This is a genomic window from Alteromonas sp. ABH4_452 (assembly GCF_056311825.1).
On record NZ_CM149973.1, the window covers coordinates 3108842 to 3166512 of the forward strand.

The 57671-nt window shown below is 41.4% G+C and carries 47 protein-coding genes (1 of these 47 cut by a window edge); 22 read left to right on the forward strand and 25 right to left on the reverse strand.

The genetic code is table 11. The features are described 5' to 3' along the window. Window positions 1-1333 carry the 3' portion of a sensor histidine kinase gene (locus tag ACYX4N_RS13300; protein ID WP_476054351.1) on the forward strand. 110 nt of this gene lie to the left of the window's left edge, so 1333 of the gene's 1443 nt are visible here — the last part of the coding sequence; its start codon lies beyond the left edge, outside the window; its stop codon occupies window positions 1331-1333. Window positions 1334-1357: 24 nt separating this feature from the next. On the opposite strand, the gene ACYX4N_RS13305 is transcribed toward ACYX4N_RS13300, so the two are convergent. After that, window positions 1358-1921 (reverse strand): phosphoribosyltransferase, encoded by a 564-nt coding sequence (locus tag ACYX4N_RS13305; RefSeq protein ID WP_118489551.1) that lies wholly within the window; start codon window positions 1919-1921, stop codon window positions 1358-1360. A gap of 77 nt (window positions 1922-1998) precedes the next feature. After that, window positions 1999-3378, reverse strand: coding sequence for an FtsX-like permease family protein (locus tag ACYX4N_RS13310; RefSeq protein WP_476054352.1), 1380 nt, complete (start codon window positions 3376-3378; stop codon window positions 1999-2001). 192 nt (window positions 3379-3570) lie between these two features. Here ACYX4N_RS13310 and ACYX4N_RS13315 point away from each other — a divergent pair, with 192 nt between their 5' ends. The 4 genes from ACYX4N_RS13315 (at window position 3571) to ACYX4N_RS13330 (ending at window position 10181) form a co-directional block, all read left to right on the forward strand. Next, window positions 3571-4173 (forward strand): PilZ domain-containing protein, encoded by a 603-nt coding sequence (locus tag ACYX4N_RS13315; RefSeq protein WP_476054353.1) that lies wholly within the window; start codon window positions 3571-3573, stop codon window positions 4171-4173. A 58-nt stretch (window positions 4174-4231) separates the two neighbouring features. Next, window positions 4232-7729 carry a transcription-repair coupling factor gene (mfd, locus tag ACYX4N_RS13320; protein WP_476054354.1) on the forward strand — a complete coding sequence of 1166 codons (3498 nt, stop codon included), beginning with the start codon at window positions 4232-4234 and terminating at the stop codon, window positions 7727-7729. Window position 7730: 1 nt separating this feature from the next. Continuing rightward, window positions 7731-9491: a CsiV family protein gene (locus ACYX4N_RS13325; RefSeq protein WP_476054355.1), complete on the forward strand. Its 1761-nt coding sequence runs from the start codon at window positions 7731-7733 to the stop codon at window positions 9489-9491. A gap of 174 nt (window positions 9492-9665) precedes the next feature. Next, window positions 9666-10181, forward strand: coding sequence for a cob(I)yrinic acid a,c-diamide adenosyltransferase (locus ACYX4N_RS13330; protein WP_476054356.1), 516 nt, complete (start codon window positions 9666-9668; stop codon window positions 10179-10181). A 133-nt stretch (window positions 10182-10314) separates the two neighbouring features. On the opposite strand, the gene nagZ is transcribed toward ACYX4N_RS13330, so the two are convergent. Next, window positions 10315-11325 (reverse strand): beta-N-acetylhexosaminidase, encoded by a 1011-nt coding sequence (nagZ, locus tag ACYX4N_RS13335; RefSeq protein ID WP_476056449.1) that lies wholly within the window; start codon window positions 11323-11325, stop codon window positions 10315-10317. Window positions 11326-11423: 98 nt separating this feature from the next. On the opposite strand from nagZ, the gene ACYX4N_RS13340 reads away from it, so the two are divergent. Then, window positions 11424-13895, forward strand: a complete 2472-nt coding sequence (locus ACYX4N_RS13340; RefSeq protein ID WP_476054357.1) for a penicillin acylase family protein — start codon at window positions 11424-11426, stop codon at window positions 13893-13895. Beyond that, window positions 13892-14362 carry a Cys-tRNA(Pro) deacylase gene (gene ybaK, locus ACYX4N_RS13345; RefSeq protein WP_476054358.1) on the forward strand — a complete coding sequence of 157 codons (471 nt, stop codon included), beginning with the start codon at window positions 13892-13894 and terminating at the stop codon, window positions 14360-14362. The genes ACYX4N_RS13340 and ybaK overlap by 4 nt, the downstream gene beginning before the upstream one ends. Before the next feature lie 72 nt (window positions 14363-14434). On the opposite strand, the gene ACYX4N_RS13350 is transcribed toward ybaK, so the two are convergent. The 4 genes from ACYX4N_RS13350 to pheS form a co-directional block, all read right to left on the reverse strand. Continuing rightward, complete coding sequence (locus tag ACYX4N_RS13350) at window positions 14435-14980, reverse strand: hypothetical protein (protein WP_476054359.1); 546 nt, start codon at window positions 14978-14980, stop codon at window positions 14435-14437. A 113-nt stretch (window positions 14981-15093) separates the two neighbouring features. Then, complete coding sequence (gene ihfA, locus ACYX4N_RS13355; RefSeq protein ID WP_012518129.1) at window positions 15094-15393, reverse strand: integration host factor subunit alpha; 300 nt, start codon at window positions 15391-15393, stop codon at window positions 15094-15096. A 3-nt stretch (window positions 15394-15396) separates the two neighbouring features. Continuing rightward, window positions 15397-17784 carry a phenylalanine--tRNA ligase subunit beta gene (pheT, locus tag ACYX4N_RS13360; protein WP_476054360.1) on the reverse strand — a complete coding sequence of 796 codons (2388 nt, stop codon included), beginning with the start codon at window positions 17782-17784 and terminating at the stop codon, window positions 15397-15399. 14 nt (window positions 17785-17798) lie between these two features. Next, window positions 17799-18779: a phenylalanine--tRNA ligase subunit alpha gene (gene pheS, locus ACYX4N_RS13365; protein ID WP_015066912.1), complete on the reverse strand. Its 981-nt coding sequence runs from the start codon at window positions 18777-18779 to the stop codon at window positions 17799-17801. A 277-nt stretch (window positions 18780-19056) separates the two neighbouring features. On the opposite strand from pheS, the gene ACYX4N_RS13370 reads away from it, so the two are divergent. Together ACYX4N_RS13370 and ACYX4N_RS13375 are read left to right on the forward strand one after the other, a co-directional pair. Further along, entirely contained in the window at window positions 19057-19875 is an 819-nt protein-coding gene (locus tag ACYX4N_RS13370; protein WP_476054361.1) for a hypothetical protein, read from the forward strand. A 152-nt stretch (window positions 19876-20027) separates the two neighbouring features. Then, entirely contained in the window at window positions 20028-21923 is a 1896-nt protein-coding gene (locus ACYX4N_RS13375; protein ID WP_476054362.1) for an acyltransferase family protein, read from the forward strand. A 587-nt stretch (window positions 21924-22510) separates the two neighbouring features. On the opposite strand, the gene ACYX4N_RS13380 is transcribed toward ACYX4N_RS13375, so the two are convergent. Beyond that, on the reverse strand, window positions 22511-22666 hold the full coding sequence (locus ACYX4N_RS13380; RefSeq protein WP_476054363.1) for a hypothetical protein: 156 nt from the start codon (window positions 22664-22666) through the stop codon (window positions 22511-22513). 327 nt (window positions 22667-22993) lie between these two features. Here ACYX4N_RS13380 and ACYX4N_RS13385 point away from each other — a divergent pair, with 327 nt between their 5' ends. After that, window positions 22994-24490, forward strand: coding sequence for a hypothetical protein (locus ACYX4N_RS13385; protein WP_476054364.1), 1497 nt, complete (start codon window positions 22994-22996; stop codon window positions 24488-24490). Between the two features lie 13 nt (window positions 24491-24503). On the opposite strand, the gene ACYX4N_RS13390 is transcribed toward ACYX4N_RS13385, so the two are convergent. After that, window positions 24504-25412 (reverse strand): glycosyltransferase family 2 protein, encoded by a 909-nt coding sequence (locus ACYX4N_RS13390; RefSeq protein WP_476054365.1) that lies wholly within the window; start codon window positions 25410-25412, stop codon window positions 24504-24506. Window positions 25413-25420: 8 nt separating this feature from the next. Next, on the reverse strand, window positions 25421-25801 hold the full coding sequence (locus ACYX4N_RS13395; protein WP_476054366.1) for a GtrA family protein: 381 nt from the start codon (window positions 25799-25801) through the stop codon (window positions 25421-25423). Between the two features lie 471 nt (window positions 25802-26272). Here ACYX4N_RS13395 and ACYX4N_RS13400 point away from each other — a divergent pair, with 471 nt between their 5' ends. Beyond that, window positions 26273-27124, forward strand: coding sequence for a glycosyltransferase (locus ACYX4N_RS13400; RefSeq protein WP_476054367.1), 852 nt, complete (start codon window positions 26273-26275; stop codon window positions 27122-27124). Between the two features lie 75 nt (window positions 27125-27199). Here ACYX4N_RS13400 and ACYX4N_RS13405 read toward each other — a convergent pair whose 3' ends face one another. Beyond that, window positions 27200-28297, reverse strand: coding sequence for a glycosyltransferase (locus tag ACYX4N_RS13405; RefSeq protein WP_476054368.1), 1098 nt, complete (start codon window positions 28295-28297; stop codon window positions 27200-27202). 329 nt (window positions 28298-28626) lie between these two features. Between ACYX4N_RS13405 and ACYX4N_RS13410 the strand changes: the two genes are divergently transcribed. The 3 genes from ACYX4N_RS13410 to ACYX4N_RS13420 all read left to right on the forward strand — a co-directional run bounded on the left by ACYX4N_RS13410 (window position 28627) and on the right by ACYX4N_RS13420 (window position 33231). Next, window positions 28627-31098, forward strand: coding sequence for a right-handed parallel beta-helix repeat-containing protein (locus ACYX4N_RS13410; protein WP_476054369.1), 2472 nt, complete (start codon window positions 28627-28629; stop codon window positions 31096-31098). Between the two features lie 211 nt (window positions 31099-31309). Next, window positions 31310-32011 (forward strand): hypothetical protein, encoded by a 702-nt coding sequence (locus ACYX4N_RS13415; RefSeq protein WP_476054370.1) that lies wholly within the window; start codon window positions 31310-31312, stop codon window positions 32009-32011. 305 nt (window positions 32012-32316) lie between these two features. Further along, window positions 32317-33231 carry a glycosyltransferase gene (locus ACYX4N_RS13420; RefSeq protein WP_476054371.1) on the forward strand — a complete coding sequence of 305 codons (915 nt, stop codon included), beginning with the start codon at window positions 32317-32319 and terminating at the stop codon, window positions 33229-33231. Between the two features lie 207 nt (window positions 33232-33438). Here the strand turns inward: ACYX4N_RS13420 and ACYX4N_RS13425 are convergent, their stop codons facing one another. The 8 genes from ACYX4N_RS13425 to ACYX4N_RS13460 form a co-directional block, all read right to left on the reverse strand. Continuing rightward, complete coding sequence (locus ACYX4N_RS13425; RefSeq protein ID WP_476054372.1) at window positions 33439-34197, reverse strand: sulfotransferase family protein; 759 nt, start codon at window positions 34195-34197, stop codon at window positions 33439-33441. 133 nt (window positions 34198-34330) lie between these two features. After that, window positions 34331-35776, reverse strand: a complete 1446-nt coding sequence (locus tag ACYX4N_RS13430; protein WP_476054373.1) for an oligosaccharide flippase family protein — start codon at window positions 35774-35776, stop codon at window positions 34331-34333. A 46-nt stretch (window positions 35777-35822) separates the two neighbouring features. Beyond that, on the reverse strand, window positions 35823-36752 hold the full coding sequence (locus ACYX4N_RS13435; RefSeq protein WP_476054374.1) for a glycosyltransferase family 2 protein: 930 nt from the start codon (window positions 36750-36752) through the stop codon (window positions 35823-35825). Window positions 36753-36771: 19 nt separating this feature from the next. Further along, on the reverse strand, window positions 36772-37755 hold the full coding sequence (locus ACYX4N_RS13440) for a glycosyltransferase family protein (RefSeq protein ID WP_476054375.1): 984 nt from the start codon (window positions 37753-37755) through the stop codon (window positions 36772-36774). Window positions 37756-37807: 52 nt separating this feature from the next. Then, the gene (locus ACYX4N_RS13445) at window positions 37808-38668 is read right to left on the reverse strand and encodes a glycosyltransferase family 2 protein (protein WP_476054376.1); all 861 of its coding nucleotides are present in this window, start codon (window positions 38666-38668) and stop codon (window positions 37808-37810) included. 43 nt (window positions 38669-38711) lie between these two features. Further along, a complete protein-coding gene (locus ACYX4N_RS13450; protein ID WP_476054377.1) occupies window positions 38712-39809 on the reverse strand; it encodes a glycosyltransferase family 4 protein in 1098 nt (365 codons plus the stop codon). Window positions 39810-39813: 4 nt separating this feature from the next. After that, the gene (locus ACYX4N_RS13455; RefSeq protein ID WP_476054378.1) at window positions 39814-41136 is read right to left on the reverse strand and encodes an O-antigen ligase family protein; all 1323 of its coding nucleotides are present in this window, start codon (window positions 41134-41136) and stop codon (window positions 39814-39816) included. Between the two features lie 2 nt (window positions 41137-41138). After that, entirely contained in the window at window positions 41139-42278 is a 1140-nt protein-coding gene (locus ACYX4N_RS13460) for a glycosyltransferase (RefSeq protein WP_476054379.1), read from the reverse strand. Window positions 42279-42575: 297 nt separating this feature from the next. Here ACYX4N_RS13460 and ACYX4N_RS13465 point away from each other — a divergent pair, with 297 nt between their 5' ends. The 5 genes from ACYX4N_RS13465 (at window position 42576) to ACYX4N_RS13485 (ending at window position 47840) form a co-directional block, all read left to right on the forward strand. Then, a complete protein-coding gene (locus ACYX4N_RS13465) occupies window positions 42576-43304 on the forward strand; it encodes a transglutaminase-like cysteine peptidase (RefSeq protein ID WP_476054380.1) in 729 nt (242 codons plus the stop codon). After that, window positions 43304-45241: a bifunctional diguanylate cyclase/phosphodiesterase gene (locus ACYX4N_RS13470; RefSeq protein ID WP_476054381.1), complete on the forward strand. Its 1938-nt coding sequence runs from the start codon at window positions 43304-43306 to the stop codon at window positions 45239-45241. Before ACYX4N_RS13465 ends, ACYX4N_RS13470 begins: the two co-directional genes overlap by 1 nt. 132 nt (window positions 45242-45373) lie before the next feature. Continuing rightward, window positions 45374-45943: a hypothetical protein gene (locus ACYX4N_RS13475; RefSeq protein ID WP_269916332.1), complete on the forward strand. Its 570-nt coding sequence runs from the start codon at window positions 45374-45376 to the stop codon at window positions 45941-45943. Window positions 45944-45989: 46 nt separating this feature from the next. Continuing rightward, window positions 45990-47396, forward strand: coding sequence for an O-antigen ligase family protein (locus tag ACYX4N_RS13480; protein WP_476056450.1), 1407 nt, complete (start codon window positions 45990-45992; stop codon window positions 47394-47396). Window positions 47397-47429: 33 nt separating this feature from the next. After that, on the forward strand, window positions 47430-47840 hold the full coding sequence (locus ACYX4N_RS13485) for a 3-phosphoshikimate 1-carboxyvinyltransferase (protein ID WP_476054382.1): 411 nt from the start codon (window positions 47430-47432) through the stop codon (window positions 47838-47840). On the opposite strand, the gene ACYX4N_RS13490 is transcribed toward ACYX4N_RS13485, so the two are convergent. The 6 genes from ACYX4N_RS13490 to ACYX4N_RS13515 form a co-directional block, all read right to left on the reverse strand. After that, a complete protein-coding gene (locus ACYX4N_RS13490) occupies window positions 47841-48596 on the reverse strand; it encodes a VpsP family polysaccharide biosynthesis protein (protein WP_476054383.1) in 756 nt (251 codons plus the stop codon). Continuing rightward, a complete protein-coding gene (locus tag ACYX4N_RS13495; protein ID WP_476054384.1) occupies window positions 48589-49329 on the reverse strand; it encodes a tyrosine-protein phosphatase in 741 nt (246 codons plus the stop codon). Before ACYX4N_RS13495 ends, ACYX4N_RS13490 begins: the two co-directional genes overlap by 8 nt. Window positions 49330-49338: 9 nt before the next feature. Beyond that, window positions 49339-51555, reverse strand: a complete 2217-nt coding sequence (locus tag ACYX4N_RS13500) for a GumC family protein (RefSeq protein WP_476054385.1) — start codon at window positions 51553-51555, stop codon at window positions 49339-49341. A 26-nt stretch (window positions 51556-51581) separates the two neighbouring features. Next, window positions 51582-52067: a polysaccharide biosynthesis/export family protein gene (locus tag ACYX4N_RS13505; RefSeq protein ID WP_162889845.1), complete on the reverse strand. Its 486-nt coding sequence runs from the start codon at window positions 52065-52067 to the stop codon at window positions 51582-51584. 59 nt (window positions 52068-52126) lie between these two features. Further along, window positions 52127-53332 (reverse strand): outer membrane beta-barrel protein, encoded by a 1206-nt coding sequence (locus ACYX4N_RS13510; protein ID WP_476054386.1) that lies wholly within the window; start codon window positions 53330-53332, stop codon window positions 52127-52129. Window positions 53333-53444: 112 nt separating this feature from the next. Then, entirely contained in the window at window positions 53445-53579 is a 135-nt protein-coding gene (locus tag ACYX4N_RS13515; protein WP_476054387.1) for a hypothetical protein, read from the reverse strand. A 429-nt stretch (window positions 53580-54008) separates the two neighbouring features. Between ACYX4N_RS13515 and ACYX4N_RS13520 the strand changes: the two genes are divergently transcribed. The 3 genes from ACYX4N_RS13520 (at window position 54009) to ACYX4N_RS13530 (ending at window position 57613) form a co-directional block, all read left to right on the forward strand. Beyond that, entirely contained in the window at window positions 54009-55463 is a 1455-nt protein-coding gene (locus ACYX4N_RS13520; protein ID WP_476054388.1) for an undecaprenyl-phosphate glucose phosphotransferase, read from the forward strand. Window positions 55464-55492: 29 nt separating this feature from the next. Then, entirely contained in the window at window positions 55493-56902 is a 1410-nt protein-coding gene (locus ACYX4N_RS13525; RefSeq protein WP_476054389.1) for a mannose-1-phosphate guanylyltransferase/mannose-6-phosphate isomerase, read from the forward strand. A gap of 339 nt (window positions 56903-57241) precedes the next feature. Next, window positions 57242-57613, forward strand: a complete 372-nt coding sequence (locus ACYX4N_RS13530; RefSeq protein WP_476054390.1) for a glutathione S-transferase N-terminal domain-containing protein — start codon at window positions 57242-57244, stop codon at window positions 57611-57613. The last annotated feature ends 58 nt before the right edge of the window (window positions 57614-57671 follow it).

Sequence of the window (57671 nt, forward strand, 5' to 3'; positions counted from 1 at the left end):
GGTGCTGCTTACCGCTGAGGATGAAATAGATCTTTACAAGAAGATGTTTAGCGTTTTTAAGGGGCTTTACAACTACGAAGTTTGCTTTGTGCTAGAGAATGAAAGCGCGGGCAAAATGAAATGTATAAATAGTACACATGACACTTTACTTGATACTGTTTGGGAGATAGACGATACCCTTTCTAGAGCCGTCAAAAGTGAACCCGTTGCATTGTTTAACGTTCAGCAACAGCCTACTTGGCAACAGCACTTGCCATTATTTGTAACTTCAGTCACATCGGTGCTTTATTGTCCGTTTAACGTACATCAGCAGCAGGCCGTTATTGTTTTTTGTCATCAATCTCTGGGGTACTACACCCAAGAATACGTAAATATGGCCAACAGATATCGCACCTTTACGGAACAAATGGCAATGGGGATGCAGGCCAAGTTAATGACGCTGGAAACGGTGAGGCTGAAAGAAGAAAAAGCCAAAGTTGAAAAGAGCCTTATCGATTCTGAAAAAATGGCTTCTCTAGGGTTATTAGCAGCAGGTGTAGCCCACGAAATAAATAATCCGATAGCGTTTATCAATAGTAACATTCACTTTTTAAGAAACGTATTGCCTGCTCTATCTCAGATGCAGGACATAGTGTTGCAACTGGCATCAAGTACTAGCGACAAAGAAAGGTTCGAAATAGCGCAAAAAGCAATACGGTGGCAATCGCGCAATAAGATTGATTCACTAAGTGATGAAATTGCAGATATTTGTGGAGAATCCGAAGAAGGTTTAAACAGAGTCACTGACATAATTACCAGCCTTCGTTCATTTTCTCATGACGCCGACATGCTTGATGATGAAACTATTAATGTAAATGACTGTATTGCCCATGCTTTAAGGTTAGTAAATAGCGAATTAAAGCACCGCATCAAAATACAACGGCGCTTAACAGAGGTTCCTTTAATTAAAGGTAAAACCGGAAAGTTAAATCAGGTGTTGGTGAACCTTTTTGTCAATGCTGCGCAAGCGATGGATGATGGAGGCAAGCTAACCGTCTCTTCCTTTGAAGAAGATAACCATACTGTTATCACTATTAAAGACACGGGTTGTGGTATAGAAAAACACGCCCTGCAAAAACTTTTCGAGCCGTTTTACACCACTAAGCCTACAGGTAAAGGAACTGGTTTAGGACTTTATATTTCTTTTTCTATTGTTGAGGCCATGGGTGGCACTATTGCCGTAGATAGCGAGGTTAATGTAGGCACTACGTTTACGCTCTTATTTCCAACGAATTTAGCCAATAAAAAAACCGCACAATCGTGCGGTTTAGATACGTTCGATAGCGATTCGTAATCGCTATTAAAGCTATAACGCTGGCTACTTCTGGAACAAAATATCCATAACGTCAGCCAACTCGCCTTTTCCTTCGCGGATCTCTTCTTCTGACAAGCCTGCGATTTCGTGAGGAAACACTAGCCATTCATCACTTTCGTTTACGTAGTAATCTGGCACGATGTCAGTAGTGTTGTTTTGAGGCTTATACCAAGGGCACGCAATGCGAATGTCTTTTGGCATGTTCAAGCGCATAAGCTTGTTAATTTGCTTGATAAGCGCGTCTACACTTCGGCCTGAGTCAAAAACATCATCAACAATCAATAACTTGTCGTCAGCGTTGGCATTTTCAACCAAGTAGTGTAACCCGTGCACACGGATTTCTTTCGACTGTTTATTGATTCCATAGTAAGACGAAGTACGTACCGCGATGTGGTCGGTTGACGTATCTTTAAATTCAAAGAATTCTTGAACTGCGATACCAATTGGAGCACCACCACGCCAAATACCGATAATAAAGTCAGGGCGGAAGCCGTCTTCATACACCTTTGCCGCTAAGCGAAAGGAATCCTGTAGAAGCGATTGCGAGGTGATAAAATTCTTGTTCATGACGTCTCACTGAGCAAATTTTAAAAGACCGCGAGTATAGTGAATTTCACGGTCTTTTGCACGGTAAATTCAACTATTTATTCATTTTGAAGGGCCTGAGACGGTGCAATTTTCATCGCTTTGCGTGCAGGATAAACACTGGCTAAAACGCACAACGATAACGACAGCAAAGTAATGCTGATAATCTGCACTATGTCCATTTCAATGGGCAGCCCTCTTCCGTCAGCCGCTAGCGCTAACGGTGAACCTATTGCATCTAAAATATTATTTAGCTGAAGGGTTATAAAGACACCCAAGATAAGCCCGATACCTGCGCCTTTTATGCCATTAAATAAACCATTCAATACAAAAATCCACATTACCGTACTAGGCAACATACCTTGGGTTTGGAGTACCGCAATGTCGCCCTGCTTTTCGGTTACTACCATTACCAACGCAGACACTATGTTAAATGCAGCTACAGCGATAATAAGTAGCAACATGAGTGTCATCATGTTCTTTTCCATTTTTACTGCATCAAACAGCGGTCCCTGACGCTCCCGCCACGTTCTAATATTACTTACAGAGACACCCACCCTATCTGTTAACTCATCAACCACCGCTTGGTAGTTGAACGCATCATTCAGAAAGAGACGCAACGATTGTTTACTGCCTTTGGGGTCTCGCATTAAGCGGTTCACATCATCAAGGTTCATGTACATCACCTTGTCATCCATTTGCGAGCCCATATCGAAGACACCCACCACAGTCACAAGCCTCTGACTTGGCATTCTACCAAACGGAGTATAAACACTAGCACCTGCAACCATAACTCGCAGCCGGTCGCCTACACGCGCTTCAAGCTTTATAGCCAGCGAACGCCCAATGATGGCGGCGAAACTACCTTTAGCAAGGTCACTGAATCGGCCTTGCTCCATATGGTTTGCAACTAAGGTGTGCTCAAGCATCACATCTGGCTGAACACCATGAACCTGCACGCCGCGCAAGTCTGAGCGTGACTGCACTACGGCTTCAGCCTCCCTGTAGTCCATATTGGCAACAACGCCTTCAATGGGTGTCATGCTAATTTCATCTAACGTTAAAGGATTAGGGGAAGTAACTTTTTGGGTGGGTGTCTTGCTTAGGTTGCCTGACTTTTGTTCGTTTAGCGTGGGTGTCTCTGCAACTTTCTCTGCAGCTTCTTTTTGAGTGGGTGTCTTGCTAAGGCTGTTGCTTGCGATGGGTGTCTTTGTAATTTCAGTCTTTGTAATTTCAATGTGCGGGACTATGCCTAGTATGCGCTGTTTTAGCTGCCCTTCTAAGCCATTCATTACGGATACTACGATAATAAGCGCCATCAAACCTAGCGCGATGCCGGCCACTGAAAATCGGTTTATAAATGAGACAAAACTGGTTTGGCTTGCTTTGTTAGACTTGGCATAACGATAAGCAATGAATGCAGAAAGAGGATAAAACATAGCGCCTTGCTTTTCAGTAATACGGTAATCTGCCTCACATTTAGCTATGCTTAGTGAATAAATAATTCAGATAAGTAGCCCAAAGGCGAGATGACGGGTTAACCCCAAAATAGTAAAGTGGGTATACTACATGTGACCGGTATACTACTTATAAGTTACTAGCGGCACAAGAAATAGTGGCAGAGGAATGATGTGAGCGAACTTAGCCTAGAACAAAAAAAAGCCCAATTCGATGAGTATTTTTCTATTGCGCACAGCATAAATGCCAATGTGCGCCCTTTAGGTGAAGAGGAAAAAGTACCAGATGAGGAAAAGCTTGAAGACTCGATGCCCTATGCATTTCGCATTGCCAGCGAAATGGCCGCGTTAGAAGCGCAGGCAATCAGACCTTTAAGAAATTTAGGCGATCACGCCGAAACCTTGGCGGAATACCTAAATCATCAGTCGCGAAAAATTGACCTAATGATGTCGTTTGTATTGCATCAACAAGATGAGCCCGAATACCGCTTCAAAACCGTAAAGCTCGGTGGTGGTGGTGTAATTATCGAATCGTCTGATGCGCTGGACTTAGGTACTAAAGCAGAACTCAAGCTTTTTCTTGATGCCGAAGCTGCAGCAATTTTTTGTTTTGGCGAAGTTATTACTTGCGAGCAAGTAGAAGACAGTTACCATATCGCCTTTATTTTTAATACCATTCGAGAGCAAGACCAGGAGCTTTTAGTTCGCGCCAGTTTGCATATTCAAACACAGCAACTAAGAAAACGGGCAAAAGAAAAAAAAGCGGGATCTGAATAGCCCCTAACAACTGTATATAAGCCGTAAAACTCATCTTGCATTTAAAAAACAGGACGTCATGACAGCCACTTTATTATCGCTTCCATTACCTGCGCCTAAAAAAGAAGCCTCATCACAAGATCACAAACACTGGGGCCAGCTTCAAGGTAGCAGCGCCGCGCTATGTATCAGCCAAACGCTAAACCAATACAAAGGCCCTATTGTATTAATCACCGCCGATACGCCATCGGCAATGAAGCTTGAAAAAGAAATAGCGTTTTTCTTAAGCGATAAGCAAAAAGATACGCCCATTACCCTGTTCCCAGACTGGGAAACGCTGCCATACGATTCCTTTTCGCCTCACCAAGATATTGTATCGCAACGGTTAGAAACCCTGTTTCGCTTTACCCAGCAAGTGGAAGGCGTTTTTATTGTTCCTGTTAACACGCTAATGCAGCGCCTTGCGCCTACCGACTATTTAGCAAAGTACCTACTGATGCTAAATAAAGGCGACACTTTAGACAGAGACCAATTTAGGCGCAACTTAGAGCAAGCTGGCTACCTGCATGTGAGCCAGGTGATGAGCCATAGCGAGTTCTCGGTACGCGGCAGTATTATCGACCTATTCCCAATGGGTAGCGACCAGCCGTTTCGAATAGACTTATTCGACGATGAAATCGACTCTATTCGCTATTTCGATACTGAAACCCAGCGCTCTGGCGAAGCGGTAAATAAAATTCGCCTGTTGCCCGCTCGCGAATTTCCAACAGATAAAGAAGCGATAACCCTTTTTCGCCAGCAGTTTTTAGAAAAATTCGACGCCAACAACGCCTCTGAAAGTGTATTTTCGCAAGTAAGCAAAGGCACCATGCCAAGCGGTGTGGAATATTACTTGCCTTTATTTTTCAAACAAACCGCGACTTTGTTCGATTACCTTCACCCGAAAAGCCTGCTGTTACTTCACGGCGATGTGCAAGACGCCAGCGAGTTCTTCTGGGCCGACGTGCAAGAACGTTACGAGCAGTATCGCTATAACTTAGCTCGCCCGTTACTTGCGCCAGACGAACTATTTTTACCTATTAACGAGCTATTCGGTGCCATTAAGCAATGGCCTCGTGCGTCGCTTTCCAGCAAGGTACTTGAAGAAAAACAAGGTTCTACCAACCTTCAGTGCGAAAAACTGGATGACATTGCGATTAACTCGCAGAAAAAAGTACCTGCTGAACGACTTATTAAAACCGTAAATCAGGCTACTGACAACGGGGCTAAAGTACTGTTTTGTGCTGAAACCCAAGGTCGCCGAGAGGGCTTGCTAACCGTACTAGCCAAAGCTGGCATTAAGCCAAAGATAGTCGGTAGCTTTAGCGACTTCATCGCAAGCCACGAAACTATTGGCATTACCGTGGGTATGGTTGATAACAGCTTCCGCTGGCAAACCCAGGAAGGCGAGCTGTTATTTATTACGGAAACGGAGCTATTAGGCCAAAAAGTAAGTCAGCGCCGTTTACGCGATAAGCGCAGTGCCACGGACGAAAGCGCTATTATTCGCAACCTAGCCGAGCTTTCTATTGGCCAACCCGTAGTGCATTTAGACCACGGCGTGGGCCGTTACCTAGGCTTGCAAACGCTAGATGCAGGCGGTGTTGCAACCGAATACTTGTGTATTGAGTACGCCAAACAATCAAAATTGTACGTACCCGTTGCGTCACTCCATTTAATTTCGCGCTACACGGGCGGAGACGCAGATAGCGCACCAGTAAGTGCTTTAGGTTCTGACGCCTGGACAAAAGCGAAGCAAAAAGCCGCTGAAAAAGTCCGTGACGTTGCCGCGGAATTACTCGATGTATATGCACGCCGCGCTGCTAAACCTGGTTTTGCTTACAATATAAACTGGGACGACTACCAAGCCTTCTCAGACAGCTTCCCCTTTGAAGAAACGCCAGACCAAGCCCAAGCCATTGCAGCCGTTATGCACGACATGGGCAGCCCATCCGCTATGGATCGCTTAGTATGCGGCGACGTAGGCTTCGGTAAAACCGAAGTTGCCATGCGTGCAGCATTCCTTGCCGCAAATGCAGGAAAACAGGTAGCTATATTAGTGCCGACTACCCTGCTAGCCCAACAACACTACGAAAACTTTAAAGACCGCTTCGCCGCTTGGCCGTTTGAAATTGAAGTGATGAGCCGCTTTGTAAGCGGTAAAGCGCAAAAGTCTGTGGTGGAGCGTATTGGCGAAGGTAAAGTCGATATCGTGGTAGGCACGCATAAGTTGCTATCTAGCGATATTAAGTACAAAGACTTAGGCCTTGTGATCATCGACGAAGAACACCGCTTTGGCGTGCGTCAAAAAGAGAAGCTGAAATCGTTACGTGCCGATGTAGATATTCTAACCCTTACCGCTACGCCTATTCCTCGTACGCTTAACATGGCGTTATCTGGCATGCGCGACTTATCTATTATCGCTACAGCGCCGGCCCGTCGTTTATCAATTAAAACCTTTGTACAACAGCGCAATAAAGCCGTCATTCGTGAAGCCATTATGCGTGAAATTTTACGTGGCGGTCAGGTTTACTTCCTTCACAATGAAGTAGAAAGCATTGCACGAACGGTAGAAGAGATTGCCGAAATTGTTCCAGAGGCACGCATTGCAATGGGGCACGGTCAAATGCGCGAGCGCGAACTAGAAGGCGTAATGAGCGACTTCTACCACCAGCGCTACAACGTGCTCGTATGTACCACTATCATTGAAACAGGTATCGACGTACCAAGCGCAAACACCATTATTATGGACAGGGCCGATCATTTAGGCTTAGCACAGCTTCACCAACTTCGCGGCCGTGTGGGTCGTTCCCACCATCAAGCCTACGCTTACCTGCTAACACCGCATCCAAAGCGCATGACTAAAGACGCAGTGAAGCGCTTAGAAGCCATATCTCAACTTGAAGATTTAGGTGCAGGTTTCGCCCTTGCTACCCACGACTTGGAAATTCGTGGGGCTGGTGAGCTTTTAGGTGACGATCAATCAGGACAAATCGCCAGCATTGGATTTAGCCTTTATATGGATATGCTCGATAAAGCCGTTAATGCACTTAAAGATGGTAGAGAGCCATCATTAGACGATGCGACATCAGGGCACACTGAGGTCGAACTGCGTATTCCTGCCCTATTACCTGAAGATTATATTGCCGACGTCAACACCCGCCTATCGCTATACAAGCGTTTGGCAAGCTGTACTAACCAAGACGATATTGATGAGTTCCAGGTAGAGTGCATTGACCGTTTCGGTCTTTTACCAGAACCAGCTAAGAACTTGATAGAAGTCGCTGAAATTAAACTAAAAGCCCAAGAATTAGGCATTCTAAAAGTAGACTTGTCGGCGCAAGGCGGTACCATAGAGTTTAAAGAAAACACTAAGGTCAACCCAGGCTTCATAATCAGCTTGGTACAAACGAAACCCAACACTTTCAAATTTGAAGGTAGCCAAAAATTGCGTTTGGTGAAAAAGACCGAAACAGCTAAAGAGCGCATCGCGTTCATTAGCGATATTATTGCCGATTTTGCAAAGGAGTCGCGATAACATGAAGTTATCTCGCTGGTGCCCGTTAGTCGCATCAATTAGCGCCGTATTTTTAACAACAATTTCAACCACAGCTCATGCCAACGATAACTGGTGGTTCGATGTGGAAGTGATTGCGTTTAAGCGCAATGTGGCACTGACTGAGTTAGAAGAGCAGTTTTCGTTAGCCGATAACTTAAACGCCCCTCGCGCTCAGGCAGACATCATCAGCGATGTAATTGCACCCGATATTAGCTATTTAAAGCAAGGCTTAGCCGTTTGCGGTGCAGACTCTGCAATAAAATGGCCTAACGAAACCCTTTTTGACATTCCTTCAAAAGATGTAGATTTTTTATTGCTAGCTACCCCATCTAGCACACAAAATAGCGTTAAGAGCAAGAGCGCCCAACGCAATGATACACGGGGTGTATTGCACTCTGACGCAGCAAGCAGAGTCTACAGTGGTGCTTCAAGCTTGGCGACAGACACCTCGTCTCGTACTCAAGATGTAAATAATCAAAAGGAAACAGCGTTTAGCAAAAGCCAAAATAACGCAGTTTATTCATCAACTGGGTATACCAGTAACGCAGATTATTCAGATGCCGAGACCGCAGGTAACGCACCAGATGCAGCAACTATCGCCAGCTACTGGGCATGGTTTTTTGGGGTAAAAGAAACCTCCCCTGTTAGCGTTCCCAAGTTTAAATATTGCGAAGAAGCGAAACCTTGGCTTAGCGCTGAAATAACCACTGTACTGAACGTTATAGCCTCTGCAGATAGCGACGTGAACAATGAGGCAATGACAAGTGCGAATTCAGACAAAACCCGTGCACTTCAGTCTGCCCTGAAGCCGGCCATAGTATGGAAGGTCAACAAGCCAGACAACAGGCTCCCTGCCCCTGCAAGTTTACCCATTGTTGTTGATGGGCACGATTGGCCATTGGCCTCAAAAGCTCACCTGCTTACTAGTGAGCAACAAGCGCTATCATCTATCTCGCGTCAAATTCGCTCGAACCGACAGTTAGAACGCTTATTTCATGCTACCTGGCGTCAACCCGTTATGTTTGGCAAAAATAAGGCTTTTGATGTGCGCCTATATGGCGGTCAAAACTATGCACAGCAGTTCGATTTAAACGGCGATATGCGAGAGCAAGTACAACCCACGACTACTATTAGCCAATCGCAGAATGGCAAGACGGAATTTGGGTATGATGCAACTGCAGGTTTAAGCCCTAATAACACATCAAATACGCCAAACGACGACGCATTTAGCCCCGTAAGCACAAGCGAAGATGCAAATAGCACATACAATACTTCATCGTTAGGTGATGGTGAGTTAGCTAGCGTGTCTGATATTTTTGCTGACTTAGACCGCCGGCTATCGAATCCAGAAGCCATCAATTATGAAGCGTTCAAAGCACTAGATACCGCCATAATTGTGGAGCAAGGCGACGACAGCGCCCTAGACCCATCGCTTAGAACTCCCATTTGGGAAATAGATGGAACAATAAAAGTATTTCTTAAATACATCAATCGCGTGCCGTACCTTCATGTGGATGGTGAAATGTTTTATCGCCAACCAGTGCCGCTAAGCTACTTTAGCAGTGAAGAAAGTAACGCTGCATCAGCCGTTCAAGCAACACCCACCGAGTACAAATTGGTGTCGGTTCCGCTGGCCGAGCAGCGACGCGTAATAAGCACTCAATTACACTATTTCGACCACCCCTTGTTTGGGTTTGTAGTTCAGGTTCGCCGTTACAACCGCCCTAACGTTAGCGAGTAGCGTTTTTCGCGCCAGCTACAGCATTAGCGCGTCCACCTTTGTGGTTGCTAACTGCTGGTCGCTGGTTGCTAGTTGCTAGTTGCTAGTTGCTAGTTGCTAGTTGCTAGTTTGCAGCATTTAGTGGCATAACGCGTAAAAGCAGAACAAGAAATGAGTTAAGAAGATAAGGTTTTTATGAAGATTTACACTCGCACGGGCGATAAAGGCAGTACGCAGATTTATGCCGACAAAGCCGTACGTGTTGATAAAGACGATTTGGTAGTACAAAGCTACGGCGACATGGACGAACTCAATAGCCATATTGGTTTGCTAGCCGCTAACGTTGCTGAGCAGCATAAACCAATGCTGCACGATATTCAGCGTAACCTTTTCCAAGCTGGTTTTGCCATATCGGCAAGCTCTACATTAAAGCAAGACGACGTTAAAAGTTTAGAAAGCCTGATAGACACCATTACAAGTAAAATGCCGCCCAATACTTCGTTCGTACTGCCCGGCGGATGTAAAGCTGCAGCGCAAGCTCATGTATGCCGAGCCGTGTGCCGGCGTGCTGAACGCGCTGTTATCAGCCTTTCTAAACACTACGACGTACCCGAAGTGGTACACGCGTACTTGAACCGCTTAAGTGACTTCCTTTTCACCTTTGCGCGCTTTATGAATGTAGAAGCTGGAATAGACGAAACTGCGGTCTAAAACGCTGGTCTTAATTTGCCAACGACTAACCTAAGGGAATAGTCGTCGACAAAACCAGTGAAAGAGCAAGCAAAATCACATCGAGAAAACCAGCAAGAATAACTAATGAGCAAAACGGTAGAGTTAAAAAAAACTACCGTTCGCTTAATTGCTTCACCAGCTTAACGGCACTGTCGTACTTATCATTTAGCCCTGCAGGCATAACCCGCCCGTAAAGCGCCATAACCCTCTCTTGCTTCTGTGAATCGCCTTCGCTTAAGTTTGAAAAGCGTGCTTCTAATCCATCCAAAATACTTTCGGCCCCTTCTGGGTTATTGCAAGCAAGTACCATGTCGCATCCAGCATCCAGTGCAGCTTCAGCGCGATCCACATAGCTTCCGGCAACACTTGCGCCATGCATAGACAAATCGTCAGAAAATACAGCGCCACCAAAACCCAAATCACGTTTAAGCACTTCTTGCAGCCATTTTGGTGAAAACCCGGCTGGCTTGTCGCACACCTGGTTATAAATAACATGGGCAGGCATAACACCATCCAGCATAGCGCGCTCAACTAAGCGCTCAAACACCACCATATCAGTGCTTCTTATCTCATCGTAATCACGCACATCTACCGGTAATGCGATATGTGAGTCGGGGGCAACACTGCCGTGCCCAGGAAAATGCTTTCCAATAGCGGGCATATTGACGGTTTTTAGCCCTTGTATAAGATGGGTACTAAGACGTATCACCTCGCGAGCATTATCAGCAAATGCTCTATCGCCAATAACTTGCGATACACCGTTAATATCAAGCACAGGCGCAAAACTAAAATCAATATCTAAGGTTTTAAGTTCATGTGCCAATACTAGCCCACACGCCTTAGCATACGCTGCACTTTCATCTTGATGTTCTGACTGCTTCAGAATATTGCCCATAGCAGGTATTGCGGTGAAACCTTCACGGAAGCGCTGAACTCGGCCCCCTTCGTGATCAACCGCTATCAGTACAGGTCGCTTGGCATAGCGCCTTATATCCTGAACAAGCGCAGAAAGTTGGCGTTTGTCATGATAATTACGACTAAATAAAATTACGCCACCCACAACAGGATGGGCTAACTTTTCCTTTTCTTCAGGCGCAAGTTCTTCGGCCTGACAATCCAACATTAATGGTCCCACAGCACCGCCTTTGTATGTGTCATAAAACATCACTTCAAATTTGCTAATTCTGTGGTTAGGATAGAGAAAAATAGGGAGTTTTACACGTGATAAATTGGTTCAAGTGGTTGGTTTTAAGTGTTTTAACACTGCTTCTAATAGCGGCTTTGGGGCTTTATATATCGCTTCGGCTAAGCTTACCCGCACTTGATGGCAATAGTGCCACCTATCACGTAAACGCACCCACCAAGTTAAGCCGCGACAGCTTAGGTCATGCCGTCGTTAACGCCGACGACATTTTCGATGCTGCCTACGCTTTAGGTTTTGCTCACGCACAAGACCGGTTCTTTCAAATGGACTTACAGCGTCGCGCCGCTTCGGGAAGTTTGTCGCAATGGGTGGGCGATGTAGCCCTAGACATTGATAAGAAAGCCCACTTTCATCAATTCGAAAAACGCGCGAAAGCCGTATTCAAGAACCTGCCTTCAACACAACAAGAATTATTAGTACGCTACGCTCACGGTGTTAATGACGCACTAGATGAATACACCTTGCCGCCTTTTGAATACCTGGCCGCAGGCGTTGATATAAAGCAATGGCAACCCACCGACAGCATTCTAGTTATTTACAGCATGTATTTAGACTTACAAGGTACCCAAGTAGAACTAGATTTAGCGAGAGAAGCACTACTTTCAACTTTCGGAAATGATGTATATAGCTTTATTACTCAACCAAGTAACTATCAAGCTGCATTAGATGCAAGCGAAATCCCCTTACTTGAGGCTGAAATACCAGACTACCCTGCCTCTCTACGTACAGATACCACTGCACCAGCTCGAATTATTGACGAGAGCGCTGAACAGAGCTCAGACAACAAAACCGTTGAGCCCATAAGCGATAACCAAAGTGACGATTCAGCATCTTTAGAATTTTCACCCAATAAATATGGCACATCTGAACTTACACCAGATAAAAACAACAACACAGCCATTGCTCGTGCCCAATATAACGGCACTGAGCTTCCTGACATTGGCAGTAACAATTGGGCGGTTACCGGAAGTCACACAGCAACGGGTGCAGGCCTTTTAGCTAACGACATGCACTTAGGATTACGAGTTCCGATCATATGGTATCGCGCCCAGCTCAACTACCAAGAGTCGGGCAGCAATGTGCAGGTAACTGGCGTTTCTTTACCTGGCATACCTGGAATTGTAGTAGGTACCAACGGTCATATTGCGTGGGGTTTCACTAACGCAAACTTAGACAACGTGGATTGGATAGAATTAGAGGAAACAACGCCCACCGATACCGTAACAGAGCGTATCCCCCTGCCCGATGGCGAACATGAATTCACATTTGAAGTAAGCAAATATGGCCCTGTAAAAGAACTTAACGGCAAGCGTTACGCGCTGAACTGGGTTGCGCACCATCCCTTTGCTGCTAATTTGGGTATCATCAATTTCGGCGCTGCAAAGGATGTTCAAAAAGCTATTACTATAGGCAAACGCATTGCCATTCCAACACAGAACCTAGTAGTTGTAGATGAAACTGGTAATGCCGCGTGGCTACCTGGTGGCGCGGTAATGGATAGGCAAATGGCGTCGTTCACCGCCATAAAACAGCAAGACGCGACGGTGCCAGAGCGTGCTACAAAACTGCCTATGCTGTTAAACCCAGAAATGGGAAGAATATGGACAGCCAATGCCAGAGTAATATCAGCTGACGACTTCAAAGTATGGGGCGACGGTGGTTATGCCCTAGGTGCCCGCGGGCAACAAATAAGAGACAGACTCTTTGAAAAAGACACCTTCAGTGAAACCGACTTTTACGCCATACAGTTAGACAATCACGCCCGCTTTCTCATTCCGTGGCAACACCTGTTGTACGGCTTGTTGAAAATGCAAGACATTGAGTTCAAGCCAGACCTTGCTTATTTAAACGCGTGGAAAGAATGCGCATGTGAAGATTCAGTGGGCTATACCCTAGTTAAGCATTTTAGGCGCGAGGTAATACAAACACTGTTTGGTGGCATGCTTTCACACTTAGAGCAACAAGGCGTAAACAGCCGCACTCTGCTAAGGGGTATTGAGCCTGCCACTTGGCAGCTTATTCATAGCCAACCTGATTCCTGGCTGCCTGCCGACACCGAAAGTTTCGACGAGTTACTGGTAGATGCTTACAGACGCGCCAAACACAAATTACTAGATAAGTATTCTCCGGTAGAAGCTGACATGGAAACCTTAGCTTGGGGTAAGGTCAATGCCTTATCGGTAGAGCACCCCTTCGCTAGTCAAATTCCATTAGTAGGAAGCATGTTAAATATGCAGCAAGTGGAAGGCTTTGGTGATACTTACATGCCCGCAGTGCAAGCGCCTGATTTTGGTGCTTCTGAGCGATTTTTTGTAAGCCCTGGTCATTTAGAAGATGCCATTTTAACCTTACCTGGTGCGCAGAGCGGTCACCCGCTGTCAGATTTTTTTACAGCAGGTTTTAACGACTATGCCACCCACGCGGCAACGCCCCTGCTTCCCGGCGAACCTATACACAGTCGAACATTCTATAAAAAAGAGGCTGAATGACACCTGCAATCACCTTGCTTACTAAGAAGCGTATCGCTCATAGCGTTTTAAAATATGAACACGACGCAAATGCGGCGTCTTACGGTCTGGAAGCCGTTGAAAAACTAAACCTTAACGCCGATACCGTATTTAAAACCTTAGTGGTGAGTACAGACACCAACAAACTGGCTGTTGCTGTAGTACCGGTAAATACCAAGCTAAGCGAAAAGAAAATGGCGAAAGCATTAGGTGTAAAAAAGGTAGAAATGGCGCAGGCAAACGCGGTAATGCTAGCTACAGGCTATGTGTTAGGTGGGGTAAGCCCGTTGGGCCAGAAAAAGCGGTTGGCCTGCGTAATTCACAAAAGCGCTGAAGGCCTTGCTAGTATGCACGTAAGCGCGGGAAAGCGAGGGTTAGAAGTGGCCCTATCCCCTGCCGATTTAGCTTTGCTAACCGGTGCTCAATTTGCTGATATTTCGGTAAGTTAACTTAGCACAATCCAATATATTGTTAGATACGTTAGCAAAAACTTACAATGCAGCTTTTGGTTATGCGACTGCCTAATTACCCGCCTGCGCTAACCACTGCTTTCGTGCTTCTTCAAGCGCTGCTTCATCAGGCTGTTCGTTGCCCGAAATAGCTACGGCAATTTGCTGAATAATGTCATCGCGCTTTTTAATCAACGCATCAGTGCGAGGGAATAGATCTTTAGCTTCAGGATACTGCGCCTTCAACGATTCAACGTCTTCTAAGGCATAATAGCGCGCTTCAAAGGCTTCGTTATACAGCTGACGTTTGGCATTAAAAACAACGTAGTCTTTTGCGGTTTCCGAATTAAGATAATCCATATCCTCTGAAGATAAATTAGCGGCCTGCCCCACTTCACGGGCTTGAGCCATCCAAGAATCTACAGCGTCGGCATCGCCATTTTTAACCGCCTGCTTTACGCCTAGCTGCAAATCGCTGGCGTGAAGAATTTCCATCACTGTAATAAGCGGAACTTGTGCTGCGCTCTGGTCTCGATTATCTGCATCTAGCGACAAATAAGCAAACCATGAAAAGGTAGCGGCAATAATAATAGCAAGAACGACAAGTGCTTTTTTCACACTTTCCTCCAAAGACATGCATATAGAAATCAGTGCGAGTGCACTGTAAAAAAGAGGCAATACAAAAAGAGCGAGAGACCCCGCTCTTTTTCAGTATTGTAACGACCTAAAGATTATTGGTCGACAGGCTCTGAGTTTTCAACTCGGCTTTTCAGTTTTTGACCCGGGCGGAATGTAACCACGCGGCGCGCTTTAATTGGAATGTCTTCACCGGTTTTAGGATTACGGCCAGGACGTTCGTTTTTATCACGCAAGTCAAAGTTACCAAAACCCGACAGTTTTACTTGCTCACCAGATTCCAGAGCGCCTTTAATCTCTTCGAAAAAAAGCTCTACCAGATCCTTCGCATCACGCTTGTTAATGCCTAGTTTCTCGAATAGGTGTTCAGCCATCTCGGCTTTGGTCAATGCCATAGTTTACTCTCTTAACGCGGCCCCAAACTCAGATTCCAGACCTTTAACCACAGTATCTACAGCTTGCTGAATCTCAGCTTCTTCCAAGGTTTTATCCGGATCTTGTAAATGAAGTGACAAAGCAAGGCTCTTATAGCCAGGCTCAATTCCCTTGCCTTTGTACTCATCGAACAAGTTTAGAGCAACTAGTTGATTTACGCCAATATTTTCTATGTAAGAAAGAACATTTCCTACACGCACTTCATCTTTAACCGTAATAGCAATATCACGGCGATTCGATGGGAAGCGCGATACTGGTACAGCTGACGGTAATTTGCGATCGGTAATGGCATCTACCACTAGTTCGAACACAAATACGCGGCCGTTAACACCAAGCAATTTAGTAAACTGCGGGTGTATAGCACCAATATAGCCAACTTCTTCATCATTAAGCAAAATTTTTGCCGTCATACCAGGGTGCAACGCACTATGTTGCCCTGTAACGAACTGGAACTCACCGGTTTTACCCGTAAGTGCCAACAACGCCTCAACGTCAGCTTTCGCATCAAAGAAATCAACCGGGCTATCGCCCAAGTCCCAATGTTCTTCATTACGACGCCCTGCTACTACACCACCAATTACTTGCTGTTGCAATACACCATTAGGCGCATCTTGTTGAGGAATAAAGCGTAATCCGGTTTCAAACATGCGAACACGTTGTTGCTGACGCTTCTGATTATAAGCAGTAGCACCTAGCAAACCCGGCCATAAACTTACGCGCATTACCGACATATCAGATGAAATTGGGTGTGGTAACACCATGCCTTTCACGTCTGGGAATAATGCGTTTTGAATTTTAGGGTCAACAAACGAGTAAGTAATCGCTTCATTGTAGCCACGGCTAAGAAGCAACGACTTCATTGTATTTAGCGGAAGCTTAGCTTCTTGCGAAGGCAACATTGCTAACGTCGCTTTTGGCGCCACGTTTGGAATGTTGTTGTAGCCGTAAACTCGGGCAATTTCTTCAATCAAATCTTCTTCAATTGAAATATCAAAACGATAGCTTGGCGCAACTGCTTCCCAGCCGGCTTCAGTTTGAGTAACGTCTAAACCAAGGCGGTTAAGCATTTCCGTTACTTTCGCATCATCAATGCTAATACCTAGTACACGCGCTAAACGTTCGCGACGAAGCTTAACCGTTGCCTGCTTAGGTAGCTTGTCTTCAGCTACGGCTTCAACCACAGGGCCAGCTTCACCACCACAAATTTCAAGAACTAGTGCTGTAGCACGTTCCATGGCTTTACGCTGAAGTAGCGGGTCTACACCACGCTCGTAGCGGTGCGATGCATCGGTATGCAAACCATACTGACGAGCACGGCCCATAATGGCATCACGGCTAAAGAACGCACTTTCAAGCAAAATATCTTGGGTTTCAGTAGTTACACCAGAGTGTAGACCACCGAAAATACCCGCCATGGCTAGCGCTTTGTTGTCATCAGCAATAACTAACGTATTGCTTTGCAGCTTAGCTTCGGTTTCATCAAGTAGCGTAAGGGCTTCGCCTTCTTTCGCCATACGCACGTTAATATTGCCTTCAATGCTGGCAAGGTTAAACGCGTGCATTGGCTGGCCAAGCTCTAGCAATACAAAGTTAGTCACATCTACAATGGGGTCGATGCTGCGAATACCGCAACGACGAAGCTTTTCAACTAACCACAGCGGCGATGCTGCTTTAACATTTACGCCTTTAACCACACGACCTAAATAACGTGGGCATGCGTCATCAGCGCTTAACGTAATTGATAATTTATCTTCAATTGTTGCGTCTACCGCTGCTACTTCAGGCTCGCACACGTCAAGGTTATTAAGCACGCCAACTTCACGGGCAATACCGCGAATACCCAAACAGTCTGCACGGTTTGGCGTTAGGTCTACTTCAATAGCGTTGTCATCAAGACCAAGGTAATCGCGAATGTCTTCGCCAATAGGTGCATCGGCTGGAAGCTCGATAATACCGTCGTGGTCGTCGCTAATACCTAGCTCAGAGAAGCTACATAGCATGCCGAATGACGGCTCGCCGCGAAGCTTCGCTTTCTTAATCTTAAAATCGCCTGGCAATACAGCACCAACAACCGCTACCGCTACTTTAATGCCCTGACGACAGTTAGGTGCACCACAAACGATATCTAATAGTTCATCGCCACCTACGTTAATTTTAGTTACGCGCAGTTTATCTGCGTTCGGGTGCTGACCGCACTCCACTACTTCACCTACTAGCACGCCTTTAAAATCGCCTGCTACTGGCTCAACACCGTCTACTTCTAGGCCAGCCATGCTCAACTGTTCAGACAGCTCATGTGCCGACAGCGACGGGTTAACCCACTCTCTTAACCATTTTTCACTGAATTTCATGTGTACTCTCTGCCTTAGTTGAACTGCTTAAGGAAACGAAGATCGTTTTCAAAGAACGCGCGCAAGTCGTTAACACCGTAACGAAGCATTGTTAAGCGCTCTACGCCCATACCAAAGGCAAAACCTGTGTACTCTTCTGGGTCGATACCCACAGCTTTAAGTACATTTGGGTGCACCATGCCGCAGCCTAGTACTTCAAGCCACTGACCATTTTTACCCATAACGTCTACTTCAGCTGAAGGCTCAGTAAACGGGAAGTAAGACGGACGGAAGCGAATTTCTAGTGACTCTTCAAAGAAGTGATGTAAGAAGTCGTGCAAAATACCTTTAAGGTCGGTAAAGCTAACGTTCTTATCAACCATCAAACCTTCCACCTGGTGGAACATTGGCGTGTGAGTTTGATCGTAGTCGTTACGATAAACGCGCCCTGGCGAGATAATACGCAATGGCGGCTTTTCCGCTTCCATAGTACGAATTTGAACACCAGAGGTTTGCGTACGAAGCATCATGTCTGGGTTAAAATAGAAGGTATCGTGATCGGCACGCGCTGGGTGATTCGCAGGAATGTTCAGTGCGTCGAAATTGTGAAAACCATCTTCAATTTCAGGGCCGGTCTTTACCGAGAAACCAAGCTCGCCAAAGAAAGATTCAATACGCGCAATAGTGCGGCTAACCGGGTGCAAGTTACCTGGCTTTTCAGTACGGCCTGGCAAAGTAACATCAATGGCTTCTTCGGCTAGCTTTTTGTTAAGCTCTTCAGTGCGTAAAAACTCACCTTTTGCAGAAATAGCTTGCTGAATAACCTGCTTAGCTTGGTTAATCTTTTGGCCTGCGGCAGGACGTTCTTCGTTAGATAACTTTCCAAGCCCTTTAAGTAAGTCGGTAAGTTTACCTTTCTTACCCATGAATTCGACCCTAACTTGGTCTAATGTGGCTGCATCTTGTGCAGCGTCAATCTGGCTTTGTGCCTGATTGATAATAGCGTCAAGCTCCATGTTTTCCTCAATTTACATGATGACTGCATGGCCAAAGCATAGGAAGAATTTTTCTGTGCGCTAAGGCTTGCCTGAAATAAAAGCGGTAGTTTACACGAGTGACAGACATTACCGCTACCCTATATAGCTGATAATGGCGAAATTTTGTGGGTTTTAAACTGGCGACGGTAGAACTTACAACTTTATTTTAAACACGTGCGATATAACAAAGAAGTTCTAGCTACGTATTCACTAGTAGACTAAAGTATATTTTTTAAGCAATCATTAGGGCTACTTTATGAATATCTCCTATCGTCAACTGCTAAGTAGTATTGCTTTCATCTTCGCAAGCTTTTCGGTAAACAGTGCAATTGTAACTTATAACTTTAACGGGTTTGTCTCAGAAGTAGAAAACTCAGCGCAGGAATTTTTCAATCCGTTTGGTTTACTGGGAGAACAGGTAACTGGCTCATTCACGCTAGACACTTCAGCGCCAATTCGAGGCAGACTTGAGACAAGCTATTATTGGTGGTCTGTTCATGATAACGACCGCCCAGCAATGACATCTAGCATTGAAGTTAGTGATATGCTCTTTCAACTAAACAACGAAGGGGTATATCAATCAGAATACGATGAGTATTACCCCGAAGAAATATTAGAAATGTACGATGGGCCAACTTATGACGATGGCTACATTGGCGATGGCATATCGCTTAAAGATTACGCAAGAAAAACTACGTTCTTTTCAAATGGAAGTTTAGAAAGAACATTGCATCTCAGTTTCGGCTTTCGTGATTTGATTAATGACTTTTTTCAATTTGATGAAGGCACCTTGTTGCGAGATGAAATGCCTGATTTCACAACTCCAGTTTCATGGTTCGATAACGACCTCAATACAGATACCCAAGCCGGTGGCGGCTTACTTAGACTTGTTGAAAGGATTGATGATGTAAATGCTGGGGTTACTTATCCTGTAGATTCTACCGTTAGATTTACTCTAACTAGTGTGGAAACGGTTAAGGTAAGTTCGCCACCTATTGGGGCATTATTTTTGATTACTTTAATTATGCTGTCGTATTTTCGGTTTACCGTATTCATAGGAAGAAAATTTAAATAAAGCGCTTCAAGACAATAGGCTACCGTCAGGCCAATCTGAACTTTTAGACGTATCAGTAAAATTTGCTAATCAAAACATCCATTTTTATATAACCAACCCCTTATACATGATAAAGTTATAAATTATCTAATGAAAGTTTTAAAGGCTCGATTATGGTCTTTCGTCACGATATTAATGGTATAAGATCTCTCGCGGTCTTATCTGTCGTCATTTTTCATTTTTTACCTAGTTGGTTACCTGGTGGCTTTGTTGGTGTAGACGTATTCTTTGTTATCTCAGGATACTTAATGACGGCTATTATAGTCACAAAACTCACTAGTAATAGCTTCAACATTTGGGATTTCTACTTAGCTAGAGCAAATAGGATTATTCCATCATTACTCGTGCTATGTTTAGTATTACTTTTACTCGGATTTTTTCTCTTAACTCCTGTTGAATATGGAAAATTAGCTAAACAGACGTTAGCTTCATCTCTATTTATATCTAACCTTGTTTATTATAAAGAATCAGGCTACTTCGCTGAAGATTCTCTAGAAAATTGGTTATTGCATACCTGGTCATTATCTGTGGAGTGGCAGTTCTACCTAATTTACCCAATCGCAATGATCGTTGTATTTAAACTATTCGCAAGAAGATTAATACCGTTCATACTTACAATTGGAACTGTGAGTAGCTTGGCCCTTAGCATATGGCTAAGCCCAAAGAATCCCGAGCTATCTTATTTTGCACTGCCTACTAGGGCCTGGGAAATGCTAGCAGGAGGACTGTTATTTTTCTGGGGATTTAGAACTCAATCGAGAACAACGAAAATTTTAGAATACCTGGGCGTTACCTTTATAGTTTTGTCTTGTATTGTCTTTTCAGAAGACATTGTTTGGCCTGGGTATGCAGCAATACTTCCCGTATTGGGCACTTGTCTAATTATAGCAACTAATAGAAATGACTCTTCGATTCTTAACAAGCTGCTTTTTCAAAAATTAGGGGCGTGGTCGTACTCAATCTATCTTTGGCATTGGCCGCTAGTAGTACTAATTCACACGGCACAACTTGGTCCATTGTTCATACCACTCGGTCTAATCTTAACGCTTATCCTAGGGTACGCTAGTTACAATTACGTCGAGAGATTAAAGCTAATAGATCATAATTCTACTTTAATAAGTTGCTTCAAAAATATACCCCTTCAAAGCGCTCTTGTTATTGCAGCATTTTCATTTTTTGTTTTTTCAACTAATGGAATCATTTCACGTGCTTCAATGGAATACCAAACGGCTGTAAACGATATAAAAGCTAGCCCCTTACGAGCCCAGTGCCACACAAATAAGTACATGCCGCCAAAAGATGCTTGCGAGTACTTTATTAATAAAAATGTTAAGTGGGCAACGCTTGCAGATAGTCACTCTGTTGAAATCGCATATGCTTTAGCTAAAGAAGTTTCTAAACGAGGTGAAGGAGTAAAGCATTTTAGCTTTTCAGGCTGTAAACCGTCATATGGTATGAATAATGACTTTTCTCCATGCGCGCGGTGGTACAATGAAGTTGTAGATTACTTAATTGCCGATAAAGCTATCGAGAATGTTGTGTTTCTTCACAGATACTCAAGTCAGATTGTTGGAGGTAGTAACCATTTGTATCCAGCACTTCCCTCATCGAAAATCGGAGCACGTGGCGAACAGATATTAGAAAATATCGACCGAGTAATACTCGCGCTAGCAAAGCATAAAAAGAATGTTATTGTGCTCTACCCTGTACCAGAGCTTCCCGATAAAATAAGTAAGCTTATAGATACAAACTATACTCAAAGTTTGAGTTTTGAAAATTTAAAAGGTACAGAAACCAACTGGTTCTTGAAACGAAATGAAGTAATTATTAGTCACTTTGATAACGCGAATTATCCACAAAATGTTGTATTTGTAAAACCCCACGAAATGTTTTGTGGCAAGGAAATTTGTCATGCGGTTAAAAACGGCCGTGCATTGTACTTTGATGATGACCATATATCAGTTTACGGCGCGTCAAAGTTAGTTAATAATATTATTGTCAATCGCTAAGGCTTTAATTCGCTAAAGTTTTAATCATTTTTATGAATCTTGGCTTTAAATAATGTTGAACTTTCGCTCAAAAATAAAACTATGACATTGATGGAGCTTCCATTGAACTTAAGACAATGGCGGTCACAACATGAAGAAACTTTACATCGAAGAAAAAATCATCAAGGCAATTAGAAAACCGTGTAATTTGCCTTTAAGTTCGGTAACGCTCACCCTCATAACTACCATCAAACCTTCAGTTTAGTGAAACATAATCTTAGTCGTCACGATATACAGTCATGGAGCGAAGTAGTAGTGGCGACTTTTCCACTTCTATGTATGAATTTGGACATCAGCGGTTTGAGTACGGTGAATAATCCCTGGGTAAAAATAAAAAGCAAAGTAGTCGACATGCGCAGGGGAACCAGCTGAAACATTCTGAAGGTCGAAATTGTGGAACCCATCATCAATTTCGGGGCTGTCCTTTAATGGGAAGGCAAGTTATTCCAATTGCTTCTCGACTAGCTTTGTACGAAGCATTTCAATATGTAAAACACACTTTCTGAAGGAGTAGCTTGCTAAATAACCTGCATAGCTAGATTAATCTTTTAGTCTGCGGCAGAACGTTCTTCGTTCGATAACTTTCCAAGCCCTTTAAGTAAGTCGGTAAGTTTACCTTTCTTACCCATGAATTCGAACCTAACTTGGTCTAATGTGGCTGCATCTTCTGCAGCGTCAAGCTCCATGTTTTCCTCAATCTGCATAATGACTGCATGGCCAAAGCATAGGAAGAATTTTTCTGTGCGCTAAGGCTTGCCTGAAATAAAAGCGGTAGTTTACACGAGAGACAGACATTACCGCTTCCCTATATAGCTGATAATGGCGAAATTTTGTGGGAAAATATGAGCGGTTAGACGAAAGCGGCTGCGTTTGAGACGCGGCAGTGCCAACTTAAAATTTTTGAGGCATAAAAACGCTATCAAATAGCCATTAATATTGGCATTATATTGCTATTAAGCACAATAATATTCACTCGTTTAATTTTCTGTCTTCTACAGATCTAATCTGTTGATTACTTCAAAGGGATTTAGATGTCTTCATCAGCAGCTCTTGTTTTATTTTTAGTCTTCTCTATAGTACTTTTGTACTTCGTAAGTAAATTCTCCCCCCTAAAATTGAGGGAAATAAATACATCTAGCAATCCTGTTCGGAAAGACGACAAAGCCTCTATTGCAGCTCTCACCCTTCTATTTTTATCCAGTTTTGCTTCAATTTATCTAAGCACCTACAACTTTACCAGTTTTGGTGTTGACTACGATTCAATGTCTGTGCAATTGAACTTCCTGATAAAAAGTGAAATAAAATTTCAAATGTGGAACGGAAGGTTTTTTCCTTTATCTCACGTAGACAACGCCATTTTACTTAAAGTTTTTAACAGTTTTACTGCCTTGAAGTTTTATTTAATCCTTCACTTTATCAGTTTGTTAGCGATAGTCTACTTTGCATTTGATTTCATCCCTAAGAACAGAAGGCTAGTATTCATAAGCTTAATTGCAATCGCCCCTCCCGTAGTTAATATTTACTCTTCGGCGATTTATTCAGAAAGAAATATTCTTTTGCTTCTATGTGCAAGTGTTCTTTTTCTTCGGTTGGGAATGCGGAGAGTGTTGAGTAAAAAGCTAGCTTTACACCTCTCCCTGTCATCATTTTTAATATCACTTTACTTTAAAGAGACTACAATACTTTACGTTGGTTCGTTTTTGGGATTGTTTTTTATTTTAACAAACCTCAAAGCTTTAAAAGCCCTTAACTATTCAGTGTTTATCGATTATTTGAAAAGCCCATTAAGCTATATTGAGACATTATTTCTTATACCGTGCTTGCTTTGGCTTCTCTCGTTCTTTCTTCTTGGTGGAGAGTTAAACCCTGAATATGTAGCGAAGAGAGATAATAGCCTTACAGAGTATGTTGGTAAAAACTACCTAGAACTGACGGTAATTTCTGCCATCTTAGTATTTATGACTCTACGGGCTCGATTCGACCTCTACACCGTTTTAATACTGTCATGTGTTCCTGTAGCGCTTTACTGTCTTCTAGTTAGCCAGTCAATGGGGGCGTATAACATTTTCACTTATTATAACTACCTTATTTATCTTGTTTTCGCTTTTTATATTATTTCCACAAAGAAAAGCAATTTTTTAACTTTAGTTCCCATTACATTCGCGGTGTTTACTGCGATAACTATTACTGGCTTCGTTGAGTTCACAAGAAAAGTTAATACGCGAAATAAGGTTGTAAGCGAAGCCGTAGAAAGTATTAAAAGTGAGACCTTGAGCATTAACCTCAAGGAACCATGGAAGGAGCGCAATCTAGCAAGATTTATTTTGTACAAAGCAAATCAAGGCCATATTAATCACTTAACGGGCCATGACTTATTTTGTAAGGACACTAACTTATATGATGAAAATACGACATGTACTACTGGTGAGCTGTCATCTCGCTGTAAAACGCTTATTGATGCTAAAATATCAAGCGACCAACCAGAAGAACTTAAGATTGTCATAGCTGGTCATGAAGATTGTAACTAGTCTTTTGTTAGGTTTAACTTCTTAAAATGTATCGAGGTCGCTTTTTAGTTTCTACGTAAATGCGACCTATATACTCGCCTAATACACCTATTCCTATAAGTTGAACTCCACCAAGGAAGAGAACAGACACCATTAAAGACGGGTACCCCGGAACATCATTACCCCATATAAGCTTTTCGACAATCATCATCAGACCGTATGCAAACGCCAGCGAAGAGATAGCGAAGCCAATATAGGTCCACATTCTAAGAGGTACTGTTGAGAAGCCTGTAATCCCCTCTAATGCCAGATTCCATAACTTCCAGCCATTAAACTTTGTCGTACCAGCTACACGTTCATCTCGGGTGTATTCCACAATAGCAGTTTTCCCACCGCACCAAGACAAAATAGCTTTCATAAAGAGATTACGCTCTTCAAGTTGAATAATACTTTGAACTATCTTTTTATCTAAAAGCCTAAAATCGCCAACATTTTCTTCTATTTTAGTATTGCTTATTTTGTTGTGGAAAGAGTAAAACCACTGGGCTGTTTTACGCTTGAGGTAAGTATCTGAATCTCGATTGGCGCGTTTCGCGAGCACCATTTCGTAGCCTTCTCTCCACTTAGCAATTAATTCGTGAACTACTTCGATAGGATCTTGTAAGTCAACATCAATGGGAATAACTGCGTCACCATCGCTATGCTCTAAACCTGCAAACAGCGCAGGCTCTTTTCCGAAGTTTTTAATAAAAGAAAGTGCTTTTACACTTTCGTCATTTGATGATAACTGAGTGATAATTTCCAGTGTTTTATCTGAACTTCCATCATCTATAAAAACGATCTGTACGTCGTACTGACTCAGCTCTGCTTTCACTCTATCATAAAAAATGTTTATGACTTCTTCTTCATTAAAAACAGGAACAACTAGCGATATTTTTTCCATGGCTTTGCCTAGACCTCTTTAAAAACAACATATTTTGAAAACAGAAAACCAACTACTAAACTTGTTCCAGAGAACAGTACTAGCGTAACTAATTCGTGCAATTCCCATAATTCTGCTAAAAAGCCTAATGAGTATGCCAAGGCTCCCATAAACGTTGTAAAAGTAATGTAGCGACTGAGAGAAACGTTAGTCTTAAAAGTGAACTTGCCATTTGCAAAGAATGAAAATGTAACCGCAATAATAAAAGCAATTAGATTTGATAGAGCTTGTCCATAACCAAATTGGGTTAATGCGAAAAATGATAACCAATGGATTGCAGTGTTAATGACACCCACTGAGAGAAATCTTGAAAAAAGCGAGATAGCTGAAAAGCGTTTTGTTTTGAACAAAGCCATTCCCTAGCATTAGATATAAAAAAACATAAATCTATTGATAGAATCACTGCCCTCTATTCTTGAAGCAGTGGCTAAAAATGAGATCACTAGAACCATCCTAAGTATACATTCTGTTTCCCTTAATTCTATACATTTCTAATGCTCAGACACGGTTAAACGCAGAGGAATACATTTTCAGAGGGGTTATTTACATAGTAATTACAGTAGATACTTTTTAGTAATATATAGTAAAAGCGCTATTGCCACTGAAACGTTGAACAGACAAGCCTTCGACTGAAATCGGTGTTAAAAGGCCAGTTGTACGAATTCAAGTAACTGTAATCATTTATGGTTACCATGCTAACGCTTCGTATGAAATATGGTAAGCTTTTACATCTTGGTGAGCTTTTTGCTTTCTTTAACACTAAGCTGTAAAGCTCACAAAGCGTTTTTTAGTTACCTCTTCAAAAACATCATGGAATTAAGATGCAGAAAACAGTTTCCGTTATAATCACGACACACAATCGCCCTGACTACTTAAAGGAGTCACTCGCTGCAGTATTAAAACAAACTGTTATGCCACAAGAAGTGTTCGTTATTGATGATGGCTCGTCAGTAAGCTATGAAGAAGTATTATCTCTATTTCCAAGTGAACAATTTACTTACGTTAAAGTTCCAGTAGCATCAGGTGCTAACGCAGCACGTAACTTAGGTATAACTAAGTCAACATCAGATATTATTGCGTTTTTAGATGACGACGATGTATGGGACAATGATTATCTAGAACAGCACATTGCAGCGCATCAACACGCAGATGCTGTGACTTGCGGCTATCGATTTCTTGAAACACCCGATAAAATTCACATCAACGAAACTGAAGTTATCACCACTGATGTAATCAAAAAAGGTAATAAATTCTGCGGAATGAGTGGTGTTACGTGCAAGGCATCATTAGCTAAAAAGCTGATGTTTGATGAAGAGCTAAAGAATAGCCAAGATTGGGACTTCTTTGTTCGCATCACATTAGAAGATGCTGTTTTCAGAAACATACCTAAAGATATTTATTTCTATCGCAGAGGTCACGTTAGCATTTCTACCGAAGTAGCCAATATGCCACTAGAAAAAGTCTTCCCAAGGCTTAAGGCATTTAAAAAGCATAAGTTGCTATTAGGCAAAGAAGCTTATAACGACCGTGTTGCTAATCAAATCCTTAGTCAAATTGGCAAGAAAAATAATAAGCTGAGCTGGATTGGTTTGTCTGTAAGAGAAGCGGGGTTATTAGCCACCGCAAAAGTTATTCTAGGGAAAGACAGACTTCGTCGTAAGTTCGGCAAGTAGCGCCTACATCACTTCACCTGTAGTGTGCGCCGTTAGCAAAATTAACAGCGCACTCGCTACATCAGAACAAATACACTATAAACTCTTTATCACGTTCGCATAGCGCTCGGCCACACTCTCCCAACTAAAATCGGCTGCTTGCTCTATTGGCGCGTTGGCCCAGTCGGTTGATAGTGTAGTAGCTATGGCAGCGGCGTATTCTTCAATATTTTCCACATCACAAACTACCCCGGCTTTACCTATAAGTGTTCTGCGCATAGAGTCATCGGTAGCTACAACCGGCAACCCACTTGCCATTGCTTCTAAATATACTCGCCCAAAAGGCTCGTCTTCAGATGGCAATGTAAATGCATCAACTGAGCGATAAACATTAGGAATATCAGCGAAGTCGACTTTAACTATTTTAAAGCGTTGTGCACCTAACTTTTGTGTACAAAGGTCATTAAAGTACTGTACATCTGGGCCGTCACCACAAATAAGTAACGATACATCGTTTAGTTGACTTACTGCCTCGATGGCTAAATGTATACGCTTGTGATTTTGCCTATTTAACGCACCAACCGTTAATAGCACTTTGCCCTGTAAACCATGCTCATATTTTTCGCCCTGCGGGCTAAATTTTGCTAAGTTTACACCGTTGGGGATAATTTCAACCCGTTGTTCTGGTGCTATAGAATGAACATATTCTTTGGTTTCTTGATTAAACACAACCAAGCAGTCGGGCTTAAATTTCAAGTTGCGGCGTAATACTTTACCGTTCGATACCATCCCTGCCCTTTCGGTATAAAGAATGGGAGTCTTAAATAGCTTTCTAATTACTGCTGCTACTGCCAAGCCACCATAATCATTATTGGGGTAAATGACATCACATCGCTTAAATATTAAATATGGCGTGTATGTTAGGAAGCTAGTTAGCGACTCGATAAGCAAAGATGGATTAGAAACAAAACGCGTTAGCAACCAATCAATAGTTTTATTGCGCTGGGCTTTTTTCACTTTCCCTCTGGGAATACAGGGAATTACCACACTGTGTTCACTACATTTAGATGAGCTTAAAAGCTTTACGTCAAAAAATGTGGCAAGATGTTCCGCCATTTCATACGCACTGAGCTGAGATCCGCCGCTTGATGAAAACCCTGCCTCAGGGTGAATAACGGCTACTTTTTTCTTCATAAAATTTCCATTTTAGTGCATAGGAGCATTTGCTTTGTCCGGTATCCTTTTAAGTATACCAAGATGTCTTTAAAGATTATTATTGAAATAGGTGCGTTAGTAATAAACTATCATTAATAGTCCATTATTAAGTATTTAGATTAAGCAATTTAGATTCCGTTTTTTATAAAACTTAAAAGAACCAAAATTAGGTGGGCTGTTTTACCAGCAGAAGCAAACTAATATTGTAAAGATCCCAGCCACCGCCTTGCTACGTACCAACGTTAGCACTACCCTTTTAATACAGCCCTAGTTTTCCTTTCATGCTTTTCAACCTATAGGGATATACCATGCACTCTGCTAACTCAAAGCCATCTATTTTTCGCTTCGCTTTTATTGGTTTACTGTCGTTTCTAATGCTTTCTTGTGCCACAGTGAACAAGAATGATAAAGGTTATACAAAGGGCGGCCAACCCGGTGATATTTTGCATAACTATCTTAATGCGCATATTAATGACAACAATACCGTAAACTCATTACTAGCTGACTACAAAGGCCCGAAAAACCTATCAACCGTTGTTGAAAAGTACGAAGACGAGATAGCCCAGTTGTATAATCAAAAAGTGTTATCACGTAATCCATCACTTAGTGAAGATGCAAAGAAAACGCTGTTCGCTAATTTAACCACTAACCAAGCCTCTGCGCTATTTGCTTTGTACCCAATCGATACAGCAAAGTGGATGAAAACAATTTCAACGTACTCGGGCTTAAGTAAGAACGATATTTATGAGTCAGCAATAACAGCAGAGCTAGACCCGTCAATAGTTTTTGCAGCTTCGGCTTCTGGGTTTGAAGATACTGCTACCCCGCTCATTAACTCAATAGGGTTAGTTATTTACGGCCAGGATGAAGAAAGTACTGCCGCCGTTAAATTTAGAGCCGAAGATGATACCTATTGGCGTGAAGGGTTAGACTTATCTTGGGAGCCCATTTACGGGTCGTTCGCCGGAAGCATAGTGTACCTAGAAGCAGACACTACGTACCATATTGAAGTGACGATTACGGATGCTTATGGCGATATCGTTGAACATTCCTTTCAAACAACTACAAAGCCTAACACGCCCCCTATCGACCCAAACAAAATTTATTACCTTTCAGAAATTTATTCTGGCGGCCAATTAGATTTAGAAGCGCTAAATATAGAAGGCAGCGAAGATGGCTATGCAAAAATTATAGGCGACGGCCCCGTTATTGAAGCTGGCAACGATGTACTTGCTGCTGTGAATATTGGTAACAACTCGTATGTTATGCTAGAAAACCTTACCGTTAAGGGCGGGCAACGTTACGGTATATTTGCAAAAAAGGCACATCATATATGGATTAAAGGATGCAATGTATCTGAGTATGGTAGAGAGGCCGTAGATATTAGAAACGGTGTAGCCTATTCAAGTACTACTAATAATTCACCTATCAATTACGATTCAGGTATTTACCTAGAACGAAGTGGAATTGCAGTAATTGAAGAATGTGAGGTCCATAGCCCTAACTTAGGTGCGAATAGCTGGGCAGTAGGTCACCCTAAAGGTGCAAATGCGCTACAAGTTTGGGCATACCACGACAGCGATGCCTACAGGGGCGAATTCATTGTTCGAAATAATCGCTTTTACGGCACGCCAGAGCACAGGTTCAACGATGTTATAGAGGGCAGAAAAAACTTCGAAAGACGTGGTGGCTTCGTTAAGAACTCGGCCATTTATGGCAACTACCTAGCCTATGCAAATGATGACTTAATAGAAATAGATGGCGGCCAACAAAATGTGTTGGTATACGATAACGAAATGGAGCAAGGCTATGCTGGTATTAGCATAGCTCCGAATACGTTAGGCCCCAGCTATATTTTTCATAACTACATACACAATTTAGGTGACGAAACAGGTAAAGAGTGGACTGCAATAAAAGCTGGAGGACTAATTTCTAAACCAGCAGGCAGAACCTACGTTTTCGAAAATGTAATTGATGTAGAGCGTAATGGCATTGCTGCATCAAAAGTAAATAATGACACGACATTTTGGGTTACCACCCAGAACAATATTATATTAACTAAGAATACTGGCTATTCAGTTGGCTACTGTATTTTTGATAAAGAAAAATATGTAGGCAGTACAAGCACTAACGACCTTTGTTTTAATGAGAACTCTGGTGACGCAAGATACGAATTTAATTTAGATAACGTTGTTGAACACCCCTACTCTGATGATTTTTCATACATTGAGTCACTGCAAAGTTTGTCTGAACCTACTTTATATGTACCCGAAGAATTTAAAATACCTAACTTTTCTACGGAAGTAGCGTTACAAGCAGTCGTAGTGCAGCCACCAACAGTGTGGGAATTTAAAGCGAGCGAGATTCAGTACACGGGTTTTCCTAAACAGTATCGCTACGGAACTACTACCATTTCCGACGACAATACCGTTACCTTGACCGGCAACAATTGGCAGATGTTTCCTATTAGCTACGTATTAACCGAAGACTCTGTATTAGAGTTGGAGCTTGAAGTAGAGGGTAACCCAGAGGTAGTTGGTATTGGCTTTGAGACAGATACTAAGTTAAATAGCTCTAGAGTGGTTAAATTTTATGGCAAACAGGCTTGGGGGATTAGAGGTGAAGACTCCTTTGCACCCAAATCTAGCGCAATAACTTTTCCTATTGGGCAATATGTGAAAGGCAAAGTGAACTATTTGATACTAGTACTAGATAATGACGATATTGAAAGTTGGCGTAATAGAGACAAAGCAGTGTTTAGAAAATTAGTTATCAGATAATCGCGGTTGCTGTTGTTGCAGGAAGCTCTATCGCAATATACCTTTGAATAAACTCAAGATTAAAACTGTGTCAACTTTTTAAACACTTGGTTACTTGATTTGAGCATCATGATTTACAACACGTTGTAATAAAACAATTTTTAATAAGTGGCGCGACAATTGCTTAAGTTGAATAGACGTATAAAAATTTACTAATAATTTTGGAGTTATTGTGTTAAAAAAGTTAATCCAAGCGACTTTAGCAGTAGTGACACTTTCTTCTGCTCTATCTGCGAATGCAGAAATAATTTTAGCATCTGATTTTACAGGTACATCAGGTGACCCTTCAAACATTTCTTGGACAGAAAACAGCGTTGAAGTGACAAACACACTTGATCCTCAAACAACCAGCTTTTCTTCTTTAGATCTATTCGACAACTACGACAATTTGTTTGCCGTAGATTACAACATCCACAATGAAGGAACTTGGTTTGTTGACGTTCTACTTACAGCAAGCTTCCTTGTAAGTAGTATCGATCTAGAGTCTCTAACTCTTGATGCTTCAATTTTTAGTAACAATGGACAATTTCAAATAAATCAACGCGACTTTAGCCTTTCACTAGATATTTTTGAAGGCGTAAGTTCACTATTTTCAAGCACCGTAGATGTATTCGAACGTGATAATAACAACGCTGGTTTCGTACCAACGAAATCAATCGCATTTGATTTAAGCAATGTCACTCTGTCTGGCGGAAGCGACTATGTACTTCGTTTTACAGCATTCGGTGATGGCGGTGGTAACAACGCTGGTTTTGACAACTTAGTACTTAACGGTACAGCGAATGGTTCTTCTCTAGTGAATGTACCAGCACCAGGTAGCATGGCTATATTAGTGACTTCTTTAGTTATCCTCTGCTTCCGCAAAACGAAGTAATGTTCTACTAAACGTTCCTAAAAGGCTCTTATTGTATAAGAGCCTTTTTTATTTCTGCTTTAGTAAATAAAAAATTTGCATATCATTCTCCACTTAAATATACGTGAAACTTTTTGCATTAAACTTATTATTCCCTGCCTAGAATTAGACAAAACGCCTTCAAGCTTTCGTGTTATTTTTTTGTGCTCATGATGATCGTTTTTACTAGACTACTGAAAATGGGCTATTAATTGCATACCCATTATCTCTATGTGATAAATAAGAACTTAACAGTTTGGTTCAGGTTTAAAATTAAAAGGAAAATAATGGAATCTACTTCTCCACTTATCTCTGTAATTATTCCCGCTTTCAACGCGGAGTTATACATTAAAGAAGCTCTAGAAAGCGTTTGCAGCCAGACTTATGGGAATTTAGAAATTATTATAATCGACGACGGTTCTTCTGATAGAACTAGAGAAATAATAGAGAAATTTCAAGATGCCAGAATTCGGCTAATATCTAGGGAAAATCGAGGGTTGATAGCAACTCTAAACGAAGGGATAGAGATTAGTCGTGGCGATTATATTGCAAGAATGGATGCAGATGATATTTGCCTGAGTACAAGACTTGAAACGCAAGTAGAGTATCTACGGAAACATAATAATATTGGATTACTATTTACTGGTATTGAATATATCGATGAAAATGGAAGAAAACTTAGGGAAAAAGTTTCCACTAAATCGCGAAAGCTTGAACCGGTAGAGTTACTCTTTGGCTGTCCAGTTTGCCATCCTACTGTAATGTTTGATATGACAAAATTAAAAAAGAGTGATATTCAATATGATAAAGCTTACTGCCTCGCAGAAGATTTCGAACTATGGACAAGATTAGTTAGCATTACAGAAGTTGGTATTATAAACAAAGTGTTGTTTAAATACAGAATTCATCCAAATAGCATCACATCTAAAAACAATGAAAAACAACGTATAGTCGCTAGCAAAGCTCTCGTTTCAAATTTGTCTTACATTTGTAAAGCATCGATGCTCAAGCACCTATACACTGTCTACAACAACCACTTAGGTAACGAGTCTAGCCTGAAGACGTTATTTTCTTTAGTATATGTAGGTACGATGCTGAAAAAAATTAATAGTAAATTTACTTACAAGAAATTCTTATCAAAATCTTACTATTTAATTAGGGATAAATTCAAAAAAAGAAAGAATAAAATAGCTAGAGCTTAGTAAACTATCAGTTTCTTGTAAGAAGCAATGAGAGATTGAACTGGACAAATTTGAAAAAAATCAAGTTAGCATAACAATTCACGTATACTAACTTGAAGAATCAAAGATAATTGCAAAGAAAATCTTGGGCTTCGCCTATTATCATAGTTTAAGGTCAGCGAATGCTATTTCTATCTACATTTCAATCGAGAATTATATTATCTATTATTAGCTTGATCCCAGCTCTTTCATTACCTGTACGGCATTAGAATATTGCTCGTTTATCTTTGCTTCAAGGGTACTTGGAACAACGACATCGCTATTTTCCCTTGTTCTAACAATTTTACCAGCTTTAATGTTTTCGGAAGTATCACCTGACTTTTCTTTACCTGTTTTATTAAATGAAGAATATTCATTTGATAAAGGTACTTTTAAGTTTAGGACTTTCGATAGCCGCGCTAGCGTTCTATCTGTCTCCCTAACGATATCATCTGAATCAAGATAAAAAAATGTATCTAGCTCTTTAGCATAGTCTGTAAGTGAACTGAGCCGTTGAGAATAATATTCACACGCCCAGTTAACGTCACTATATTTTTGATTACCATGCTTTCTTCCCATAGTGACAATACTTTTGACTGTAGCTACCGGCTGTCGTGTCATTATAATAATAGTGGAACTAGCACTATCTAATTCTTCGCTGTTTTTAAAATCGTAACTTTTATGGAGGATCTTATCAAAAAGAATTTTTGATGAATCAAATCTGAGCCCATCTTGGTGCAAAGCTATTTTTTGATCTAGAAGCGAAAAAGCTCGCTTGTATCTAATACTAAGCTCGCTGTAACCTCTAATTTCCTCATTAGACCCCAGTATATGAGAAAGTAATGATGATCTGCTTCTCATGTGGCTGAGCATGAATACTCTTCTTGGCCTGCTCCATACGAGCTGCGGATGTTTCAGCAAGTATTGTAATCGCTGACTATGTTTCATTTCCTCATACTCCTTCATTGCCAATTTATAACAAGTTCTTTTAACGAAAGCTTTTATCTGGAAGATATCCCATATTTAGAGTTTGGGAGGTTCTAATTTTCTAGCACTTTTAATACCTCTTTTATTAAAAGATTTATTTAAGAAACATTATTTTCAACTCTTCTAAATTTCTTTTCACCGACTTAAAAAATACTATTGAATAGATCAATGGATAAACTACTACACCGAAAACGACCAAAGCCATTATTAGCAAAATATCGTTTGCAATCCATAAAGTTAAGTGGGGCTTCAAGAGTATTAAGCACAGATACATTCCTAATGAAGAAAAACACGGTGGCATTAATGAGATAAACAAGCGCTTTAAATTTAATGGTACGTGCTTTTTAGTTATCAAAAGTCTTATAGGTAATGAAATAAAACCTGCTATCACTGTGCTAATAAGCATAATTTTTATACCAAACCAAATCGTGGCCCCTGCGACGACTATGCTTGCAAACAAATTTAGTAAAGTAAGATAGAATGCGTCTTTAGTTTTTCCCCGAGCTATTAGTAGGTTAGGCAGAAACCAAGCCACTACACTTGGAAACATAGCAAACGAAGTTATCACCATATATTCAGCACTGGGGGAAAACTTTTCCCCGAAAGCTATCGTAACAAACGGGTCTGCTATTGCAGCTAATCCCATAAAAATTGGTAAGACTAACAATGCCGTAATTGTTACCATTTTAATATACAAATCTCCGAGGTTTTCTGTGTCTTTCACTCTCGAAAAACTTGGCACAACCATAGAATTAATAGAACTCATAGTAACTTGATTTATTATTAATGAGCCTTTTTGCGCCGCAGCTAGTAATGCAAAACTAGCCGGGCCTAAAACGATCCCAGTAAACATGTTGCTAGCTTTTCGGTGAAGAAAGTTCATTATTGTCATTCCGAAAAGGGGCAGGCAAAAGCTGATCAACTCCTTATTGTCACTTTTGTTAAAGTGAAAATAAGGTTTGAATTTAGCTACATAAAGCAGAAGAAAATATTGGACTATTGCGTTAACCAATTTTCCGATAATTAGCGCCCAAAGCCCATAACCATTTTCGGCCAATACTATAATCGTCACAGCAGAGATTAGGGTCGCACAGAACTTTGCTACGCCCATTTGTTTGTTTTTAAATTCGCGAAGTAGTTTACCACTTACCACAACCTGTAAGCTTGTGACTAGGGTAATTGGGGCGAGGCTGGCAACAACCCAAGCAGCTAATTCTGAATAAGAGTAATAAGCAATAGGCGCACCTATACCCAGAATTCCTAATACAACTATCATTCCCATACCAGCAACGAACGTCATTGTGCTGGCAGCGTATCTGTCTTCCCACTTGTCTCTTTGAACTAGATTCTGATTAACCCCCGCATTTACAAGCGTATTGGCGAATTCAATGAACAGAAAACAGAAACCAGCCAAACCGAATTCTTCTAAAGTTAGGACTCGTGCCAGATAGGCATATACAAGAAAATCAACGACGTTGATCCCTGTTCTTGTTAAAGACGTCCAAATGCTACCTTTTGTAGCTTTTTTCTTAAGCGACATTTATTTCTCAATAATTTAACTGGAAGGGGGTTTACGAAACTATTAATTAAGTTCTATTTGCTTCTTTTCCTAATTGAAGCTGGAGGAACTCGCTCATGCTGGTGAGAAAGATTAAAAAAAGTAGCCATGTAAGACTTACCTTACGTTTGAAAGGAAAACTAGCATTCATAAAAGTCTTCTTTGTTCGCCCTAAAAACATTTTAACTAAACCAACACAAAATCGTAGTTTACGTCCTATGCTAGCCTTTGAAAGTTCTGCGTCCCAAGTCCCTCCTACTACACGCTTTCGTTTGATTAACAACTCTTCTTTATTGCGCGATGGGTGAAAAACTTCGGCTTTTTCTGAATATACAATTTTGCCACCTGAGCTCACTACTCGCTGACTAAACTCAACGTCCCCGCCAGATTTTAACTTTTCGTTAAACCCGCCGTGTGTTTCAAGTAATTGCTTTGTACAAAACAAATTTGCAGTTATGCACTTGCCGTTTTTTGCGTTCTGATCTTGTTTCATAGAAAACATGTTTTCAAAGTCTAGAGCACATTGTTCAGTATTTTTTGCGCTATCTGAGAAAAACGATACTTTTCCAGCGACCACAGTCCTTCCACTTTGCGCTTTCCAACAATCAAGTAGGCTATGAAGCCAATTTTCAGACACTAAACAATCGGAATCTGTAAATGCCACGAATTCACCTTGAGCTAATTTCAACCCTTCATTTCGGGCTGCATAAGATCCGGGTGTGAGGCATTGAATAAGGCGAAACGCTTTATCATCTAATTCAGAAACTAATTTTTGAAGAAATTCGTAGGTACCGTCAGATGAACCATTATCAATAATAATCACCTCATATTCATCTTTAGGAAAAGCCATGGATCTTAGCTTTTCTATACAAAGGCCCACTCTATCAATATCGTTATAAACTGGTATTAAAACGCTTACTTGTGGGGGATATAGGGAAGCACCGTTATCTGAATTCATTCTATTTTCGTCCAATACTCTAGGCATTATTTATAACCGTATTCCAAGCTTCGACTACTCGGTTTTCACCGTAACAAGCTAACACCTCTTTGCGAACTTCTCTTTTAGATACAAAAATAGTTTGCAGCAAATCCTTTGAAACTTTCCCAATATCTACTAGATGAACAAATGAATGCTGCTCACTTTTGACTCTTCCAAACTGACTTGCATTCACTAGAACGTTACACCCTTCACCAATAGCATGATAAAAAGACCCTGAACTTATCATAGTGTTATCCGAATGAGGTAATAGGACAAACTTTGATGCCTTCAACATTCCATTCAACTCATCACCTGAAAGAAAGCGATTATCCCAATCAACGTTTAGGCCTCGTTCTTTAATTATCTTTTCTAACTTCCGAGTGTAAGATAAATCAGAGCACTTCCCCGCTATTTTCAAGGAAAGTGACGAAGGCCAGTCGAGAAGAACTTTATCCAAATTTTTATAGGGCTTTATCCCACCAAAAAACAACACATCTATCGTATTTTCTTGCTCTGTTTCTTCATCGTCCTCAATAAGTTCATTGTTAGATTTATACAACGGATGAATAAGAGACGGAGAAGAAAAGTAACTCTCTAGTGATATTGGAGGAATGTTTAGCAATGAATATAACTTGCATAAAAAATCGAAGCGCTTAGTGCTTCCTTTGCTATTATGGGGCCGAAAGTTATGCTTTATCCAAATCACTTTTTTCGCACATATTTTTGAAAAGATGACTAATAAAACCATTTTAAAAAAATACTGAACAGTAGTCTTATACGACCTGCCATATACTCTATCTTCAACCCAGTTCAAAATCACAATGGCTTTCTTAGGGTGGGATAATAAATATCTAATAAAAGTTAAATCTGTAGGCTGAACATCGTAACCTAACTTATGGAGTGCTTTTTTATTTAAGTCTAGAAACTCATTTTGACTTCTTGGTGGATACATAAAAGCTTTTTGCATACTTTCCTGCTTCATTACGCTAATCCCAACTTAGTTATTTCCTTCGCTTTTATTCCAACTAAATACACTATATCGCCATAGGTTTTTTCAATACTTTTCTGCGCAAAGCTCTAAAGAAAAAGTTTACCGTAGCTTTGAAACCGACAAGCTTTATTGATAGAGAAATCCACCTTTTTTTATCTTCTTTGTGTTTTAACGAAAAGAGTACTTGCTCACTTACACGCTTTTTAAACCAGTAATCGCCTAAAAAATCCTTATGCTTGTATGCAGAAGCTAACCTAGGGTAAATATCTTTAGGAGCTAATTTACGCACTTTGGCTCCAATTCCATCTTCATTTTGAAAGCGGTATAAAAACAGTGCCTCTGGAATGTTCCTAAAATCCATTCCTTTCGTGAATAACCTCACAAACATATCCCAATCTTGTCCGTTGGGCAGAGCTTCATCGAACTGCAGCTTTTCTAAAACTTTCCTGCAGCAACTAAACCCAGACATTCCACAATATGTGTTTCCACGTAACAATGATGTTTTCGTTACTTCTACATCACTGTTAATAACAACAACATTTTCTTTTCCCAGTTGCTTAAATCCAGCAACTACCGCATCGGCTCCGCTTTGGTACTGAGCCAAAATTTCATTCAAATACTCTGGTAGCCAAATGTCATCGTCATCTAAAAAAGCTATAATTTCGCCAGAACATTCTTCGATACCGATATTTCTAGCTCTGTTAGCGCCACTTCTCTCTTTCAAGAGAATGTGTTTCGCATTTACTTTTTTAATAGCATCTAAAACTGATTCGTATGAAATATCAGAGCAGTCATTGACGATAATGACTTCTTTTGGTTTACATGTTTGCGCTGCTATACCTTCTAACGCTTCCTTTAAGAAAGCCGGCCGATTACACGTAGTGATTACAACTGAAATATCCAAATAGATTCCCTTCTAACTGCAATGAATAAAATTTTAACTCACGTTATGATACCAAATTTTTAGCATGACCGAACGTTGTTGTAGCTATACTTTCCCAGTTATACTTATTTAAAAATTCCTCTCTATCAAGACTTAGGTTTAGGCTCGATAAGGTAGATAATTTTACAGAAAGCTCTTCAACGTTCCCCACTTGAAAATAGCTATCGGCAGGTGCTTCTATATCAATATTGGGTGAAATATCGCTCAATAACACTTTACTACCAGCACTTATCGCCTCTAACGCTACAATTGGAAGACCTTCATGGTACGATGGTAAAACAAACACTGAAGCATGCTGATATAATGCTTTCAATTCGTCTCCTGAACGCCTGCCGGCAAATATAATGTTTGCACTTGCCGAACGTTTTAAACTTTTCGAATAGTCGTCTTCATGATCTGCATCACCAACAATTACTAATTTTGGTGAAACGTTAGATTGTTTATAAGCTTCTACAAGGTCGTGAAAACCCTTTTCGGGAACTAGCCTACCAACAGTTAAAATATAACTAGCCGCGCTAATATCTAAATCTTTTGGTAGGTAGTCGGGCGTTATCTTTCCTGTAAGCGTAGGTAGCATACCGTTAGGTACAAAACTAATTTTATCTGAGTGTTTGGGAAAGCTATGTTTAAGCTGTTCACTTAAGCTTCGCCCCACTACCAACACTCTATTTCCGTAGGTGATCCCCATCTTTTCGCCAAACTTTAGTACCTTTTTAGCGAATGGACTCCATTTTTGCCTGTCGTAGTCTGCCCCATGATGAGTAACCATTACCTTCATACCAAGTACTCGAGCTAAGGGCGTAAATAGAGCCGGTCCTATAGCATGCAAATGCACAATATCTGGTTTTACAAAAAGTCTGGCATAAATAATCGCTATAAAGGTATGCAAGAAGGTTTCTAGCAATTTGTGCCTTAGTGCCCAAACACTAATAACTTCCACACCTTCATATTCATATCGCTTCTGACTTACATACGGCGAGCGCGCCAGAACCGTAACTTCTGCACCTTGCCTTACCATTTTAGGGTAAAGCTGTTGGCAATGAGACTCTATCCCTCCCATAACATCTGGAATACCGCGTAGACCTATTGCGCAAATCTTCATAAAACTAATCCGTTGTAGTTAATAGTGCTAATTGGTTTCTAAAACTATACCGCGCTTTTGCTGGGGCAGTATTACCTAAAGAAACGCCTATCAAAATCGCGAAGAATATTAACCCTTCTATATTCCATAGTGGCATTGTTGCTAAATTCATTGTTAAAAAGCCAATTAAAGATAGTGGTAAGATTTTTGACAAGCGTTTGTCTTTTACACCAGCGGTAATAATCAAAGAATACGAGCATAGGAAAAGAAACGAGAACAGCCCTATGTATCCGTATTCATAAAAGTAAGAAACATAAGTGTTATGTGCGTAATGCTTAAAAACACCATTCCACGCCTCAGGTCCATAACCAAGCAATTGTTGAAGCAAGTCTGAATTTGTCAGCGCATCTATATATTGGCTCCACAAATATACTCTTGAAGACATTATGTCTTTCTCAGCTTCAGTAAAATAAGCAGGTGCTTTAAATATTAGGTCTAAGTTCGATGCTAACGTTCCAACGTCAGCAAACCTTTCCCTCATCGTAAAAGAAAGCGCAACGAAAACAAAAATTAGCATCATAGAAACCACTGTTAAAACAGGGGCTTTTTGGGAAGGCTTTAAACGCTGTTCTACCAACGAATAATAGAAAATTGCAGCAATAGGTAAGATTGTTAAGACTGCGGTTCTGTAATTAACGAGTATGAGTAGAAAAACCGCTATCGTAAAAAGTGTAGTTCGAAACCTAATAGCATGTCTTTCTGTTAACCCAAGTACAAATATGAAGCTAACTATTATCATAGAAAAAGCTGCTTCGTGGTTGTACCCCCCAATATAGCTTGCCGAACCATCATTCTCTGTAGCTTTCACTTCGCCAAGCACTATAGACAGCACTTGCATTGCTACAGGCATAAAAAAGCACACTAATAACTTTTTGAAAGTAACGCTGTGACCTTGAGCCCTTACAGATAAAAATATAGCCCCAGTTAACACCAAGAAATAACACCATTTAACTAAGACGTTTATAGTGCCTGGAATCAACATGTTGACGAAGCCACTTATTGCAATGGCAAGAAACAGAAAGTAGAAAGGAAGTAGTTTACGTAAGGTAAATACTGCAAACGGCAGAAAGAAAAGTCCAAGCCCTGCGACCGATATACTTGAAAGCGCATTAATCGAAAAACCCGCTACCAAAGAAGGGTAAGTAATAGTATGAAACGCTGACAAAAAGAATCGCAGCCAAATAGCGCAAATAGCAAACGCTAAATATTTATTGCAGTTCCCCGTTATGGTGCGATACACCATAATGAAGCTTATTAGGCCAACAACTACCTTTAACCCTTCGAACATGTTTATTTACAAACCTTTTCAATAATGGCTATTACTTTTTCTTGAAAGGCATTGTAAGAAAATTGCTGTGCACAGCTTTTACTCTTAGCAGCGTAAGATACCCGAACAGTTTCATCACTGAATGAGCTTAACGCGCTTGCAACACCTTCAGCGTTATTTAACTCACACAGAATACCGTTTTTTTCCTCACTAGCGCCAGTTACTCTGTAAGGATATTGTTCGGCAATAATTTCCGCAGGGCCCGACTCACAGTTTGTTGCTATTACTGCTTTTTCTAAACACATAGCTTCAACAATGGCGTTGGGAAATCCTTCAGCATTCGACGTACTTACAAAGTATTCGGCATTACTTAAATAAGGGTATGGGTTTGCTTTAAAGCCAAGAAACTGAACCTTGCTATCAATTCCTAGTTCCTTAGCTTGCGCTTTAAGGTTGGCTTCTTCATCGCCTACGCCCAAAATCACCAAGTTTTCTGCTATTTTTGCCTTGGCGTAGGCGTTAATTAGTAAAGAGAAGTTTTTATTCTTAACTAAGCGCCCTACCCCTATAATGTAAGGTTTAGCCGGTAGGTCCGATACACTTTCTGACGCTTGAACCTGAAGTTGGTCGATATCGTAAGGGTTGTACAACACCGATACCTTGTCTCTTGATACTGAATAGTTATCGATAAGGTCAGCTCTTACACCTTCAGATACAGCTACTACGCTGTCGGCTTTATTGTAAAGCAAACGAACTAACAAACGGCTTACACTATCCTTTAGGCCGCCAGATAGGTGGCTTGTTGTATTAACCCGCTCGCTTATTATAGCTTTAAACTTTAAGCGTTTGGCTAACGTAACGTTCAAGAAGTTACTTCGCGTTAAAAAGCTAAAGCAATATTCGGGGTTTAGTTCTGCCAAAACAGGCTTAAGCTGTTGATAACCTGAAACTAAACTGCCGTGGGAATTAAGTACTATTTTATCAACGTACTCGGGGCAAACTTGAGATTCTGGCAAGTCGTCTAGCAGAATTAGATGTACAGGAATGTTTTTAGCAACGAAATAAGATTGCATTATGGTTAACAGTTTAACCATTACTCGTTCAGCGCCACCGCCTTCAAGTGAATTAATGATAAACACCGCTGGACGCGCTGAGTACTCCATGAAAGTTCCTTTTCGTTGTAAATTTACTACAAAGCTTGGTAATGATACCAGAAGGTGTGCAAGTTCATAACCCACACTCTGTACTTATATGTTCAAAACTCTATTCGAAGATAGGTTAAACATAAAATGTGCCAAAAAGATCAATAACAAACAAAAAAACTTCTTGGCTTCCAAAATGCCTTTCAAGTTCTTAATAAGTTTGCCATCATTGTCTTATTGGTAGGCAAGCTATGCTATCGCATGGTAGTGAAAGATTTTTTACACTTGCCTTAATCTATTGCATAAAGTACCCACGGTTTGCACCAAAAGAAACGTTTTTGTTTTCCATTTCTTACCCAATCAGCTTTGCGCAGCATTCTAACCGCTGTTCGCACGGCTGTTGTTGTAGGTCTTACCTTACTGACTGTTACCTCACCCATTGCCCAACAAAAAACCGTATTCACACCGCAAGTTTATGCACGCATTAACTCAGTTTATGGCAGCGAAGCAAAAGAAGACGTTGCTAAATGGCGACAATTGGTTGCTGAGTTACAAAGTGATGATCTAGACGAAAAGCTTTACCAGATAAACCGCTTTTTTAACCGTTTTGATTTTGTAGACGACCTTGTTCACTGGCAACAAAAAGATTATTGGGCAACACCAATAGAGTTCATTTCTACTGGTGCGGGCGACTGTGAAGACTACACTATTGCCAAATACTTCTCTTTAATTGAACTTGGCGTCCCTGAACAACAGTTGCGATTAATGTATGTAACCGCCTTAGAATTACGCCAACCCCACATGGTTTTGGCGTATTATGAAACCCCAACCTCTATTCCACTTGTTTTGGATAATATAAATAGGCGTATATTGCCTGCTAATAAAAGAAGAGATTTGTCACCTATTTATAGCTTTAATGGTAACGGCTTATGGGCTGCAAAAGCTATGGGAACGGGCCGTAAGCTGAGGGGAAGCGGCCCAATGAAGATGTGGGACGATATGGTAGAGCGGCTAGACCGCGTTATGTACGGAGATAAAGAAGAATAATGAGACTATCTACCCAACTAAGTACAAGCTTACTCGTTTTTTTGATACTGGTTTTTGCTGGTTCTTTCATAATAAACGTTAAGCTAACTAGAGAATATGTAAACGAGCAGCTTGCCACCCACGCGCAAGATACCGCGACTTCGTTAGGGCTATCTATTACCCCATATTTAAGTGAAGACAACGGTATTGCGGTAGCCGAAACCATGGTAAACGCTATTTTCGATAGAGGTTTTTATCAATACATAACCATTACCGACATGGAAGGCAATTTACTGATTGAAAGGCGCAACCCTAATACCATTGATACGGTGCCAGACTGGTTTACTAACATTGTGGAAGTTACTCCACCAGTAGAGAAAACTGAACTGAATAACGGTTGGACGATGGCGGGTGAGCTGGCGGTTCAAAGTCATCCAGGGCTTGCCAATGAAACCTTGTGGGAAAGTGTTAAGCAAAGTGCCTTTATGTTTTTTGCAGCCTTCGTGTTTGCCTATATTGCCCTACTGTTTATCATTACTGCCATTACAAAGCCCCTTCGTATTGTAGTGAACAAAATTGAAGATATTCAAAACCAAAAGTTTTCTCACATTAACTACAAGCCTTTTACGAAAGAACTTTCTTTTATAACTCAGGCGGTAAACAGGCTTTCTTCCTCTGTTGAAGTAATGTTTAAAGAGTTAACCCAAAAGGCCGAGCAGTTCAGAATTCAAGCTTTTGAAGACAGTCTTACCGGTGTGCAAAATAGAAACGCTTTCACCCGCCATATGAACGCACTACTAAGTAAAACTGCCACTTCGGATGAAGGCTATGTAATTTTAATACGTCTTGCACAACTAAACGCTATTAACATGACGTTAGGTGCACAAGATGGCGATAAGTACGTTACGGGGGTAGCTGAAGAGCTTAAAAACTTCTCATCTAGTATTCAAGAAACATCATTTTTGTTTAGGGTATCGGGCGCTGATTTTGTATTGGTTACAGAGGCTATGACAAAGCAAGAATGTGAAGCGCACCTTCAGGTACTTAATGCCACTTTGTCTCACTATAACCCGCTTAAAGATGGCAGTAAGGCAGTATGGATAGGTGCAGCGCAATTTAATGACCAACAATCCTTTTCTGAAATTATGGAAAACGCTGATAGCGCGCTTATGGCAGCTACCAAGCAACCCAATGGCTGGCAATTTGCCTCTGAGCTTTCTCATATTCACAGCAATACGGCGTGGAAAGAGCGTTTAAACCAAATATTACACCAGCAGTACGCCGATATACTCATTCAGCCTGTAATGAACGTTGACCAAAACACGCCCGCTTATTTCGAGGCGTTCGCACGATTTAAAGATAAAGATACTGGCAACCCTATTCCTATGACTCAATTAATTCCAGCGTCAGAGCGCTTGAACTTAATTCCTGAGGTAGATAAGTTAGTGGTAAGCCTAGTGCTTAATAAATTAGCAAAAGATAAACGTAACGTTGCCATTAACATTGCGAATGCGTCGCTAGCCAACGCTTCATTTAGACAGTGGTTATTAGGTGTACTGAACCAAAATGAAGCGCTATGCACTTATTTGATCTTTGAATTAGAAGATTCTGCGTTAATACACCACAAGAACGACGCGGTATCGTTTTGCAAGTCACTGGTTAGTTTAGGCTGCAAGATTACCATTGAACATTTTGGAGACAATCTTGCATCGTTAGTCGGGTTGAGGGCTATTCAGCCTCATTTTGTAAAAATTTCCGGCAAACTTACGAAAGATATTCACTCAGACAAAGACAGTCAGCTGTTTGTAAGTAGTTTATTGAGTATCGCTCGTGGGTTAAGTATTAACATTATTGCTGAACTTGTTGAGAATGAAGCGGAATGTGTCGCTTTGTCAAAGTTAGATGTTTCATATCAACAAGGGTTTTATTTCGCGAAACCTTCGCTGTGGCAGTTTTAATACACGCGTAAAATAAGCAAAAGTAAATAGATGTACAACAAAAGCGAGATCTTGTACGTTCACTTGTTGTACAATATGGCCATATGGCGTTAGCAAGAAGCTAACCCGACGTTTTTAATCTAAGGATAAGTTATGCGTAGCAACGTTTTTTTATCTGTGCTTTTAAGCGCTTTAATCGCTTTTTCGACAGTTTCTTTTGCACAAGAAGGCAGCGTACCAGGCCTACAAGTTAGAAACCTTTTGGTTACTGAAATTGAAGAGGGTGCCGCGGTTGAGCAAGCAGCTAGTGAAGTAAGCCAGACCGTGCTTGATGAAGCACTATTTTTTGATGCATCAGCTATGGCTTATTTAGGTGAAAATCAGAATGCTTTCGAATCATTGGTGGGCCTTTTGAATGATAACGCCACCGGCTTTGAACTTGCTATAGCAGGTTTTACAGCACTGCCAGAACAGGCTTCGCAGGTTGTTACAATTGCTATTTTGATGTTCCCAGAAGACGCTAATGAGATTTATAACATTGCCCTTCAGATGCAGGTTATAAGCGAAGAAGACGCGCTATTAGCGGTTATCAATGCGGGTGTAGACCCTAGTACCCTAACTGCAACTGCTGCGGGCGCGGCTGGCAATACGTTTTCTCCGCTAGGTGTAGGTACAGGAGCTGCTGGCGCTGGCGGTGGCGATACCACTATCTCAGCTAACTAAAAGAGTCCTCTCATTAGACTGTTAAGCTAGTACGTTGTAAGTGCCTATTTTCAATACCCGGAAAACCGAAAAGTTTCTTTTCGGTTTTCTTTTGTTTACCTTATTCTGGTTACCTTTATCATTAGGTGCCAACCGCCCGTGGGCGTGGGCACTAATGCAAATGTCGGTTTTCTTTCTTGGCGGCATTTTATTACTTACGCACAAATCTCTACTTTCAAAGCTATACGCACAATACAAACTGCTGGTAATAGTATGGTTAGTATTTTTAACCTGGCAGCTTATCAATATAGTCCCTCTGCCTTTTTCTTTGATTGAAGCTCTGCGTCCCGAACGCGTTAATTTTCTACTTAATGGAAATATTCAGGGCATGGAAAGTATAAGTTCGCTATGGCTACCTCTTAGCTTCGATGTGGGCCAAAGCGACGTTATATTCTTTAAATCACTCGCCTATTGTTTCTTATTTTTTATAACGCTGACTTTGGTTAATACAGGCAAGCGACTTCGATATATATTGATAGTGATAAGTGCTGCTGGCGTATTTCAAGCTATATATGGTTCGTTAGAAGTATTGTCTGGCTTACAGTATAGCTTGGTCTTTAAGTTGCCTGTTTCGCATATTGCCACGGGAAGTTTTGTGTATAAGAATCACTACGCTAACTTTCTTTTGCTATGTTTAAGCGCTGCTATTGGTTACATGATAGCGAGTTTACGTATTCGAAGCGGTTCTAGCCCTAGAGAGCGATTACGTAGAATAGTGCGCTTTTGGTTAAGCAATAAAGTGCTGTTTCGTATTGGCATTATTATTATGGTTATTGCGTTAGTTATGTCTCGCTCTAGGATGGGTAACAGCGCCTTTTTCATAGCCATGACTATTACCGCCACACTGGGCTTAATTTACTTTAAACCGCGCCAAAAAAGCTATGTAGTGTTATTTATCAGTATGTTGGTAATCGACATTCTTATTGTTAGTAGCCTATTTGGACTTAAGCAGGTTCAGCAACGTTTAGAACAAACCAACTTAACCCAAGAAAGCAGAGATGAAGTTGTAACTGATGCCCTGCCCCTTCTTTCTGAATATGGGATTATAGGTACAGGCGGGGGCACCTTTTATACGGTATACCCTCAGGTACAAAGTGAATCTATTCAGCACTTTTACGATCATGCTCACAACGAATACCTTCAGTTTGCTATTGAGTTTGGCATAGTAGGCGCAGCCATTATAGCCGTGCTTGTATTGCTGTGCGCGAAAAGCGCCCTAAGCGCAATGCGACACCGTAGACATCCACTGCCTAGGGGAACAGCCTTTGCCGCTGTTATGGCGGCTATAGGGATGGCATTACACAGTACGGTAGACTTTCCTCTACAAGCGCCAGCAAATACCGCTATATTTATTATACTGTTAGCGCTAGGTGCGTTAAGCCGCGATATACCTATGGGAAAGCAAGATAAATAACCGACATTGGTTTTATAACACAAGGGGATTTGTGTGGTATTAAAGATAAAGCGACCGATAAAAGAAGAGCCAAACGTTCAACATATGCTGGAACGTATGCCTAAAAATGTTGCCAATTCTTTTACTGACGACCAACTGTTTCACTTAAACACAGCCCTTGCCGGCCGGCGATGGGGCAGCCACAAAGTTGATGTAAGAGGCACTATAGGTTTACTGCGAAGCCGATATTACTTCGTTTTACTGGCAGGCCGAGATAAGCGCGACCTATCGCGTACAGAAAGCCGCATAGGCAAACTGGTGATGGCAGCGGTTATTGCCCTGTTTTTGTGCGTTTCGTTAGTGCTAGGCTTAGTGCTGCTGTATATATTAAAAAGCTGGCTGGGTATTAATCTTTTTGAAGGGTTTTCATTAGGCTTGTGGGATTGGCTAAATGGAAAAGGCTAGCTAATCATAAGTTATACATTTAGGAATACGTTTTCGAACTGGGTAACTGGCGTCGCGCAACCACCTACAAACGGTTTCACTCGCATTGTGCTTTTGCATTGCCTTTAAAACAAAATCTCTGCTTAGCGGGTTTTGAAGGCCTAAGTTCAAATGCTGTTTCAATTGTTCTTTAATTTTTACGTAGTGGATAGACCTTGCATTAAACATCTCTAAACCGAACTCCACAATAAACTTGTGCACTATGGCATCTTGTGGGCCGGCTTGCTTCGCATTTTTTAGGTAATGATAAAACTCATCATCTAATTCATCACGCAGCAGCTTTACAGATGCCAAGCCAATCCAGCTGCCGCTCCAGCTAGGCCGCAATAGCAGGCTTTTTTCATAGCTTTGTGCCGCATTGTTTAAGTTATCACTATGGCTCTTTAAGCCTAATTCAGCATCGCCGGATTCTTTACTTCTCTTTTCAACAACGGCTTTCCACTCGAATAGCTGCCCTTGTATCTGATAATACAGAGCGTTATCGGGGAAGTAATCGATAGCGCTGCTAATTTTATTTAGGCCCCTGTCAATTCTCTTGATTGAAGCTGTGTCAGGGCTTAGTTGCCAACCCTCAATGTCATTTTTAACGCTGTAATATGCATTACCCGCAATGAAAAGCTGGAAGCTCCACAAAAAACAGAAACCGGCAAGCAGCACCATTACCCACTTCAGTATTAAGCTGTTGTTTGTGAATGCTTTGAGTAAACTGCTAGTCATTGATCGGTTCATTTTTTTGGTCAAACGACACTATCCCACCAGGCCGCGTTACAAAAACTTCTTGCGCAAATTCATCACTGAATGCCGACACAACTTCATAAGCGGCACCCATATCGTTAGGCCGGCGTACAAGGTCGTGAGTGTCTGACGCTACAACATGAAACGCTTTGTTTCGCATCATAGCTAATGCAAAGTCTTCTACCTTTTCGCCAAAGCGGCCTGTTAACGCACCTGCGGTAACTTGAAACATACAGCCTTGTCGCTGCAGCCAATTAAATTTGTGCTGCTCGGCTAACAGCTCGCGATTGCGCTCTGGGTGTGCAATAAGTGGCTGTACGTTATTTTTCAAAAGCCATTTTATAAGCACTTCCAAGCCTTGCGGTATATGGCTATGTGGCATTTCCAGTAACAGGATATGCTTGCCTTTGTATTCGCCTAAAAAAGGCAGTTCTTTTTGCTTGTACCAAATAGGAATTAGCTCGTTCACGCGCACTTCTGCGGCAAAAGAAAGAGAAAGGGGAATAGATGCGCGATTAACTTCTTTTTGAAACTCTAAGAAAGTTTGTTCGATAGACTGTAACCTATTGTCGAAGTAGCCTTTATGTATATGTGGTGTGCAAACCATATGGCGAACACCGCCATCTACGGCTTGCTGCGCCATTTCCAAGGCAATGTCTAAAGACCTGGCACCATCATCGATGCCAGGTAATATGTGGCTATGTAAGTCTATCAATAAATGCTGTTAGCTGTTTTTATGACTGGTATACCCATATTGGTCATAAAACCCAGCGTACCTTTGTGCTGCTCCTGATTTGCGTAAGTCTACTTGATTTAGTACTACACCATCAAGGCGATGACCTACTTGCAAGAAGCGAGACAACCCATTATTGATTAGCTTTTCACTGGTACTGTCAGCACGCACAACATAAATAACTGAGTCACATGAGTTAGCAATAACCATAGAATCGCTTACTGCTTGAGTAGGTGCAGTATCAATTACAACGTACTTATACTGTGTTTTTAACAGCTCAATAAGCTCGTTGAAACCTTTATCCGACAATAGCTCCTGCGGGTTAGAAGGGATAGTACCTGCAGATAAGATGTCGATATTAGATTCTTCATCTCTAACCAAGCATTCATCTAACGTGTGAGACTTCAAAATAAGGTTTGCTACGCCCGGCTGATAGTTCGGAATATTAAATTGTTTACCTACACAAGGGCGACGTAAGTCTGCATCGATAAGAATAGTTTTATCTAGCTGTCCTAAGGCAAACGCTAAGTTAATAGAAACCGTTGTTTTACCTTCTTTAGGCACACTAGAGGTTACCATTATTGCCTGTTGCTCTTTATCTAAATTAAGCAACGACAAGCTGGTACGTAGTGTACGCACAGATTCAGCAAACTGATGCTTTTTACCGTCGAAGAATGAACGAACTGGCAAATCGGTCTTTTTCTTATGTGGCAGCCAAGGAATTAGCCCTAACATACGCTGCCCTAGCTTACGCTCTACGTCTTCTACCGAGCGAATGCCACTATTAAGCGTTTCCATCGCAATAGCTAAGAACACACCAAAGCCAACACTGAATACGAAAGCTGCGCCAATCAACAATTTTTTGTTCGGCTTTGAAGGCACATAGTTTGGAAGTGCTTCATCCAATACTCTCGCGTTTGCAGACTCAAAGCCACCTAGCTCATCTGTTTCTTTTAAGCGTGTGAAAAATGAATTGTATAGTTGTTGGTTAATGTCAACTTCGCGCTGAAGGGCTTTGCGCTGATTATCCAATGCGGATAGGTCGCGGAATTCAGCTTTTGCACGAGACACTTCTCGTTCTAATTGGGCTACCCTATCTTCAGACACTTCGTATTGCGTTGTAATACTTTTGATAAGGTCACGTATTTGGCCGCTTAAAGTTTCTCTAATTGATGAGAGCTCGGCATTTGCAGCAATCATTCGCGGGTGTTTCGGGCCGTATACATTGCTAAGCTCGCTTACGCGCGTCATCGCCTTAGCTTCATCGCGGCGAACGTCTCTGATAGTCGGGTGATTAAGTACTTCAGGCAAGCGTGCAATGTCATCTAATGAAACGTCATTACGTGTTTGTTTGTAAATAACCGCGTTTAATTTAAGCGCCGTCTGTGCATCTAATAGCTGCTTACTTAGTTGCTCTAGTTCTTCAGAAGCTAAACCGACTACACCATCGATGTTTACCACTTGGTTTTCTTCATAGAACTTCGCCAAGTTACGTTCAGCAACGTCTAGCTTTTGCTTCAACCCTTCTAAACTTTCTGTAAGAAAAGACGTCGCTTTTGCCGTCATATCTAGCTTAGCTTGAAGGTAGTTCTCAATGTACACATCGGTAACTGCATTAGCTAATTCAGCCGACAGCTGCGGAGATTCTGTAGTAACGGTAATACGCATTACTTGCGTGTTATCTACCATTTCCACGGATAACGCTCTCATCAATAAAGAAGTAGCTTTACGCTTTTTACCCGCTAAAATTTGCTCTTCGGTAAGCTCTTTTGGATCTTCCTGCGGCAAAAACGGTAATGCTTCTAGAAGGCTGGCTTTAAGCTGGTCGACAATACCCGGCTCTTCTTTGGCTGGCATAAACTCTTCATTAGTCCATAATGACAAGCTTTCCACCGTACGCTCTGCAATTTGGCGCGACTGCAGTATTTCAAACTGAGTTTGCATGTAGTCTTTACGCTTAGTATCTAAGCCATAGACTTCTTCAATTGAAACAACATTTGCTTTGTCTGCTTCTACCAAAATAGTGGTGGTAGAGGTATACATAGGCGTCATGCGCATTACCAAAAGCGCCACGAGTATTGTGAACGCAATTGCTAGCGAAATAATACGAAATGCGTAACGCTTTATAATTCCTAAATAGTGAGCAATGTCGATGGTTTCATTTTCAAACACACCGGCGTTTAACTCTTCCCTGCTATTTACTGCCATTTTTATTCCTGAACGCTACGTATGAATTAGAAGAAACGCTGATTAATGGTGATAATGTCACCGGGCTGGATCATGTCGCTAACCGTTACTGTGAACTCGTTAGTTCTGCCGTCTTTTTCGCGAATGATGGTAATTTTGTCTCGCGCTGCACGTTCGGTGTACCCGCCTGCCAACGCCGCCGCTTTATTTACCGACAACCCTGGTTGATAAGCATAACCGCCAGGGCGCTTAACTTCGCCATCAATAAAGAACGGACGATACTCCACAATAGCAACAGATACCGATGGGTTAACAAGGTAATCCCCTAGTAAACCGTCGTAAATAAGCTGCTCTACTTGGGCTGCAGTTAGACCTACAAGCTTAATTTCGCCAAGAAATGGATAGTTGATAGTACCTACATCTGGCAGGCGAACTTCCATTGAAAGGTCTTCTTGCCCAAAAACGCTTATTTGAATTCTATCACCAGAGCCCAACTGATATTGGCTCATACTTAAATTGCCCTCTTGGGCCATTACTTGTAACGAGCCAAAAAGTAAAAATATTAATGAAAATAAGCTAACCGCTTTTTGCTTCACAGTGTTACCTCTACTGTTACACCAATTTCGCTTTTGTCGTAGCCAATAGTATCTCTGTTACTATCTCTATCTGTGTACTGATAAAAAGTGCTGAATTTTAACCATCTACGTGCTTGATAATTTAGCGCTGCAGAGTAGTTCATCAATTCGTCATCCCTATTAACAATATCTATTTCATTGAATACATATTCGTCATTTTGCTGCGTAACGCTGAAAGACGTGCTGACTCTCTCTAACCAATCATGGTTCCATCGCACACTATAATTTTGACCTCGAATGAAGTCACCCTCACCGTTGGTTTCAAACGTATCTGCGCTGGTAGAGATTCTTACCGTTGAATAGCTAACAGGTTGCCAATCAATACCAACCTCCCAGTCGGTACCATAGAAAGTACCACGAGATTCATCATCAAAATCTTTTTCTTTATAACCTACTTTCGCAAAACCGGTAGTTGCAGCGGTACTCTCCCATACAACACCAACAAGTATACGGGTTTCATCATTGTCACGAGTAACTAAACCAAGTTGTTCATCATATTTTACGAAAGTTTTCGTTACATCAACAACCATACTGGTTGCAGAACCAACCTGGTAACCAAATTCAGCGCCGACCATATTTTTCGCGCGGTCACGAGTAATATAAGCGTCTTCAGTTCTATCGTAATCAAGGGTTTGACGACGCGCTTTTAACGTAATCATGCCATCAGTTGTAGCAGCGCCGTAAGTATATTCGCCATATAAATTGCTGCTTTTGTAAGTGTCTGGTGTCGATATATCTAACCCTGATCCAATCGAAAAACCAGTGCCTCGGTCTTCATGTCCGTCTTCATATTGAGCAAGTGCGCTTATGCGATGACGGCTGTTTAGTTCAAAGTCTCCTGAGGCTTCGACAAAATGGTCAATGTAATCATCATTTTCACTAGAGAAATAAACTCCTTTCTCTAACCTATAACCAACTTGAATCGGGTTTCCGTCGACCTCTGTAGCAGCGATCAGCTCGGGTGAAAGTGTTGTTCGCCAGCTGTAAATTTTACTTTGATTGTCTCTGGCATTCGCTACGTTATCGACATAAGCCATCGACGAAGTAAATGATGGAATTAAATCGAACTGCCCTGCTTGAATTCGACCGGCCTCTTGGGCATATAGTGTCGGAGTGGCGCAAATTACCGACATTGCTATAATGCTTTTGGTCCTTTTAAACATGTTTTTTCCTTCCTTCGATGACCTATCTTGAATGACAATCAAATAAATTTAATGTCGCTTCGGTTATAACCATGGCAAAGATGTCGTAACTAAAATAAAAACCCTGCATCTTTTACAGCATTTTGGTGTTTTTTACCGAAACGTCGAATCTAAGTACGGTACGAGCAATAGGCGTGCCGTCTTTGCAATATTGCTTAACGATATCAATACCAAATAAAAAGCACACTTTGGCTAATTGGTTAAGCATTCACCGCCTCACACGCCGTAACAAAAGTACACAGTAAAGTACCTGTGTATTGTTTCAGCTATGTGTCTGCGCAAAAAACTGAATAATATGCTATCGTATTTATATAAAGAATGAAAAGCGCAAGCGCATCATTCTACTCTTTTTGCACCAAATTAGTACGAAATAAATTTCCACGGTGTAATAAAATTACAATATCGAAGAGATATTGTTACAATAGTCGGGTACGTTGTGCAAATAGCAAAAGTAACAATACGATGAACAATCGTTTGGTATCACAACGAAAAGCACATGTGATTTCAGGCACAACTATTGCTTGGAACTATACAAATGTATTAGCTGTTTTTACTATTTACGTAATACTTGGATCAGGTTAGCTAATCAAACCAGCCATCCATAGCGGCCTTCACTTTTCACCTAGAGATTACCTAAATGGACAATAGAGTAGAATCTAATAAAGCGATTAAAGCGCATCCGGTAGAACCTAATACCAGTGGTGGTTTAGTTGTTAGAAACCAAAGTGGTTTTTCTACTATTTATAGGCTTATTGACCTTTCACTTGTCACCATTCTTTATTATTCGTCTGCGGCTTATTATGGAACGCAGATAGATACTACAAGCCTTATTCTTTTATTTATTAATGTTATTTGCTTTCAAATTTCAGCAGAAGGCGTAGAGCTTTATAGATCATGGCGAGGTCATAGAACACCAGAAATGTTGCGAGCAGCCGCAATTACCTGGATGTTGAGTATTTTGGGCACTATGACTATGGGGTACTTTTTTGTTCAGGAGATTAAGACCCCACCACCTGCAATTCTATTATGGTTCGCTTCGTCATTTGTTGTATTAATAATGTGGCGATTTGTAATGCGTAAGTTCCTTTTTCGCATTCGTAAAAGTGGCTTGAACTCACGTCGCTCTATTATTATTGGTGCCACTCAGCTTGGTGCAAATGTCGCACTTCAGATACAACAAAACGAGCATTTAGGTATTAAGTTCAACGGGCTTTATGATGACAGAGAACCTGAAAGACTGCCACACGAAATGCAAGGCGCAGTGCTTGGAAATATAGAAGCTGCGATTGAAATGGCAAAGCGCAACGAAGTTGACTACATATACATTGCCCTTCCGATGAGTGCAGAAAACCGAATTCGTAGCATCTTAGAACAGTGTAGTGATACAACGGCAAACGTTTATGTTATTCCTAATTTCTTCATGTATAACTTACTGAATGCTAGATGGCAGACAGTAGGAAACGTGCAAGCGCTTAGCGTTTACGATACACCATTCCAAGGCGCAAGCGACGTACTGAAACGTTTAGAAGATATAGTTTTAAGTACTTTGATTCTAATGCTTATATCACTCCCCATGTTAGCAATTGCAGCAGCAGTTAAGCTTACATCTAAAGGGCCCGTAATTTTTAAACAAAAGCGTTACGGTTTAGATGGTAAACAAATTACGGTTTACAAATTCCGGTCTATGACCACGCAAGATAACGGTGCGGTTGTAAAGCAGGCCACTAAAAATGACGCGCGTTTAACTAAGATTGGTGGTTTCTTGAGAAGAACTTCTTTAGATGAACTTCCGCAGTTTATTAATGTTCTGCAAGGTCGCATGTCGATTGTAGGCCCTCGCCCTCACGCCGTGGCGCATAACGAGGAATACCGCAAAATCATTACAGGCTACATGTTACGCCATAAAGTAAAACCAGGAATCACAGGCTGGGCACAAGTGAATGGCCTACGTGGTGAAACTGAGACGACTAATAAAATGGTACAGCGCGTAGAATACGACTTAGATTACATACACCGCTGGTCTATTTGGTTTGATATCAAAATTGTATTTATGACCGTATTCAATGGTTTTATTAATAAGAACGCGTACTAATCAGAATTTATAAGAAAGGGAAATCAGTAATGAAACCTGTAGTATTAGCTGGCGGCACGGGTAGCCGCCTTTGGCCGAAATCACGAGCAGCTCTACCTAAACAATTTTTAGCGCTAACTTCAAACAGCACAATGCTGCAAGATACCATCACTCGCTTAAGCGGCACTGATGCCGAAGAGCCCGTATTCATATGTAATGATGCGCATCGCTTTTTAGTTGCAGAGCAGCTTCGTAAAAAGAATATAAAACATGGTGGTATTCTGCTAGAGCCTGTTGGTCGCAACACTGCACCAGCTATAGCGCTTGCTGCGCTGCACGCAACTAAAAATGGCGAAGACCCAATACTACTAGTGCTTGCTGCAGATCATCTAATTAAAGACCAGAGCGCATTTCACAACGCCATTACTAAAGCAGAAGCTTTAGCGAACGAAGGGAAACTTGTAACTTTTGGTATAGTTCCAGACCAACCGCATACGGGCTATGGTTACATAAAGGCTGGAAATGTACTTAATGTTGGGTTTGAGGTTGCTGACTTCGTTGAGAAGCCAGAACTTGAAACTGCAAAACAGTATGTTGAGTCCGGTGATTTTTTCTGGAATAGCGGCATGTTCATGTTTAAGGCTAGCCGTTATATTGAAGAGTTAGGTAAGTATCACCCCGAGATGCTAGAGATTTGTCGTCGTGCCATTGAAACTGAAGCACCTGATTTAGACTTTATTCGTGTTGATTCTGAAATTTTTGCTACCTGCCCTGACGATTCCATTGACTATGCAGTCATGGAAAAAACAGACAGCGCAGCAATGGTTCCTTTAGATGCTGGATGGAGTGATGTAGGAAGTTGGACGTCACTTTGGGAAACAGCGGATAAAGATGACAACGGAAACGTATGTGTAGGCGATACTATTTTAGAAAATACTAAGAATAGTTATGTCAACGCAGAGCAGCGTTTAGTTTCGGTAATTGGTTTAGAAGACGTGATAGTCGTTGAAACTAAAGACGCCGTTATGGTCGCTCACAAGAATGACGCCCAAAGCATTAAGAACGTTGTAAATAAATTAAAGTCTGAAAAACGCCCTGAATTTGAATTCCACCGTGAAGTTTTCCGTCCTTGGGGTAGCTACGATTCAATTGACAGCGGCGCACGCTTCCAAGTTAAACGTATTACGGTAAAGCCTGGTGAGAAACTATCTGTTCAAATGCACCACCATCGTGCCGAGCACTGGATAGTGGTTTCAGGCAGTGCCAATGTGACTATTGATGACAACACTCAGTTGGTTACCGAGAACGAATCAGTGTATATCCCAATAGGTGCAATACATGCTTTAGAAAACCCCGGAAAAATCCCTCTAGAGCTTATAGAAGTACAGTCGGGTGCATACCTTGGCGAAGACGATATTGTTAGGTTTTCAGACCGTTATGGGCGCGTAGAGAAAAAATAAGAGAGCGCGCTTTACGCTAACGTGATAAATATAAGCAGAGCTTTGGCTCTGCTTTTTTGTGCTTAAGGATAAAAAGGCTCTATTACCTACAACAATTGAAACTACATTAACGGGTTGCCCACCCGAGATAAGAAGATCTCTTAACGGGCCTGGCTTCGATTTTTAGAAGACGCGCTATCGTCTAAGTTAATCATTTGCTTATCGGTATGGGTTCTTGCAACTTACTTTATTGCTATGGTCTTTCATCTGGCGCTTAATCGCAACTCCTTCAAACAAGACCCAATTTAGAAATTTTGCTATACTGCGCTGCTCTATTTATTGACCTAAAAAGACACAAAATTGCGCTTATTTATTTCCCTAATTCGTAACGCACTTGGCGGTGTTATCGCCTTAGTTGATTTGATAACTCGTGGCAGAAAACTTAAACGATTGCCACAAGAACAACAGCAGGTTGAAAAAGCCGTACAAGAATTAACACTTTATCAATTTTTTGCTTGCCCTTTTTGTATTAAAACACGCCGCGCTATATACAAAATGAATTTGCCTATTCGTAAACGCAGCGTATCGTATGGGTCTCCGTATCGTGATGAATTGGCAGAAGGCGGCGGGAAAGTACAAGCTCCTTGCTTACGTATACAAACCCCTGAAAAAGATATTTGGTTGTACGAGTCTTCAGAAATTATTAAGTATTTGCAGCAACGTTTTCAGTAAGTGATTTATATTCGCCGTTTTAAGGAATACAAAATTGGCGACAAGATAAATTTGCTTT

Coding starts and splice junctions, on each gene's coding strand:
- pheS (WP_015066912.1), bottom strand. CDS start 18,779: ATGGAGCTTGACGCTATTATCAATCAGGCACAAAGCCAGATTGACGCT.
- ACYX4N_RS13440 (WP_476054375.1), bottom strand. CDS start 37,755: ATGAAGCAGGAAAGTATGCAAAAAGCTTTTATGTATCCACCAAGAAGT.
- ybaK (WP_476054358.1), top strand. CDS start 13,892: ATGACACCTGCAATCACCTTGCTTACTAAGAAGCGTATCGCTCATAGC.
- ACYX4N_RS13500 (WP_476054385.1), bottom strand. CDS start 51,555: ATGGCAGTAAATAGCAGGGAAGAGTTAAACGCCGGTGTGTTTGAAAAT.
- ACYX4N_RS13510 (WP_476054386.1), bottom strand. CDS start 53,332: ATGTTTAAAAGGACCAAAAGCATTATAGCAATGTCGGTAATTTGCGCC.
- ACYX4N_RS13475 (WP_269916332.1), top strand. CDS start 45,374: ATGCGTAGCAACGTTTTTTTATCTGTGCTTTTAAGCGCTTTAATCGCT.
- ACYX4N_RS13435 (WP_476054374.1), bottom strand. CDS start 36,752: ATGAATTCAGATAACGGTGCTTCCCTATATCCCCCACAAGTAAGCGTT.
- pheT (WP_476054360.1), bottom strand. CDS start 17,784: ATGAAATTCAGTGAAAAATGGTTAAGAGAGTGGGTTAACCCGTCGCTG.
- ACYX4N_RS13525 (WP_476054389.1), top strand. CDS start 55,493: ATGAAACCTGTAGTATTAGCTGGCGGCACGGGTAGCCGCCTTTGGCCG.
- ACYX4N_RS13470 (WP_476054381.1), top strand. CDS start 43,304: ATGAGACTATCTACCCAACTAAGTACAAGCTTACTCGTTTTTTTGATA.
- ihfA (WP_012518129.1), bottom strand. CDS start 15,393: ATGGCATTGACCAAAGCCGAGATGGCTGAACACCTATTCGAGAAACTA.
- ACYX4N_RS13405 (WP_476054368.1), bottom strand. CDS start 28,297: ATGAAGAAAAAAGTAGCCGTTATTCACCCTGAGGCAGGGTTTTCATCA.
- ACYX4N_RS13450 (WP_476054377.1), bottom strand. CDS start 39,809: ATGAAGATTTGCGCAATAGGTCTACGCGGTATTCCAGATGTTATGGGA.
- ACYX4N_RS13385 (WP_476054364.1), top strand. CDS start 22,994: ATGTCTTCATCAGCAGCTCTTGTTTTATTTTTAGTCTTCTCTATAGTA.
- ACYX4N_RS13390 (WP_476054365.1), bottom strand. CDS start 25,412: ATGGAAAAAATATCGCTAGTTGTTCCTGTTTTTAATGAAGAAGAAGTC.
- ACYX4N_RS13305 (WP_118489551.1), bottom strand. CDS start 1,921: ATGAACAAGAATTTTATCACCTCGCAATCGCTTCTACAGGATTCCTTT.
- ACYX4N_RS13370 (WP_476054361.1), top strand. CDS start 19,057: ATGAATATCTCCTATCGTCAACTGCTAAGTAGTATTGCTTTCATCTTC.
- ACYX4N_RS13420 (WP_476054371.1), top strand. CDS start 32,317: ATGGAATCTACTTCTCCACTTATCTCTGTAATTATTCCCGCTTTCAAC.
- ACYX4N_RS13455 (WP_476054378.1), bottom strand. CDS start 41,136: ATGTTCGAAGGGTTAAAGGTAGTTGTTGGCCTAATAAGCTTCATTATG.
- ACYX4N_RS13490 (WP_476054383.1), bottom strand. CDS start 48,596: ATGACTAGCAGTTTACTCAAAGCATTCACAAACAACAGCTTAATACTG.
- ACYX4N_RS13410 (WP_476054369.1), top strand. CDS start 28,627: ATGCACTCTGCTAACTCAAAGCCATCTATTTTTCGCTTCGCTTTTATT.
- ACYX4N_RS13380 (WP_476054363.1), bottom strand. CDS start 22,666: ATGCAGATTGAGGAAAACATGGAGCTTGACGCTGCAGAAGATGCAGCC.
- nagZ (WP_476056449.1), bottom strand. CDS start 11,325: ATGTTGGATTGTCAGGCCGAAGAACTTGCGCCTGAAGAAAAGGAAAAG.
- ACYX4N_RS13515 (WP_476054387.1), bottom strand. CDS start 53,579: ATGCTTAACCAATTAGCCAAAGTGTGCTTTTTATTTGGTATTGATATC.
- ACYX4N_RS13375 (WP_476054362.1), top strand. CDS start 20,028: ATGGTCTTTCGTCACGATATTAATGGTATAAGATCTCTCGCGGTCTTA.
- mfd (WP_476054354.1), top strand. CDS start 4,232: ATGACAGCCACTTTATTATCGCTTCCATTACCTGCGCCTAAAAAAGAA.
- ACYX4N_RS13505 (WP_162889845.1), bottom strand. CDS start 52,067: ATGGCCCAAGAGGGCAATTTAAGTATGAGCCAATATCAGTTGGGCTCT.
- ACYX4N_RS13460 (WP_476054379.1), bottom strand. CDS start 42,278: ATGGAGTACTCAGCGCGTCCAGCGGTGTTTATCATTAATTCACTTGAA.
- ACYX4N_RS13325 (WP_476054355.1), top strand. CDS start 7,731: ATGAAGTTATCTCGCTGGTGCCCGTTAGTCGCATCAATTAGCGCCGTA.
- ACYX4N_RS13520 (WP_476054388.1), top strand. CDS start 54,009: ATGGACAATAGAGTAGAATCTAATAAAGCGATTAAAGCGCATCCGGTA.
- ACYX4N_RS13400 (WP_476054367.1), top strand. CDS start 26,273: ATGCAGAAAACAGTTTCCGTTATAATCACGACACACAATCGCCCTGAC.
- ACYX4N_RS13330 (WP_476054356.1), top strand. CDS start 9,666: ATGAAGATTTACACTCGCACGGGCGATAAAGGCAGTACGCAGATTTAT.
- ACYX4N_RS13430 (WP_476054373.1), bottom strand. CDS start 35,776: ATGTCGCTTAAGAAAAAAGCTACAAAAGGTAGCATTTGGACGTCTTTA.
- ACYX4N_RS13310 (WP_476054352.1), bottom strand. CDS start 3,378: ATGTTTTATCCTCTTTCTGCATTCATTGCTTATCGTTATGCCAAGTCT.
- ACYX4N_RS13425 (WP_476054372.1), bottom strand. CDS start 34,197: ATGAAACATAGTCAGCGATTACAATACTTGCTGAAACATCCGCAGCTC.